Origin of the sequence: Synechococcus sp. UW140, assembly GCF_900474295.1 — a bacterium.
GTDB lineage: Bacteria > Cyanobacteriota > Cyanobacteriia > PCC-6307 > Cyanobiaceae > Synechococcus_C.
This window is the reverse complement of the sequence record NZ_UCOB01000034.1, coordinates 1-56,922: the sequence shown is the minus strand read 5'-3', so window position 1 is coordinate 56,922 and position 56,922 is coordinate 1. Positions and strand designations below refer to the sequence as shown.

At 55.1% G+C, this 56,922-nt stretch carries 57 protein-coding genes and 1 tRNA gene (1 of these 58 only partly in view); 32 read left to right on the top strand and 26 right to left on the bottom strand.

The annotated features are described in order from the left end of the window. Both DXY10_RS13790 and cbiB read left to right on the top strand, forming a co-directional pair. Positions 1-676, top strand: partial view of a hypothetical protein gene (locus DXY10_RS13790; RefSeq protein WP_115020084.1) — the 3' portion only. It extends 356 nt beyond the left edge of the window; 676 of the gene's 1,032 nt are visible here — the last part of the coding sequence; its start codon lies beyond the left edge, outside the window; the stop codon is at positions 674-676. Then, entirely contained in the window at positions 673-1,716 is a 1,044-nt protein-coding gene (gene cbiB / locus DXY10_RS13785) for an adenosylcobinamide-phosphate synthase CbiB (protein ID WP_115020023.1), read from the top strand. Before DXY10_RS13790 ends, cbiB begins: the two co-directional genes overlap by 4 nt. On the opposite strand, the gene DXY10_RS13780 is transcribed toward cbiB, so the two are convergent. Next, on the bottom strand, positions 1,710-2,468 hold the full coding sequence (locus DXY10_RS13780; RefSeq protein ID WP_115020083.1) for a sugar transferase: 759 nt from the start codon (positions 2,466-2,468) through the stop codon (positions 1,710-1,712). The two genes, cbiB and DXY10_RS13780, sit on opposite strands and share 7 nt — an antisense overlap. Positions 2,469-2,494: 26 nt before the next feature. Further along, positions 2,495-3,733 (bottom strand): glycosyltransferase, encoded by a 1,239-nt coding sequence (locus DXY10_RS13775; protein ID WP_115020022.1) that lies wholly within the window; start codon positions 3,731-3,733, stop codon positions 2,495-2,497. Between the two features lie 76 nt (positions 3,734-3,809). Here DXY10_RS13775 and DXY10_RS14965 point away from each other — a divergent pair, with 76 nt between their 5' ends. Further along, a complete protein-coding gene (locus DXY10_RS14965; protein WP_115020021.1) occupies positions 3,810-4,067 on the top strand; it encodes a hypothetical protein in 258 nt (85 codons plus the stop codon). A 7-nt stretch (positions 4,068-4,074) separates the two neighbouring features. On the opposite strand, the gene DXY10_RS13765 is transcribed toward DXY10_RS14965, so the two are convergent. Continuing rightward, positions 4,075-4,482, bottom strand: coding sequence for a hypothetical protein (locus DXY10_RS13765; RefSeq protein ID WP_115020020.1), 408 nt, complete (start codon positions 4,480-4,482; stop codon positions 4,075-4,077). A gap of 295 nt (positions 4,483-4,777) precedes the next feature. Between DXY10_RS13765 and DXY10_RS13760 the strand changes: the two genes are divergently transcribed. The 3 genes from DXY10_RS13760 to DXY10_RS13750 all read left to right on the top strand — a co-directional run bounded on the left by DXY10_RS13760 (position 4,778) and on the right by DXY10_RS13750 (position 8,745). Then, entirely contained in the window at positions 4,778-5,275 is a 498-nt protein-coding gene (locus DXY10_RS13760) for a hypothetical protein (protein WP_136989237.1), read from the top strand. A 261-nt stretch (positions 5,276-5,536) separates the two neighbouring features. Next, positions 5,537-7,726 (top strand): DUF4114 domain-containing protein, encoded by a 2,190-nt coding sequence (locus DXY10_RS13755; RefSeq protein ID WP_115020018.1) that lies wholly within the window; start codon positions 5,537-5,539, stop codon positions 7,724-7,726. A gap of 653 nt (positions 7,727-8,379) precedes the next feature. Continuing rightward, a complete protein-coding gene (locus tag DXY10_RS13750; RefSeq protein WP_115020017.1) occupies positions 8,380-8,745 on the top strand; it encodes a DUF2237 family protein in 366 nt (121 codons plus the stop codon). On the opposite strand, the gene DXY10_RS13745 is transcribed toward DXY10_RS13750, so the two are convergent. Further along, complete coding sequence (locus tag DXY10_RS13745; RefSeq protein WP_115020016.1) at positions 8,742-9,065, bottom strand: Nif11-like leader peptide family natural product precursor; 324 nt, start codon at positions 9,063-9,065, stop codon at positions 8,742-8,744. The genes DXY10_RS13750 and DXY10_RS13745 overlap by 4 nt on opposite strands. A 330-nt stretch (positions 9,066-9,395) precedes the next feature. Here DXY10_RS13745 and DXY10_RS13740 point away from each other — a divergent pair, with 330 nt between their 5' ends. From DXY10_RS13740 to DXY10_RS13725, 3 genes are all read left to right on the top strand, one after another. Beyond that, positions 9,396-10,430: an AraC family transcriptional regulator gene (locus DXY10_RS13740; RefSeq protein WP_115020015.1), complete on the top strand. Its 1,035-nt coding sequence runs from the start codon at positions 9,396-9,398 to the stop codon at positions 10,428-10,430. Continuing rightward, positions 10,427-11,371, top strand: a complete 945-nt coding sequence (locus DXY10_RS13735) for a helix-turn-helix domain-containing protein (protein WP_115020014.1) — start codon at positions 10,427-10,429, stop codon at positions 11,369-11,371. Before DXY10_RS13740 ends, DXY10_RS13735 begins: the two co-directional genes overlap by 4 nt. A 729-nt stretch (positions 11,372-12,100) precedes the next feature. Then, entirely contained in the window at positions 12,101-13,330 is a 1,230-nt protein-coding gene (locus DXY10_RS13725) for a HEAT repeat domain-containing protein (RefSeq protein WP_115020012.1), read from the top strand. A 196-nt stretch (positions 13,331-13,526) separates the two neighbouring features. Here the strand turns inward: DXY10_RS13725 and DXY10_RS13720 are convergent. The 4 genes from DXY10_RS13720 to glyQ all read right to left on the bottom strand — a co-directional run bounded on the left by DXY10_RS13720 (position 13,527) and on the right by glyQ (position 16,537). After that, positions 13,527-13,613: transfer RNA gene (locus DXY10_RS13720), tRNA-Ser, on the bottom strand. Between the two features lie 49 nt (positions 13,614-13,662). Beyond that, on the bottom strand, positions 13,663-15,246 hold the full coding sequence (locus DXY10_RS13715; protein WP_244282401.1) for a ComEC/Rec2 family competence protein: 1,584 nt from the start codon (positions 15,244-15,246) through the stop codon (positions 13,663-13,665). A gap of 60 nt (positions 15,247-15,306) precedes the next feature. After that, positions 15,307-15,576, bottom strand: a complete 270-nt coding sequence (locus DXY10_RS14960; protein ID WP_244282399.1) for a hypothetical protein — start codon at positions 15,574-15,576, stop codon at positions 15,307-15,309. Positions 15,577-15,646: 70 nt separating this feature from the next. Beyond that, entirely contained in the window at positions 15,647-16,537 is an 891-nt protein-coding gene (glyQ, locus tag DXY10_RS13710; RefSeq protein WP_115020082.1) for a glycine--tRNA ligase subunit alpha, read from the bottom strand. A gap of 790 nt (positions 16,538-17,327) precedes the next feature. Here glyQ and DXY10_RS13700 point away from each other — a divergent pair. Then, positions 17,328-20,981, top strand: coding sequence for a VCBS domain-containing protein (locus tag DXY10_RS13700; protein WP_115020010.1), 3,654 nt, complete (start codon positions 17,328-17,330; stop codon positions 20,979-20,981). Between the two features lie 598 nt (positions 20,982-21,579). Here DXY10_RS13700 and DXY10_RS13690 read toward each other — a convergent pair. The 4 genes from DXY10_RS13690 to hisF all read right to left on the bottom strand — a co-directional run bounded on the left by DXY10_RS13690 (position 21,580) and on the right by hisF (position 23,790). Continuing rightward, the gene (locus DXY10_RS13690) at positions 21,580-21,930 is read right to left on the bottom strand and encodes a hypothetical protein (RefSeq protein WP_115020008.1); all 351 of its coding nucleotides are present in this window, start codon (positions 21,928-21,930) and stop codon (positions 21,580-21,582) included. Positions 21,931-22,007: 77 nt separating this feature from the next. Beyond that, on the bottom strand, positions 22,008-22,709 hold the full coding sequence (ubiE, locus tag DXY10_RS13685) for a bifunctional demethylmenaquinone methyltransferase/2-methoxy-6-polyprenyl-1,4-benzoquinol methylase UbiE (protein WP_115020081.1): 702 nt from the start codon (positions 22,707-22,709) through the stop codon (positions 22,008-22,010). Positions 22,710-22,719: 10 nt separating this feature from the next. Further along, entirely contained in the window at positions 22,720-22,929 is a 210-nt protein-coding gene (locus DXY10_RS13680) for a hypothetical protein (RefSeq protein WP_115020080.1), read from the bottom strand. A gap of 75 nt (positions 22,930-23,004) precedes the next feature. Beyond that, the gene (gene hisF / locus DXY10_RS13675) at positions 23,005-23,790 is read right to left on the bottom strand and encodes an imidazole glycerol phosphate synthase subunit HisF (RefSeq protein WP_115020007.1); all 786 of its coding nucleotides are present in this window, start codon (positions 23,788-23,790) and stop codon (positions 23,005-23,007) included. 64 nt (positions 23,791-23,854) lie between these two features. Here hisF and DXY10_RS13670 point away from each other — a divergent pair, with 64 nt between their 5' ends. Genes DXY10_RS13670 through DXY10_RS13660 form a run of 3 tightly spaced genes read left to right on the top strand, consistent with a single transcriptional unit; the run spans position 23,855 to position 27,053 of the window. Further along, complete coding sequence (locus DXY10_RS13670) at positions 23,855-24,067, top strand: DUF2862 domain-containing protein (RefSeq protein ID WP_115020079.1); 213 nt, start codon at positions 23,855-23,857, stop codon at positions 24,065-24,067. An 11-nt stretch (positions 24,068-24,078) separates the two neighbouring features. Continuing rightward, positions 24,079-25,032: a chlorophyll synthase ChlG gene (gene chlG, locus DXY10_RS13665; protein ID WP_115020006.1), complete on the top strand. Its 954-nt coding sequence runs from the start codon at positions 24,079-24,081 to the stop codon at positions 25,030-25,032. Further along, a complete protein-coding gene (locus tag DXY10_RS13660; RefSeq protein ID WP_115020005.1) occupies positions 25,029-27,053 on the top strand; it encodes a transglycosylase domain-containing protein in 2,025 nt (674 codons plus the stop codon). The genes chlG and DXY10_RS13660 overlap by 4 nt, the downstream gene beginning before the upstream one ends. Here the strand turns inward: DXY10_RS13660 and DXY10_RS13655 are convergent. Together DXY10_RS13655 and DXY10_RS13650 are read right to left on the bottom strand one after the other, a co-directional pair. Next, entirely contained in the window at positions 27,031-28,392 is a 1,362-nt protein-coding gene (locus tag DXY10_RS13655; protein WP_115020004.1) for a 16S rRNA (cytosine(967)-C(5))-methyltransferase, read from the bottom strand. The genes DXY10_RS13660 and DXY10_RS13655 overlap by 23 nt on opposite strands. Next, the gene (locus DXY10_RS13650) at positions 28,385-28,798 is read right to left on the bottom strand and encodes an MGMT family protein (protein WP_115020003.1); all 414 of its coding nucleotides are present in this window, start codon (positions 28,796-28,798) and stop codon (positions 28,385-28,387) included. The genes DXY10_RS13655 and DXY10_RS13650 overlap by 8 nt, the downstream gene beginning before the upstream one ends. 98 nt (positions 28,799-28,896) lie before the next feature. On the opposite strand from DXY10_RS13650, the gene DXY10_RS13645 reads away from it, so the two are divergent. The 3 genes from DXY10_RS13645 to DXY10_RS13635 all read left to right on the top strand — a co-directional run bounded on the left by DXY10_RS13645 (position 28,897) and on the right by DXY10_RS13635 (position 30,888). After that, a complete protein-coding gene (locus tag DXY10_RS13645) occupies positions 28,897-29,226 on the top strand; it encodes a TIGR03894 family protein (protein ID WP_115020002.1) in 330 nt (109 codons plus the stop codon). A 175-nt stretch (positions 29,227-29,401) separates the two neighbouring features. Beyond that, entirely contained in the window at positions 29,402-30,091 is a 690-nt protein-coding gene (trmH, locus tag DXY10_RS13640; protein ID WP_115020001.1) for a tRNA (guanosine(18)-2'-O)-methyltransferase TrmH, read from the top strand. A gap of 113 nt (positions 30,092-30,204) precedes the next feature. Next, positions 30,205-30,888: a glutaredoxin gene (locus DXY10_RS13635; protein ID WP_115020078.1), complete on the top strand. Its 684-nt coding sequence runs from the start codon at positions 30,205-30,207 to the stop codon at positions 30,886-30,888. 18 nt (positions 30,889-30,906) lie between these two features. Here DXY10_RS13635 and DXY10_RS13630 read toward each other — a convergent pair whose 3' ends face one another. Together DXY10_RS13630 and DXY10_RS13625 are read right to left on the bottom strand one after the other, a co-directional pair. Continuing rightward, a complete protein-coding gene (locus DXY10_RS13630; protein ID WP_115020000.1) occupies positions 30,907-31,167 on the bottom strand; it encodes a hypothetical protein in 261 nt (86 codons plus the stop codon). Between the two features lie 91 nt (positions 31,168-31,258). Further along, a complete protein-coding gene (locus DXY10_RS13625) occupies positions 31,259-32,074 on the bottom strand; it encodes an ABC transporter permease (RefSeq protein WP_244282397.1) in 816 nt (271 codons plus the stop codon). A gap of 125 nt (positions 32,075-32,199) precedes the next feature. On the opposite strand from DXY10_RS13625, the gene DXY10_RS13620 reads away from it, so the two are divergent. Together DXY10_RS13620 and DXY10_RS13615 are read left to right on the top strand one after the other, a co-directional pair. Next, entirely contained in the window at positions 32,200-33,690 is a 1,491-nt protein-coding gene (locus DXY10_RS13620) for a HAMP domain-containing sensor histidine kinase (protein WP_115019998.1), read from the top strand. Continuing rightward, positions 33,687-34,061 (top strand): hypothetical protein, encoded by a 375-nt coding sequence (locus DXY10_RS13615; RefSeq protein WP_115019997.1) that lies wholly within the window; start codon positions 33,687-33,689, stop codon positions 34,059-34,061. Before DXY10_RS13620 ends, DXY10_RS13615 begins: the two co-directional genes overlap by 4 nt. Before the next feature lie 97 nt (positions 34,062-34,158). Here DXY10_RS13615 and DXY10_RS13610 read toward each other — a convergent pair whose 3' ends face one another. Genes DXY10_RS13610 through DXY10_RS13595 form a run of 4 tightly spaced genes read right to left on the bottom strand, consistent with a single transcriptional unit; the run spans position 34,159 to position 36,198 of the window. Next, a complete protein-coding gene (locus tag DXY10_RS13610) occupies positions 34,159-34,776 on the bottom strand; it encodes a type II secretion system protein J (RefSeq protein ID WP_115019996.1) in 618 nt (205 codons plus the stop codon). After that, on the bottom strand, positions 34,773-35,288 hold the full coding sequence (locus tag DXY10_RS13605) for a GspH/FimT family protein (RefSeq protein ID WP_115019995.1): 516 nt from the start codon (positions 35,286-35,288) through the stop codon (positions 34,773-34,775). The genes DXY10_RS13610 and DXY10_RS13605 overlap by 4 nt, the downstream gene beginning before the upstream one ends. After that, entirely contained in the window at positions 35,285-35,674 is a 390-nt protein-coding gene (locus DXY10_RS13600; RefSeq protein ID WP_115019994.1) for a hypothetical protein, read from the bottom strand. Before DXY10_RS13600 ends, DXY10_RS13605 begins: the two co-directional genes overlap by 4 nt. Further along, a complete protein-coding gene (locus DXY10_RS13595; protein WP_136989235.1) occupies positions 35,671-36,198 on the bottom strand; it encodes a hypothetical protein in 528 nt (175 codons plus the stop codon). Before DXY10_RS13595 ends, DXY10_RS13600 begins: the two co-directional genes overlap by 4 nt. 84 nt (positions 36,199-36,282) lie before the next feature. Between DXY10_RS13595 and DXY10_RS13590 the strand changes: the two genes are divergently transcribed. Further along, the gene (locus DXY10_RS13590) at positions 36,283-37,044 is read left to right on the top strand and encodes a response regulator transcription factor (RefSeq protein WP_170955866.1); all 762 of its coding nucleotides are present in this window, start codon (positions 36,283-36,285) and stop codon (positions 37,042-37,044) included. On the opposite strand, the gene DXY10_RS13585 is transcribed toward DXY10_RS13590, so the two are convergent. After that, positions 37,034-38,305 carry a HAMP domain-containing sensor histidine kinase gene (locus DXY10_RS13585; RefSeq protein WP_244282395.1) on the bottom strand — a complete coding sequence of 424 codons (1,272 nt, stop codon included), beginning with the start codon at positions 38,303-38,305 and terminating at the stop codon, positions 37,034-37,036. The genes DXY10_RS13590 and DXY10_RS13585 overlap by 11 nt on opposite strands. Positions 38,306-38,403: 98 nt before the next feature. Between DXY10_RS13585 and DXY10_RS13580 the strand changes: the two genes are divergently transcribed. From DXY10_RS13580 to DXY10_RS13555, 6 genes are all read left to right on the top strand, one after another. Continuing rightward, entirely contained in the window at positions 38,404-39,021 is a 618-nt protein-coding gene (locus tag DXY10_RS13580; protein ID WP_244282393.1) for a type IV pilin protein, read from the top strand. An 86-nt stretch (positions 39,022-39,107) separates the two neighbouring features. Further along, positions 39,108-39,653, top strand: coding sequence for a type IV pilin protein (locus DXY10_RS13575; RefSeq protein WP_115019991.1), 546 nt, complete (start codon positions 39,108-39,110; stop codon positions 39,651-39,653). Between the two features lie 66 nt (positions 39,654-39,719). Beyond that, complete coding sequence (locus DXY10_RS13570; RefSeq protein ID WP_136989233.1) at positions 39,720-41,441, top strand: hypothetical protein; 1,722 nt, start codon at positions 39,720-39,722, stop codon at positions 41,439-41,441. Between the two features lie 98 nt (positions 41,442-41,539). After that, on the top strand, positions 41,540-42,148 hold the full coding sequence (locus tag DXY10_RS13565; protein WP_115019989.1) for a prepilin-type N-terminal cleavage/methylation domain-containing protein: 609 nt from the start codon (positions 41,540-41,542) through the stop codon (positions 42,146-42,148). Next, entirely contained in the window at positions 42,145-42,861 is a 717-nt protein-coding gene (locus DXY10_RS13560) for a Tfp pilus assembly protein FimT/FimU (RefSeq protein ID WP_115019988.1), read from the top strand. Before DXY10_RS13565 ends, DXY10_RS13560 begins: the two co-directional genes overlap by 4 nt. 105 nt (positions 42,862-42,966) lie before the next feature. Next, positions 42,967-44,613, top strand: coding sequence for a vWA domain-containing protein (locus DXY10_RS13555; RefSeq protein ID WP_115019987.1), 1,647 nt, complete (start codon positions 42,967-42,969; stop codon positions 44,611-44,613). Positions 44,614-44,660: 47 nt separating this feature from the next. Here DXY10_RS13555 and lepA read toward each other — a convergent pair whose 3' ends face one another. After that, complete coding sequence (gene lepA / locus DXY10_RS13550; RefSeq protein WP_115019986.1) at positions 44,661-46,475, bottom strand: translation elongation factor 4; 1,815 nt, start codon at positions 46,473-46,475, stop codon at positions 44,661-44,663. A 91-nt stretch (positions 46,476-46,566) separates the two neighbouring features. Between lepA and DXY10_RS13545 the strand changes: the two genes are divergently transcribed. After that, on the top strand, positions 46,567-46,902 hold the full coding sequence (locus DXY10_RS13545) for a multidrug efflux SMR transporter (RefSeq protein ID WP_115019985.1): 336 nt from the start codon (positions 46,567-46,569) through the stop codon (positions 46,900-46,902). Between the two features lie 40 nt (positions 46,903-46,942). Here the strand turns inward: DXY10_RS13545 and DXY10_RS13540 are convergent, their stop codons facing one another. Then, the gene (locus tag DXY10_RS13540) at positions 46,943-48,430 is read right to left on the bottom strand and encodes a malate:quinone oxidoreductase (protein ID WP_115019984.1); all 1,488 of its coding nucleotides are present in this window, start codon (positions 48,428-48,430) and stop codon (positions 46,943-46,945) included. An 87-nt stretch (positions 48,431-48,517) separates the two neighbouring features. On the opposite strand from DXY10_RS13540, the gene DXY10_RS13535 reads away from it, so the two are divergent. Together DXY10_RS13535 and DXY10_RS13530 are read left to right on the top strand one after the other, a co-directional pair. Further along, positions 48,518-48,763 carry a NifU family protein gene (locus tag DXY10_RS13535; RefSeq protein WP_115019983.1) on the top strand — a complete coding sequence of 82 codons (246 nt, stop codon included), beginning with the start codon at positions 48,518-48,520 and terminating at the stop codon, positions 48,761-48,763. A 266-nt stretch (positions 48,764-49,029) separates the two neighbouring features. Further along, a complete protein-coding gene (locus DXY10_RS13530; RefSeq protein WP_136989229.1) occupies positions 49,030-49,668 on the top strand; it encodes a hypothetical protein in 639 nt (212 codons plus the stop codon). A 54-nt stretch (positions 49,669-49,722) separates the two neighbouring features. Here DXY10_RS13530 and DXY10_RS13525 read toward each other — a convergent pair whose 3' ends face one another. Together DXY10_RS13525 and DXY10_RS13520 are read right to left on the bottom strand one after the other, a co-directional pair. Then, on the bottom strand, positions 49,723-50,412 hold the full coding sequence (locus DXY10_RS13525) for a DUF4079 domain-containing protein (protein ID WP_115019981.1): 690 nt from the start codon (positions 50,410-50,412) through the stop codon (positions 49,723-49,725). Positions 50,413-50,826: 414 nt separating this feature from the next. Further along, positions 50,827-51,534, bottom strand: coding sequence for an ROK family protein (locus tag DXY10_RS13520; RefSeq protein ID WP_115019980.1), 708 nt, complete (start codon positions 51,532-51,534; stop codon positions 50,827-50,829). 254 nt (positions 51,535-51,788) lie between these two features. Here DXY10_RS13520 and DXY10_RS13515 point away from each other — a divergent pair, with 254 nt between their 5' ends. Together DXY10_RS13515 and DXY10_RS13500 are read left to right on the top strand one after the other, a co-directional pair. Beyond that, positions 51,789-52,088, top strand: a complete 300-nt coding sequence (locus DXY10_RS13515; RefSeq protein ID WP_115019979.1) for a DUF3104 domain-containing protein — start codon at positions 51,789-51,791, stop codon at positions 52,086-52,088. A 1,909-nt stretch (positions 52,089-53,997) separates the two neighbouring features. Beyond that, positions 53,998-54,690, top strand: coding sequence for an AAA family ATPase (locus DXY10_RS13500; protein WP_115020075.1), 693 nt, complete (start codon positions 53,998-54,000; stop codon positions 54,688-54,690). 292 nt (positions 54,691-54,982) lie between these two features. Here DXY10_RS13500 and DXY10_RS13495 read toward each other — a convergent pair whose 3' ends face one another. After that, complete coding sequence (locus DXY10_RS13495; protein ID WP_115019976.1) at positions 54,983-55,591, bottom strand: ferric reductase-like transmembrane domain-containing protein; 609 nt, start codon at positions 55,589-55,591, stop codon at positions 54,983-54,985. Positions 55,592-56,374: 783 nt separating this feature from the next. Between DXY10_RS13495 and DXY10_RS13490 the strand changes: the two genes are divergently transcribed. Further along, on the top strand, positions 56,375-56,560 hold the full coding sequence (locus tag DXY10_RS13490) for a hypothetical protein (RefSeq protein WP_115019975.1): 186 nt from the start codon (positions 56,375-56,377) through the stop codon (positions 56,558-56,560). Between the two features lie 133 nt (positions 56,561-56,693). Further along, the coding region (locus DXY10_RS13485) for a hypothetical protein (protein ID WP_371411140.1) at positions 56,694-56,922 on the top strand (229 nt) is incomplete at its 3' end.

Here is a 56,922-nt window from a genome sequence, read left to right as displayed (position 1 = left end):
CAGTGGTCAGGAGATCGGTGCCCTGATCGGCAATGTGCTCGCAGCGATGCTGTTTCCTGCGCTCCGCCAGTTCCTTCCAGCTCTGATCCTGCTGCTACCTCTCGCCGTTGTGGCCGCACGAAGGGACACCTCTGACAGGCCATCACCAAGCAACGCTACGGCTGCAATCACGCTGCCCTGGAGCCGCTCCTGCGCCCTGCAAGGCCTGGTGATGGGTGGTCTGTTTGCCCTTCTGGCTCTCTGGGTGCGTGAGGTGGATGGAGGCAAATGCTTCGATTTCGCCATGGTGCTGGCGGCCTATGGCCTGGGCCGTGCTCTCGTCCGCTGGACGCCGCGCATGCACCGGTCTCTGCCCTATCTCCTGATCTGTGCACTGCTTCTCTTGAGCCAGTGGAGTGTGCCGGCCTGGCTGGCTGTGATGCTGTTCATCCCAATCGGGGCCATGGCCGCTGCAAGTGATGCCGCCCTCGTCGACCAGCTCACACCACTTGGGGATGCCCCCCTGCGCTGGCAGGTGCTGGTGCGCTCCGGTGCCGTGGGCGGCCTGGTCGGCAGTATCGGCCTCGGATTGATCTGCCAGCTGATGTCTCTGGATGTGGCCCTACCTCTGGTCGCAGCGGGCTTCATCCTGCTGGCCCTGACCCAGGCACGGGCAACAGCATCGCCGCAACCATGATGCTGTCATCAGCTGCCTTGGCAGCCGAAGCCATCCTGGTGGCAGCTCTGATCGATCGCTGCATCGGCGATCCGCTCGGATGGCCCCATCCCGTGGTGGTCATGGGTTGGTGGATCTCCCACATGCGCCAGCGCGCCGAAGCCTGGGCCGAAGACAGCCCTGCGAAGCTGAAACGCGCCGGGTTGGTGATCACCGTGTCAATGGTGGGCATGAGCGGGCTGAGCGGCTGGTTCCTGGAACAGCTGTGTTTGGGGCGTTGGCTCGGCCATCACGATTGGGTGGCCCTCGCGGCGATGTCGCTAACGGTGATCGGTTTAGCCAGTGCCCTCGCCGGGCGCAGCCTGGAGCAAGCCGTTCTGGCGGTCCTCACTGCCCTCGAGCACGGTGACCTCGCCAAAGCTCGGGCTCGCCTCCAATGGATCGTTGGCCGAGACACCAGCAACCTGGAAGCCAGCGAAATGCTGCGTGCAGCAGCCGAAACAGCAGCCGAAAATGCCGTCGATGGTCTGTTTGCACCATTGTTCTGGATGGTGATGGGATTGATGGTCTGGCTGATCAACGATGCGTGGCCAGGTCCTTTGGCCCTGGCCTGGGCCTTCAAGGCCGCCAGCACCCTGGATTCCATGCTGGGATACCGCCGAGAACGTCTGCGCTGGCTCGGAAGTGCCGGTGCCCGCCTAGACGACCTGATGGTGTGGCTACCGTGCCGGCTTGTGATGCTGAGCCTGCCCCTCATCACACACCCCTGGAGGCAATGGTGGGGGCTCGTGACAGCCGCCGAACGGGACGGGAAGCCAGACCCGTCTCCTAATGCAGGACGGGCCGAAGCGATCTACGCCCACTGCGCCGGACTGTGCCTTGGTGGACGCAACCGTTACCAAGACCACTGGGTGAACAAACCCTTGCTGGCAGAAGGCTTCCCTGATGCCGATGCTGCTGGGGTGCGGCGCATCCTGCAGTTCAGCTTGCGGCTGGAAGGATTGTGGCTGCTGGTCCCTATTGGCATCGGCCTGATGAGCACTGGACTGTGGCCTCAATAGGCACCGCGATCCATGGGTAACAAAAGCACCCCGAAGGTGCGGAGGATGATGGCGAAATCGAGCAGGAAGGAGCGGCCGCGGGCATAGGCCACATCCAGACGCACCCGCTTGGCATAGCTGAGGTTATTGCGGCCGCTCACCTGCCACAGCCCTGTGAGACCAGGACGGACAGCCAACACTTCCTGCATATAGGGGCCATAACGCTCGATCTCCTTGTCGACGATGGGACGTGGACCGACCACACTCATCTCACCAAGAAGCACATTCAAGAATTGGGGCAGCTCATCCAGACTGGAACGGCGTAAGAAGCGACCGATCCGGGTGATCCGAGGATCTTGGCGCAGCTTGAAATCCCTTTCAAATTCAGCCCGCATCTCCTCCGATTCAGCCAGCACGCTGGCCAGCACGCGATCGGCATCTGAACGCATGGTTCGGAATTTGATACATCCGAAATGGCGATAACCGCGGCCCACCCGGCGCTGCACATAGAACACCGGCCCCGGAGAACTGACCTTCACGAGCAAGGCCAAGACAAGAAAGAGTGGCGAGCCAAGAATGAGCATGCTCAGAGCAAACAGCACATCACCGGTGCGCTTGAGGCTGCGGCCTGTCGTGCTCTGACGACGGACAAGAGCCCTCGCGGTCAGGGTCGAAGGAGGTGCTGCAAGCAGAGCAAGATGACGACGGCTGGCCCTTCGCTTCAGGGACGCACCACGGCCAGGAAACACAATGCGACGCGGAGCATTGGCCATCCTGTCTCCCATGCGTCTCACCCTACTCAATCGCAGTCGCTCAAACCCAGCAGCGCTGCAGGGTCACTCGCGGCAACGGCATAGGCCTGGGAGTGACCCTCCCAGGCCTGTCTTAACAACGTCTCAAATCGCGATGCGAAAGCCTCCGGTCTGAACCGCTCCGCCCATTGCCGCATCTGCTCAGGTGCCAGTTCACGCCAAATTCTGGCCTGTTCAAACCACTCAACGGCGTCCACAACAGACTCAGCAGTCTGGTGTGGGAAAAGCACTCCAGTTGGCTGCTTCACACCGGCAGCGGCACAACGGACACTATCGAGCAGCCCCCCGCGCGCCAGACCAATCACCGGAGCACCAGATGCCATCGCCTCCACTGGAGCGATGCCGAAATCCTCAAGACCTGCGTACACAAAAGCCCGACAGCGCGCCATCAGCGCCTCGACCTGCGCTTGACTCTGCCGACCGAGGATCTGCACTGTGGGGCCGGCAGAACGCTCCAGCTGACTGCGTTCAGGACCGTCGCCCACCACCAGAAGCGGGAGGCGCATCCGATTGAAGGCCTCGACAACCACATCGACACGCTTGTAGGGAACAAGACGGCAAACGCAGAGGTAAACCTCATCCCGGGGCTGATCCCAGCGGAAACGATCGACCTGTACCGGCGGATGAAGCACCTGAGCCTCACGGCGCCAGAACTGACGGATCCGTCTTGCCGTGAAGCGAGAGTTAGCAACAAGAACATCCACCCTGGCAGCACTGAGCTGGTCCCATTGGCGTAGGGCATGCAATTGCCAGCGAATCAACGGGCCGAGGCCACGACGCACCAGGGCGGAACGGCGCAGATAGGCATGCATCTGATCCCAGGCGTAACGCACTGGGGTGTGGACGTAACTGACATGCAACTGATCCGGAGAGGTGAGCACCCCTTTGGCGACGAGGTGGCTGCTACTGATCACAAGGGGGTAGTCAGTGAGATCGATCTGTTCAATCGCCAAGGGGAGCAGAGGCAGGTATTGCTGCACATGACTGACGCCCCAGGGCAAATGTTGAATGGGACTGGTAAGAATGCGGCGACCACTCCATGGACTGTGGGAGCGCCTGCTTTCGCCATCGACGAGTGCCGCCAGGTCAGGCTTTCGGCCTTGGGCAATGAGCAAGCGATCGATCGCATCGACAACCTGCTCTGCGCCACCAACAGAACGGGGGGTGAACCACTCATGCACCAAAGCGATGCGCTGCGGCAAGTCCATGGAGAGCTGGACGGTCATGCCACCGCAAAACATCTACATCACGAAGTCTCTCAGCTGATTGCACAGGCAAGAGCGAATCCCGAAGCTATGGGACATGGCGACCAAACCACTGCCGATCAACGCATTGCTGGAGGATTCTCTCAGCGAACCAGCAATCGGCACAACCGATTGTTTCCGTTGGCATGCCACACCAGTAGGAATTGCAGCGCTCTGGAGCAATGGGAGCACGCCTTCAACTCCACCATTTGATCATGCCGTGAAGGAAGGATTGGAAGTGGGCCTAGATCTAAGCAGGGAGGAAAGAGAATTCCATCAAGTCAACCAGGGGCTGGTTCTTCTCTTCCATTCTTGACGAATACTCAAGACAGATAAAGCGTGTCAAGACGTACACGAAAATGGAGGTAACCATCCGGTCGATCGTCAATCCGAACAATCACATCTTCAGGCACTTTGATGCCATACTCTGCGAGAATCCGAACATGATTCTCGATAAATTCACGGCCTGAAACCCTGAGCACAGGACAGCGATTGATGCGTTCATTGCTCTGGCGCATAGCCAACAATGACCCCTCACCCTCCATCGGAAGCTTGGGGATCGAAGCCTGGAACCACACCTGCCCGCTCTCTCTCTCAACACGCACTGGAATATCTTCCGGCACACCTACAATTTCCTCCATGGCACGTCGAGGATCCGAAAGGAAGAGTTCACGCCGCTCTGGCGTGCTGTTCAACCACGGAGCAAAGAATTCATCCAGTTGAAACGCCATTATTCGCCAACCATGCTTTAAAATGGTCTACCCAAAGGATAGGGATTAATACTACAGTTATACAAACCACATGACAAAGATAGCCAATACTCGGCAGTTCCGACGACGCAAAGCCATCACGAGATGGATGAAAGTGTTGAAGCGAGCCCAAACCTCGACAAGAAAACCAGCAAGCCCACATCCCAAGCAAACCATGCAAAACAAATGTAAATCACAACAGCAATCGGATGCTGACTAAAAACGAATACTTAGAGTGGATCAGATCCATCTACACTCTCGAGATGGCGGAGGCAACATGATGAACCTTGATTCAGGTCGCCTTGCCCTCGTCGCTGGCGCACTAACGGTCGCGCTGACAGCGTGCAGCGACCCAACACGAGAGATGAGTTTCAAAGCATCCATCGAAGAGCGAGGCAGCGGCCAACTGGAGTTGATCACAGAAGTCAGCAATTTTTCAGCTGAACCAAAAACCCTCAATGATCTCGATATCGATCAACGCCTGCACAATGCTCTACAGCTAGAAACAGCCGATGGAGTACGCGGCAGCTTCACCCCGATCGACAACACAATTTCATACACGATTAACAAGGTTATCGCACCACAGGAACGCTTCCAATTCCGTTTATTCGGAATTCAATCTGAGGAATTCGTCTCAGGCGATGTTGATTTCATCATCAACAACGATTACTTCAATTACCGCTCCATTGCCTTGAGCTGCTGCATGGAGAAGAGCAATACAAGGAAGAGTATCAAAAACCATCAATCAACGAGGAAAAGAGAGCAGTTGAAGTAGGTCAAATCCCGAACAAACATCGCTGAGGCCCAAAGCGACGCGAGCAATGAAAGCAGACCATCGAGAGACGGGAGCAGAACATCTCTGCAGTCAACACTGAATCTCCACGTCAATGGTGATAGGTGCAGAAAGCAAACTACAGAATCAGTCAAGCTTTCTACATCAACAATCTATTGGAGCAATTGAGAAGCTGAAGAGCACGAGTGAATGACTTGCAAAACCTATTCACCCAACTACTCTAAAGCAACTTGAAGATAAGAAATGAGCTTGACACTGATTCAAAGACTCAATGCGGCAATCAAGAGAAACAGCTCAAGCTTCAATCCCAACGGAAGCAAGAGCCTGAATGATCAGGTGTACAACCACAGCTCCGGTGACGGACTCATGGCCAGAAACCTGGTCGACGGCATTCAGAACAGGACCAGTAATCAAATATACAATCCAAAAACAAAAAAAGGCGATGTATATCCACCCAGCAAGTTACCACTAGCATCAAACTATGGCGCCTTGCCCGCCACATTACTGCACAACAATTTAGTCGCACCGAACAAGGTATATCCATTTCAGGCTAATATCTCAAAACCCAATTCCAAGACTGCTGGCAAAGATTGGAATGCTCCCACCCTTGTCGCCATCAAGGGTGTGAATACAGTAATACCAGGATTTACAACTGCAAAAACTCAAACATGGAATCGTGGGGTTTTCTATGCTCATGATTCAAACTCTGTTGACCAACGCACATATGCGTATTGGAACACTCAAAAAACTGGAGAGCCAGATGGATTCAAAGCACCACATGCATACTACAAACGTGCTGCGAACAAAAAATCATGGGCCTGGATCAATGATGCACTCGTAGCAGGTAGCGACTACTGGCAAAATGGTGCAGGCAGCAAAAATTCCAGCCTTGTTCTGGGAAATCCCACATACACCAAGGCCCTGCTAGGCAATAGTTTATCAGCAGCGATCAAAGGAGCCTATGGAGCAGGGTTCCATACCAATTCAAATTATTACTCCTTACACGATGGAAGCAAGCAGAGCTGGAGCGCCAACCATGGAGACCTGATTGACGCAATACGCGACAATGCATCCTCAAAGAAAGGAGGGAAAGGCCTATGGTCTAAAAGCGAAAACAAATACTTAGGTCAGATCAATGAATGGTGGAGAACAGGCACAAAATACAGATGGGATAGTTTTTACCAAGTCATGAAAAACTATATAAAGCCAACATTTGGATTGGTGAACGGCGGTATTAACAACCAGGGCTATATCGATTCTTTACTGCCTTGGGTGACAAACCCTCAAGACTTAATCAACATAAGCAACCGTCTATGGCTTGACAAGGGGAAAATGTTTAACCCCAAAATGGGCTTAACCGATGGTTGGTATTGGGGTTGGAATGAAATCCCCACGCACTTCAGCTCATGGAACACAAGGCAAGGCTTATCAGGATTTTCCTTTATCCTTCCCTATCAGATTGGAGGAAAAGTTGGAACTGAATCCTACCTCAACAGCCTAAACAAAAGCAACTCAGCATGGCGTGCAGGCATTGCAAGCCAAATCAACAACTATCTAAAGTTGAGAGACCCAAAAGGGGCCCCATTACTAAAAGTTGGCGACGCCATCACCTTTGCACTCACAACAAAAGACAAGTATGGCTACAGCCTAAAATTCGTAAATCCACAATTATTCTCATTTAAAATCAATGGCCATACCTACTCAATTAGCGGCACAGGAATTCTCGGAAAAAAGAATCATTCTCATGCGAGAACAGAAAACTCAATCAACATAACGTTTTCCGAGAAGAGCAAATACGGAGAACAGTTATTGGGATCTGTCATCTTCGACTTTGATGTCAATCAGAATGTTGGAGAAAACACGATGATCAGCTATGTTGACGAGTCACTCAAAAAGGCTGATGCTGCCTACTCAAATATAGGCGGCCTGTATCGAGTGGTTGATGAGAACGGATCCGTTCAAGACATTTACGATTTAAACAACAATGGAGAAACAGATGATTCGATTGCCCCTGGGCATGCTGGATATTATATAACAGCTTTATCGCAATGGGAACATTTAACCGGCCTAAAGTCAGGCTCTAATAAGACCTATGACACAGTAACTGGTACATCAACAGGAGAGATGGGGTTTTCACCAGACCAATTCTATGCCCCCTTTTTAATTGCCAATGGAGGCAAGCTGCTATCCAATAGTGAGCAACTCTATGATGTTTTTGAGGATGTCATATCTGCCAATCCGTTAAATACAAGAGCCAAAGAGAATTCAGAAGGGATCGTCACTTACTTCGCCTTTAGGGCAGCAAATCCAGATCGCATGGATCATGTGATGCAACAAAGCAACGGCTCAATTGGCTGGGAAGACCAAGATCGCCTAGGCAATACAGATAACGACTTTAATGATTCAATCTTCCACTACGAAGTGATCGGCTAGAGAAGAAACCAGGAAATAATAGAAGCCCTTAAGACGTAAAGATCCGAATCACGACTGAAACTTTAAGCAGAGGGAATATGATTGGCGGCAGCAAAGGCAGTAGGAGAAGGTCAATAAAGAGAACTAGATTGCGGCATGAATTGATCAGCTCTGAGCCGTAGAAAAAACTAGAGAGATATCAAATGAAGAAATCAAATATTCAATAAAATTTCGAGAGGGGTAAGGGAAATGGGTCAAGCATCATCTCGCTTTAGATGCCTTGCTAAGCAACAATCACTTGCACCATAGCCTCAGCCAATCTGGCTCGGGCTATGAGCTCATACTCAAAGCACAATGACCCTAAACGGCGCCTAAAGAGGCTCAGGTGTTCGCAAACAGTGCTGTGACGGAATCACTGAGCATCGACCGTCATGGCAGGAGATTGATTCTCATAATGCCAAGAGAGGCTCTCCAAGCTTTCATGCTGACACAGAAAGTAGCTCCTACTAGTGCAACCAACAACAGCCACCGCAACAATACAAGCGCAGCAAAGCACAAGATAGACACCTCAAAATACTGTGAGCATTACTACTGATTGATAACATTTCCAGTTGAAATTTACAATATATGCAATCAATCGAGTTTAAGGCTCAGAGCCTTATTGGATCAGATAAATGCTAATCAATGTGCTAGGAGAACCTCTAACTCAATGCGGCTGCAAACCAATAACGGGATGGTACTTGGATGGGTACTGCAGAACAGACGCTTCAGACTTAGGCCAGCACACAGTGTGCTGCATTATGACGGAAAACTTTCTTTCCTACACTTATTCTCAGGGCAATAATCTCATTGACCCTATTCCATTCCTCGAATTTCCAGGACTCAAGCCTGGCGATCATTGGTGTTTATGCTCGTCACGTTGGGATCAAGCAAGGAATGATGGCATGGCGCCACCTGTCATTCTCGAATCAACAGACAGCTCTGCGGCTCGGGCAATCCCACTTGCCACACTGAAATTCTTTTCTACACAAAACCACTAATATCGCTGGCCAGATCTGAAATCATTCTCCTCTTCTTTAAGAGTGGATGAACTACACGTAGTTTGCGCATAGTGAATCAGATTTTTATATCCCTTTGGAACTAATCCTGGACATAGTTGGCCGACCTCAATCGCTTGGGGGCAAAAATAAACACCTTTCCATCGATTAATAAATCGACCTTTGATTTCATCCGAGAAATCAAAGCCATTTTGAGCGGCAAAATCGATGATTTGCTGAGGATCTAGCGTGGCAAGCTGAGAACGAAAGTTTTCATCAGCACGTGCCCTGTCAATGAATGCATGCAACTGTTCTTTAGACATGGCATTGGCATCTCTATCTCATTCATACACCGAACCAGCCAGCAATGGGCGAACAAATAGAGATGCTGTTTTTAATAGCGAATCATCAATGTATCTAAGAAGAATGCAATTTAGAAAATATGAGGCACATCAATGCACAATTGCGTCATCGCACCTGCCGTGACTGGATCCCTGGCCACACAACATAACGCAACATAGAGCATGGGCGAGGTCGCCTGGCCGGAAAGCGCAACAGTCAAAGAAGTTTACGCAACTGAAAACAGTCAAAAAAGAGGCTAATATATAAATATCTATACGAATGCTCAGCCAACTCTTTAAGGAAAAGCAAGGATGAAAGCGAGAAAAGCAAAGGAATATATCTTCAGTGATTTGCTTGGGATGGAGTCATATTGCAAAAATCACTACAATGAATACTATTCCAAGTCAAACTTTTCATGCAATATCACGCAACTCAGCAAAGGTGAGTTGCTAACGAGTTCAATCTGCGCGCCAATTAACAACGTGCATCTTGAAATTTTCAAGTCAAATCAAACATTACTCTACGAAGAAGAGGCAAATCAAAACTCTGTTGCATTTTGCTGGATAAACAACCAAGGGGAAAGCCTGGGGAGCAATACAATTATAAGCGGCCATAAAATGAAAGATTTAAGCATTGCTGGCTTCAATCGCATCAACAAAACAGGCGGGAATATATGGGACATTGTTGGAGCCAATACCCTGCTGTGCTGCATGAGCCTAAAGTGGGAAAAGATGAAAGAAAAGATAGACAAATTGAATGCTTACAATGCCTATGCTCGGCTTGAAGAATGTATCGGCATTGACTCAAACAGCAATGCGAGCAAACAACTTAAAATGCTATTCCAATCGCATTTCACAAAGGGAGTGAGAAGATCGGATGATTTTTATGATTTAGCCATAGCAACACTAGAAGAACCTTGTGAAAAGCAAAATCAGTTAACTGAGAGATCAGATACCACTGAACTGATTGAAGACCTAGTCAAGTTATTGCATGAAGACAGGGAAGGCTTGCCACCATTGACAGTGGGTCAAATCAGCAAATACCTAAATTCCGAAAAAGAGTCGCTTGGTCAAGCATGCAGAACTAATTTCAACATGAATATCCTTGATTTAATCAAAAGCATCAGGCTAGAACAAGTCAAAAAATCATATTTAAATCCACACGTGCCTAAAGGCCTAAAGCAATTCACCAAGCAGCATAATGCTTTATACTATGGTTTCAAAAACTGGAACTCATTTCAACGTCTTTATTATAAGACATATCAGGAAAGTCCAGAAGAGACAATTGAGAAAGCGAGTAAAATCAATGTCTTAATTTCTGACCTATTGAGAAGGAGTAGGGCATGAAAATATCACTCGCCTACGAAGATCCACTGCAACTTTCTGAAACTCTTCAGGAACTTGGTCAGCTCACCAGAATTACACAGCTTGAAAATGGAGAGGGTCAATATACGATGGCCCACAAAAGATCATCTGGCATTGTGATCGCAGAGATCAGCGCCACCAAACCGTTGTTATATGAGGGCTGGGGTACGGATTGGTCAGTTGATTTCAATTGGATTACTCCGAAACATAAATCAAGTACACCATTTGGCTACTGTGAAGGCTATGAAATGAGTCCGAATAGTATCGGAGGGTTGAATACTCTGAATACAATGCCAGGTGACTCTTGGGGTAAATACTCAGGGGCGTGCTCTTCTACAGCTTGCATGCTGAATAAGCAAAGATTATTAGAATCTCTCAAAAAGTGTCATGCAAAAACAGCCATAGAAAATCTAAGCAAATCTAGAGGGATCGATGTTAATACGGAAGCATTCTCTCAATTAAGACGCCTAACACGCAGAGACCTTATAAAAGGCATCTCTACCCCATATAAATATTATGATCTGATGATTGCTTGCCTCGAAGAAGGCGGAAGAAGGTTGTACAAGAAGGGAGAGGCTAAAAATCAACGATTACTCGGTGAAATTGTCAACCTTTCACATGATATCAATAAGATGAAAACTCCACTGACATTATCGGATATTTGTCAGCAGTTAAATGCTGGTCAGGCCTCACTATACAGAGTATGTCAGGATCATTTTGGCATGGGAGTCATAGAAATGATGACCCAGGTACGATTGGAGGAGGCTAGAAGAGAAATGTTATATCAAAAGATCAATATGCCTAATAGTACTAGTGCTATACGTGAAATAGCAATCCGTTTTGGCTTCAAGCATCAAGGTAGATTCTCGAGGAGATATTTCACAGCCTTTGGTGAATTACCTAGTCAAACACTTGATGACTAAAGCAATCATCTCTTTGCAGCAAAAGACAGGATGCTGAGAGGGCCTGCTACGACAGACCCGCTCCAACCCCAGGCCGATTGCAACAATTGGTTAAGCTTGGAAAGGGCGTATCCATTTCTTATCAAAAAGAGTAAAATAGTTAAAACATGGCCCTTGCGAGTGCCATTGACACCTGCGTTTATTGCTCAGTCAAGAATGAAAAGAGTAACTTTTGAGCTAAGTGACGAGCTGCACAAAAAGCTAAAGTTACTTTGCTATACAGAATCAGTTTCAATCGGGCATATCTTAAGGCAGTGCGTTTCCGACTTTTGCGTCAAGCATGATGCACATTTAATTGAATTGATTGATAATCGTTCAAAATAATCTTCTAGAGCACTTTCTCAGAAGAACTTAAATCCATTAAAGCCGACAACGATTTAAGCAGGTAGATCGCAATCATTTCAGAGGTGATTATGCTAATCGGCCTTGTGATTAATGCGTTCAGATTCTGCTTGCCACTGGCTCCCTCTTCGCCAGGGTCACACGGCAAAACACATTTGCACATTTGCGTCAAGTAGAAACGATGTGGTTATGCAGGGCATAAAGCCCTCCCTTAGCTTATAGGAATATTGATTTTATGGTTTTCATATACGCATAAAAAAGGGAAGTGTTATATAGGAGATATGAAATGCATGAATTTAAATATTGCAACCTATTCTAGATAGAATTGAAAACAATCAATTAGTTCCGATGGCTGAGAGATTTGATGTTCTTGTTGAGGGCATGAGTGAGAACGATGCGTTATCTCTTTTGCTGGAAAAAACGTCAAACGTTCAAAGGCCCGCCGATCGATATTTTGCAGCAACAAGACTTGGTCTTAGTCAAACAGAAGAGTCACTAGATGTTCTACTTCAAGCCACCAATAACCTTAGTATAGACGAATTGTATGATAGAATAACCCGTCGCAAATCCATTGAAGCACTGGGCAGACGCAAGGACAAACGAGCAATACCTTCCCTCGTAAAAGTATTAACATGTACAGATACAGAGGCTGTTATTAATGCAATTTCTGCCCTTGTTAGGATTAATTGGGAGCCAACACTAGCTGAGCAAGAGATACTTGTATCGTTACTTGATGGTGAGGTAACAAAGATTCGTGCTGTCATTCAAGCCCATACAAGACTGAAGATAAAAAATTCGAAATCCAGTGCTGTGATCAATGACCTTTGTCAGCATGAGAGTGCCTTAGTGGCAGGGGCCGCAAGGGCTTATCAGGCCAAGGTGTATGAAAATACTCACCTTCTGGATCCTTTAATTCCACAACTCACAGACCTGATTGCAGGCAAAAGGCGCTCCGCAGTCATTGATCTCGGTGATGCTGGAGACGAAAGCAGACTTGAAGGATTAGTTCGTGCACCTGTTTCAATGTCTTTAAGAGCAAAAAGTTTTTTTGAGATTGTTGATTACAACGGCTCGAGTTCAAGCGCAAAGAATCAATCGCTACTTGAACAGCTTTTGAGGGATAATCCAGAGCATCTTGCCATTCGGGATGAATGGAAATGTGACCTTGATGCAGAGGAGATCGAGCGAAATCTAAGCCATCGAGATGAGGCGCGTCAGTATGGGGCTGCCTTAAGCCTGATGGCGATTGATCAAGAAAGCTGCTTGAACTTGATCGACAGCATGCAAGAAAGGCTCTGGTCTGATTATGTCACGCATTATTACCTGACATGCATCATAGGATTACGCAAATTCCAGCAAAAAAGTGATTTAGTGCGTTCAGCTCTTTCAGAAACAACGCCACAATATTCAAAGTCAAGAGTCGCGGCTGCCTGGGCTTGCCTCGAACTTGGCCTGGATGACCAGATGGAGATCATCTATGAGCTAGCCAATTCAGCCTATTGGCAACCTCTCCGCTGGACATGCCAACAAGTGTTTGGCCGTCTGGTTGAAAAACAACAATTATCCGCAAGATGTTGATCTAAACTCTCAGGTTTTAAATCATCTCTTCGCAAGAGAGAGTCTGGTTTGATCCACAAAGCTTGCCCCTCTAGGGCCGCCTCCTCGACGTCCCTAGAGGGGCATCTTGATCTTCCAGCAGCAGCATTGTTAGCAACAAGAGCACCAACATTGCCGCCAACCTTTCAATCCACCGAATCCAGGCACAAATTCAAAACGGAGAGGGTGGGATTCGAACCCACGAGGGTGTTACCCCTACACGATTTCGAGTCGTGCGCATTCAACCGGACTCTGCCACCTCTCCATGCGTCGTTCAACGCCTCGTCATAGTAACGGTCAAGGCATGATGCTCGTTACGGCTGCAGTCTCAACTGAGAGCGCTGCAGGCCGACTCGGCGGCGGCCTGCCTGCAGCACAAAACGACGGCCGCTACTCCCCACCGGTTGCAGCACTAAGCCCGCGGAGGCCAAGCGCTGGCCTGGCCGTAAGGGGGACTGCCCCAACTGCTCAGCGTGCAACGTTCTGGCCAGGCTGTGCCAACAGTCCAGCTTTGACGCGACGACGGGGTCGAGCACCGCTATCCAATCGAGACGAGCATGACCATGGCCATGCGCCAACTGCTGAGCCACCCGGCAGCTGAGCCGGTCTCCATGGCTGCTGATCAAGGCTGCCCGTCCCTGATGGCGCAACAAGACCCATTGCCGGCCCCATTGATCAACCCGCACCACAGCATCTGCCAGCAAACCGGCTCCATGCACCAGAAGAGCCATCAAAGCCAGGGGCATCAACACCCAGCGCCAGCGTCGCGAACCAGACAAACAACACGAGGCCACCGCCAACACGATCACCAGCACCATCCACCCCGATGGGCGTCCGATCAACAGCTGTGCATGAGGCCAATCGCTGATGGCGTTGACCAGCCCCTCCAAACAAGCCGCAAGGGCTTGAACAGGAACGGCTATCACCGGGAGAAGCAGGCTCGCCACGGCCTGCGGCAACAACAGAACCAGCGTGGCCAAGAACATCGCAGCCAGGGTGAGTGCCATTAATAAGGGCGAGGCCAGCAGATTCGCCAGCACGCCATAGAGGGGCATGGCACCGAAGTGAAGCCACTGCAACGGCAACGTCCAAACCATGGCTGCCAAGGGAACGGCCAACGCCGGAGCCAGGCTCCTCAGTGCCATCGGCAACCGAGATGTCAACCACGTTTCCATCACCGGTGCGCTCACCACTAAGCCTGCCGTCGCAACCGCACTGAACTGAAATCCGATCGACCGAGCCCAGCCGGGCTGCCACCACAACATCAGCACCAGGGTGGCCAGCAACAAGCCGATGGGTCGACTGCGGCTTCCTCCTTCGCGGATCAACAGAGCCGATGCACCCATCAGCACAGCACGCACCACTGAGGGTTGGGGTCCCGCCAGCAGCAAAAACACAAGCATGAGGCCACAGCCTGCGAGCATCCGCCAGGAGGCCGGCCAACGGCTACTCAGCAGCATCACACTGCCCAACAAGACCGAGAGATGGAAGCCGGATGCGGCCAGGGCATGGGAGAGGCCAGCCACCCTGAAGGCCTGTCTCACACTGTCCGGAAGGTCAACCTGAGCCCCTCCAAGCACCAAGGCTGCCACCATCGCCCCATGGTTAGGGCCTAGGTGAGCAGACAGTTGGGTGATGATTAGCCGCCGGGCCATCGCTAAGGGAGCCCATCCATTCGCGATCCGCTCCAAGCGTGAGACCTTGAATTGTGTCCAGCAGCCCAGCCTTGAGAGCCGTTCGGACGGAGACGGTAGTAAAGGATGAATGGCCTGAGCCGGGCGGCGCAGATGCCCATCCGCCCTGATCCAAGTGCCGGCAAGAACCGGGGTTGAACAAGGCTCGAGCAGCACCTCGGTGACACCGCTGATCCGTTTGCCATCAATCCGCTGCACAGTCACAAGGCCACTGCAGCGACCATCACGAGGATGGGAGTCTTGCTGCCATCGCCCCTCGAGCAGCTACAGCCGGGAGCCAGGTGCCAACGCATGCAAGGGATCGAGCTCCCCGGGGCCATGCTCCAGTCCAAACGTCGCCCGCGACAGGCTCAAAACCAGCAGCAGCAACAACAGCAGCGCCTGACGGCGCGACCACCGCTGACGACGCACCAGCCAGCCGCTGCTCCAAGCCAGCGCGAGCAACATGAGCACCCAATGGACAGCACTGTCAACCAGGGCTGCACCGAAAAGGCTGAAGAGAACAAGAGCCGCAACGGCCACAGCGGCGGGCATCTGTGAACGAACAACGGTTGCCGAAGCATTCCCCCGGCCTTGCCTGTCGCCGCCCTCGGCTGCGGCTGCCTCAGCCAGCCACGGCAGCAGGTTGCTGCTTGAGGAGCGGGAAGCCGAGGGCTTGACGCTCCTCAAGCCAGGCTTCGGCAACCTTGCGCGCCAGATTGCGGATACGGGCGATCGTGGCGGTGCGCTCCGTCACTGAAATCACGCCTCGGGCCTCAAGCAAGTTGAACGTGTGGGAACACTTGAGGACGAAATCGAGCGCTGGGGCGGGCAGCTGCTTCTCAATCAGATCAGCGGCTTCGGCCTCATAGATCGCAAACAACTGCTTGAGCCGATCGGGATCAGAGGCTTCAAAGTTGTAATGGCACTGACCCTTTTCAAAGGGCAACCAGATGTCTCCGTAGTTGCGCTCCGCATTCCAGCTCAGATCCCAGATGCTCTCCACATCTTGGAGATACATCGCCAGGCGCTCCAGGCCATAGGTGATCTCAATCGAGACAGGCCGGCAGTCAATGCCGCCGCACTGCTGGAAATAGGTGAACTGGGTGACTTCCATGCCATCGAGCCACACCTCCCAGCCCACACCCCAGGCGCCGAGGGTGGGCGACTCCCAGTTGTCCTCCACGAAACGGATGTCGTGATCGGCTGCCTTAATACCCAAAGCCTCGAGTGAGGCGAGATAGGTCTCCTGGATCCCATCCGGAGAGGGTTTGATCAGCACCTGGTACTGGAAATAGTGCTGCGCGCGATTGGGGTTGTCGCCGTAACGGCCGTCGGTGGGGCGCCTGCAGGGCTCGGGGTAGGCCACGGCCCAAGGTTCCGGGCCAATGGCACGGAGCACCGTATGGGGACTCATCGTGCCGGCACCCTTTTCCGTGTCGTATGGCTGCAGCAGCAAACAGCCTTGATCCGCCCAGAAACGGTTGAGGGTGCCAATGATGTCCTGGAAATGGATTGGAGCAGGGCTCGTCATCAGCGGCTGAGGGCAAACGGTCGATATGTCTAAGTTTCTAGGCCATCAGCCTGATGAGACTTGCCCTTCCAGTCGCTGCTCAAAAAGCAAGAAACCTAGTCAGTAAGGGCAAAAACCACAAATGAGCCCTGCTTCGCATCCCTATTGATCAGCAGGAACAACTCCGAACAGATCAGTCCAATTCAGTGCAGTGAAACGTTGCGATACGGCACCAATAGAGGGGAAAGGCGATAAGGCCAACAGGTGTGATCCGGCCAGAGGTGCTTGACCTGAACCTTCAGGCATGAGCGACTCCCTCGTATCGGCGACTCGGAGGAAAAACAGTCAGCAAGCATGACAAGAGAGCTCCTCATCAAGACAGCCGCTGAATGACGACTGATGCAGAAAAGGCATCTCGCGGACCACTCTCTTGACAAGGCCAAGCACGATTCCGTCAACAACGAAACTGGGTGCACGTCAACGCGAAGCTCTGAGATTCCCAAAGCAGAGAACATCGAAGCAACAAGCAAAAAAGCATTGGACCATGACATCAGGGTGCATGATCAGCACCTTCATCAAGCCAGCTAAGAAGACAAAACGGAGCGAACAGCTGATCAAAAGGAGGAGATCAGCAGACAGAGAGAAGGCCGGCAATGCAGTTCGCACCTCTTCCAGCCAAGCGATCAATCCGAAGCCACTCTGAGCAGAAAAGATGAAGCAAAGTAACCATTGCAGATCAACAAAAGACGAATACCCTAGTTATTGAACTTGACGACTTCCCATCAACCTATCCATGCTTCAAGAAGTCAGATATCAGTTGCAAGGATGGGCAACCAACGGACACCTGAGCTGGGCAATCAGGCAAACCTTTCATCTCCAAGAGCCCCCAGCAGCCCTGAAACAACTGATCGACGAACTTGCAGCCGGTAATTTCAGCTCCATCCCATTGGTCGAAGTCCTTGACAGGACGACAATGCGCGGACTTAACGGCGGCTATACCAGCTCGAATCCTGATGGAGAAGAGCGCATCTACATCAATCGTGAATGGATAGACACTGCATCTGAGCCACAGCTGAACCGAACCATTCTAGAAGAGTTTGGCCATTACATTGATACCATCATCAACGGAGAAGCCGACACAAAAGGCGACGAAGGTGAACGATTTGCAGCAAAAATTCTCGGCGAAGATGCACCTCATCATTCGGCCACGGAGAATGATCAGCATTCGCTGCTGATCAACAACGAACTTATTACGATCGAAGCCTCCGCACCAGTTGCAAACGGCAATCCATCACTAACGGCAATCACGGAAGACGACACCAATCCATCTGGCGAGACCATAGCGAGCTTATTCAATTCTTCCTTCACAGATGGCGATGATGACGCCCTCTTAGCGATTGCCGTTACTGCCAATGCAGCATCAACTGATGATGGCAACTGGCAATACAGCACGGATTCAGGAGCAAGTTGGACATCGATCGCCACCACAGATCTCAGCGAAACAAATGCATTATATCTTTCCAAATCCACACGAGTACGCTTTCTTGCAGCAAACAACTTTACAGGCACACCAGGTGATCTGACGACACACTTAATTGATAGTTCTCACACACAATTGAGTAGCGGTGAGAGTATTGATGTATCCATTATTGAGCAAGATAGCTTCTCAACGATTCCCCTAGGACTAGAGCAAGGAGGAGACGAGACGCCTGTATATCATTTCTCCGGCGCAGCCACAGTCGACAATAAAATTTATTTTGCTCCTTTTGATGAGGGCGAAATCGGCGTCATTGACAGCACAACCAATTCTTACTCAACGATCAGCACTGGTGCCACCTCTGGCTACCAGTACCGTGGCGCCGTTGCAGTCAACGACAACGTCTATTTCGCACCTTTCAACGCTCAAAATATTGGGCTACTCAATACAACGACAGCCTCATTTTCCACAATCTCCACAGGGATCCCAAGCCTTTACAAGTATTGGGGCGCGATTGAAATCAACAACATCGTTTACTTTTCTCCTTGGGATCAAGATGAAATAGGCGTGATCGATACAGAAACAAACACATTCTCAACCATATCAACTGGGCTCACGCACGACTACAAATACGCCGGCGCTGCCGCTGTAAATGAAAAAATATACTTCTCCCCATTCTACCAGGATAACATCGGATTACTGGATACAACGACAGGCTTATTTTCCACGATCACTACAGGCCTAACGGGAAACAGCAAATACGCTGGTGCGGTCGCTGTTGGCAGCAATGTTTATTTTGCTCCATGCAACCAAGACTCCATTGGTGTGCTCGACACAACAACAAATTCATTCTCCACGATCTCCACTGGACTGACCGGGAACAGTAAATATTTTGGCGCAATTGCGCTTGGTCATCGTATTTTCTTCGCTCCACATGCGCAGAACGATATCGGCGTACTTGATACCACCACAAATACATTCTCAACCATTGAAACGGGTCTCACAGGAAACAATAAGTACTCAAGTGCAGCCGCAGTCGGCAACAAAGTCTATTTTTCTCCTTACGATGCAGATGACGCAAGTTACCTGCAGGTCAAAAACTATTCATTCTCAGACTCGACACTCAGCCTCACAACCTCAATTCTTGCTGGAAACAATGCGCCAACAATAACAGCGATAGCGAGCGGATCTATAACAGACTTTGGCTCTTCATCAAACGCCATAGCATCCAACCTGTCAGGCACTCTCTCTGCTTCTGATGAGGATGATGATGTTCTCACCTATGGCATCAAAGGCGGCTCTATCACCGACTCCAAATCATTACTAAAAGGCAACTTCGGCACACTCACTGTTAGCACCTCAACAGGCAACTACGTCTACACTCCGAACGCTGATGCCATAGGAGCACTCAATCCTGGTGAGTCCGCTTACGACATCTTTACAGTAACGGTCACGGATGGTAGCGCATCAGATACAACCACATACACAGTCAAGATCATAGGCGCCAATGAATCAGACAACTCAGAGGATGTACAAGTATTCAACCTCTACATTCAATCCAAACTCAACAAGATCAAAGCCACAGCGTCTCTTGCCCTCAGTGCTGAAGCCCTCTCCAAAACCACACTCGCAGCATTAGACAAAAAAGAGATCTCCATCTCCAGCAAAGTGCTGGAAATGTCGCAAAGCCTGGAGGACGATCAAACAGAGTCCATCCTGCATTGGAAACTCGATACCGTTGCGCCCAACCTCAACCTTGCCGGCAGCAATGGCAAACGCAGCGCAGCTAAGAAATTCCTCTACCACAACATCGACGATCAAGGCGCTCTCTCCTCCTTTAACTACAACCCCATCACCAGAACTGGGGCTCGCCTTTACGACACCGATGGTGATGGCCTTGGTGATCTCGTCTCCGTCGCACACCGTGATGGCCAAACAGGTGACCTCGATGGCAAAAGCAATGGCTCCCTCAGCCTGAAAACCACCGCTGCAACCATCGACCTCAATCCTGTCTTCTCAGGCCAAGACAACGGCTTGCTTACTCTCGCTGATCCAACTGACAGCACCACGGCTGCTGCTCTCAACCTCCAGGCCTCACTGAGCTCCAGCAGCAATGCCGCCAACGCCATCGGCTACATCATCCTCTCCGCTGAGGAAGCCGCTGATGCAGACACCATCCTCAAAGACCTTGATCAGCTCAAGCAACGTGCCGTCAGTCTCTTCTCCAGCCTCGAGGCCTCCGATGTCACTCTCCACGACGCCTTTCGCTTTAGCCGTTCACTCCAACTGCTCAACGGCCAATCCATTCGCTTCTTCTCAACAGCTGATTCAATTCTCAGTGATCTCACCAGCCTCAGTGATTCACGCTTCTCCTGGCTTGATCACACCATCAACTCTGATGGCAGCCTCGCCGTCTCAGGCAACAACAACATCGCCTTCTCCCTCTCACAGCAAGACACCGATCCAGGTTTAGCTGCACTCATCGCTCAACAGCAGCACATCGCAGCCAGCCTCGATTTCTCCGCCTTTACAGAAGGGCAAACCGTCTCTGGCACTCTCTACACCGCCAGAGAAGCAAGCTTTGATTCACTCACCGGCTTCTATCGCACCGTTGACAGCCAAGGCAGGGTTCTTGCTGCTGATGGCTCCCTCATCGCTCCAGGGGAAGCCGGTTACACCAAAGCTGCCTTACTCGACTCCAATCGCGTCACTGCACTCGACAATCTCTCCGTTGACGACAACAAAACCAAAGACGCCGACGTCTCACTCACTGAATTCTGTTGTCTTGCTCCCTTTGCAAAAGTGAACGACAACACCTTCTTTGCCTTTGATGCGGCCAATGCTGATGGGCTCTCACACTTCCAAGCTTTAGGCGACAACCTCTTTGGCCTAGAAGACACCCTCGGTGGTGGTGATCTCGATTACGACGACTTCATCCTCGGCTTTAATTTCAAAGCCCTCACCACCTGAGCTCGGGTCGTAGGGGGGCAGAGATCAACAGCCAAGGTCGATCTCATCATGGTGAGCGAACAAAAAAGATTAACCGCACAATAGATTCCTCAACCTTGAGAGCGCCGACCCTTTCACCTAACCCATCCAATGGGATCATGGCCGATTCAGGCTTGATTAAAAAACAGGCCCATCACCAACACCATCATCAAACCCCATCCCGTCATCAAAGAGATCATCATCCTCAACAATTTCTGGCTGCTGAGGAATGGGGCCTGAGCTCGGCTGAGATCCATCAAGACAACTCGTGGTGGTCTTGAAGTCAGAAGTGAAGTCTTGGCAGTTGATCAAATCGCCTTGAGCCCAAAGGCCATGAGGAGACATCAGCAACAAGGGAGCCGCGACAAGCAACAGAAGCAGGCGCAAATCAAAACCGAAGCTTTCATCATGATGGCTAAAGACTCTCTGATCCATCTATGGACGAGAGCACAGCGATCAGATCCGACTGGATGACAACCCGAAGAACGCGAATGGGGATCGAAAAAGACATCCCAGCCAATGCTCAAGCAGGGCTTTAGCCCTTTCAGATTTCACAACCATCATCTCGAGAACAACTGAATCAACCGCTCTGAGCCAAGCAGCGATGCAGATGGGCAATGGCGTGATGACGATGCGGATTGCTTCGGCTCGGACTCATCATTCCCAGCCAGAAACTGCCATCGCCCTGAAACACCAAGACAGGCTTGGAGACTGCCTTGCCATGGGATTCCAACAGCGACATGCAGAGCTTCTCCGCCACTTCCATGCCCTTGGGCCTGGCCCTCAGACGGCGCAGCACTGGATCCACCTGGGAAAACGACACGAACGTGGCCCGCTGGGCATCGGTGACCAGGATCATCCCGTCCAACCACTGCACCTCGAGCAACAGATCCTCGATCGAGGCCAGCAGAGAGGGAAGCGGGAAGGCCATCACAATTCTGCGTCTTAAGGTTTTCTTTCTAATCTCCCTGGTGCCCTGATCGCAAGCGGTAGACGGTCCGGCCAGGCTCAGGCTTGCAGTAAAAGCACACCCATCTGGCCGGCCATCAGTGGCCTGTGACGCACCACAGCAAAGCCCGCTTCCCTTGCCATCGCTTCCTGCTCAGCACCGCTCGCAAAACGTTCAAGGCTTGCCTCGAGATACGCATACTGGGGCTCCAGATTGGCCAGGGCCGCCGCTGGTACCACCACGCGGCGCAGGTACTGACGTTGAAAAGCAGCAGACAAGCTGGCCTCAGGCAAACGGTTGAAGTCGAGAACCCCAGCTCGACCACCCGGCTTGAGCAAACGGTGCATTTCCGCCAGGCCTGCTCCGGCATCGGCAAGGTTGCGTAGGCCATAGGCCATCACAACACCATCGAAACTGGCATTAGGAAGGGCCGTGGCCATGGCATCACCTTGCAGCCACTGAACATTCAGCCAGGGCTCAACAGAACGGCGCTCCTCTGCCAGTTCCAATGGCGCCCCGGCCGCATCAAGGCCAATCACTTCGCCACCGGGCCGAACCGTTCTGGCTAACGCCAGTGCCAGATCACCGGTGCCGCAACAGAGATCCAACCAGCGTTCTCCCTGACACGGTCGCAGCCAGGCGATCAGCTGACGCTTCCACTGCCTGTGCAGGCCGAGGCTGAGCAGATCATTGAAGCGGTCGTAGCGAGGGGCCACATCATTGAAAAGCTGCTCAACGGCAGCGGCATCTCCAGGTTTCACATCCATCCGTTCAAACCGGCAGACCGTTGAGGGTCATCACCATCACCAACGCGAGCCCAACAGCGGCCGAACACACCAAAGATCCAGCCAGCATTAACGAAAACTCGCTCTGATCAATCGCGGACTGCATCAATTTCAGAGCCCAAACCACCAAGCCAACCACCACCACCGAACTGAGCAATCCCAGCGGGAGCACCCACTGATGGGCAATCAAAGGCACCCCATCAGGTGGAAAGTCGGTGGATCCATCAACCACAACCGTTTCAGGAACGTGCAGAAACTTTAGAGAAGACGCTCAAGCCTGCGCAGGGCGGATGGTCATGCCCCGCTGCAGCAGGTCTTGCTTGATCTCCTGCACGGTGAGGACGCCGTCATGCAACAGCGAAGCCAACAGGGCCGCCGACGCCTGCCCCCCCTCCGACCCATGATCCAAAGCCGCGGCGATGTGATCCAAACAGCCAGCCCCACCGGAGGCGATCACGGGTACCGGCACCGCCTGGGCCACAGCCCTTGTGAGCGTCAGGTCATAGCCGGCCTGGGTGCCATCACCATCCATCGAGGTGAGCAAGATCTCACCAGCGCCCAACTCCGCCACACGACGGGCCCAAGTCACCACATCAAGACCGGTGTTCTCCCGTCCTCCCTTCACAAACACATCCCAGCCATCAGCACCCTGCTCACGTCGCCTTGCGTCGATCGCCACCACGATGCACTGGCAGCCGAAGCGGTCGGCGCCACGCGCCACAAGCTCTGGATCACGCACCGCCGAGGAATTGAGGCTGACCTTGTCGGCTCCGGCCCGCAACAACTCTGTGATGCCGTCAACCGAAGAGATCCCCCCTCCAACCGTGAAAGGGATCGTCACCTCCTCCGCTGTGCGCCGCACCATGTCCACCAGGGTTGCCCTGCCCTGATGACTGGCAGCGATATCGAGAAACACCAGTTCATCCGCTCCAGCTTGGCTGTAACGGCAAGCCAGCTCCACCGGGTCTCCGGCATCGCGAAGTCCCACAAAATTCACACCTTTCACCACACGGCCGTCGGCCACATCAAGGCAAGGGATCAGGCGAAGGGCGACCATGACGACGAGAGGAGATCACGAGGCGGCTGTTAGGGTGACGCCCACTTTCCAAGCCTTGCAGGCCATGTCCCAGGCGGCGATCAACATCGGCTCCAAGGTTCGGGTCACCCGCGTTCGTGACCGCATCCCAACCACCCTTGTCGAGCTGCTCCAAAAGGATGCGAGCGGCGAAGTCGTCGATTTCCGCACCGTCGATGGCCAGGGCATCGGTGTTGTGGTGGAACTCAGCAATGGCACCACCTGCTGGTTCTTCGACGACGAAATTGCTGCAGCCTGAGGTCTCAGGCTGTGAGTGACGCCCGTCAACTGCTTGGCATGAAAGGTGCCAGTGGCACCTCCAACATCTGGAAGCTGCGACTGCAGCTGATGAAGCCCGTCACCTGGATTCCCCTGATCTGGGGTGTTGTCTGCGGTGCCGCTGCAAGTGGCAACTACCAATGGCGTCTTGACCATCTGGCCGCAGCGATCGCCTGCATGCTGATGAGCGGCCCTCTTCTGGCCGGCTACACCCAAACGATCAACGACTACTACGACCGCGAGATCGACGCGATCAATGAGCCCTACCGGCCCATTCCAAGTGGAGCGATCCCGCTGTTCCAGGTGAAGATTCAAATCTGGCTGCTGCTACTCGCGGGCCTCGGCGTTGCTTATGGCCTCGACCTCTGGGCCGGGCACACCACGCCCGTGGTCTTTCTGCTCGCCCTTGGAGGCTCCTTTGTGAGCTTCATCTACTCAGCTCCACCACTGAAACTGAAGCAAAACGGCTGGCTTGGGAACTACGCCCTTGGAGCCAGTTACATCGCATTGCCCTGGTGGGCAGGCCAGGCTCTGTTCGGTCAACTCACCTGGGCCACCGCCCTGCTCACCCTGGCCTACAGCCTGGCAGGCCTCGGCATCGCCGTCGTGAATGATTTCAAAAGCGTCGAAGGCGATCGGGCCCTTGGCCTCCAGTCTCTTCCTGTGGTGTTCGGCATCAAACGTGCCAGCTGGATCAGCGCCGGGATGATTGATGTCTTCCAGTTGCTGATGGTTGCCGTTCTGATCGCAATCGGACAGCATTTCGCAGCAGTGCTGCTTGTGCTTCTCATCGTTCCCCAGATCACATTTCAGGACATCTGGCTTCTGCGTGATCCGGTCGAGTTCGACGTGAAGTACCAGGCCAGCGCTCAACCCTTCCTGGTGCTCGGAATGCTTGTGACCGCATTGGCCATTGGCCACAGTCCTCTGACCCAGGTGATGTGAAGCGCACCCGCCGTCATTGGGTCCTGCTAGCCGGCTCAGCTGCGGCGATTGGTTGCGGTGTGGCCCTTGGCCAGGGAGCTCTGACCGAGGCACTTGATGCCACGCTGCCGGATGCACGCGCGATTGCCAGTTTCAACCGACCAGGCACCATCACCCTGCTGTCCAGCGATGGACAGGTGATCCAAAAGCTGGGTCCTGCCACCCGGGAAAAAGTCAATCCAGGGGAGATGCCGCTGCTGGTGAAGGAGGCCTTCGTGGCCGCCGAAGATCGGCGTTTCTATGAGCACGACGGCGTTGACCTCTGGGGAATCAGTCGTGCGCTTGTGACCAACCTCAAGCAACGCGCGGTGCGTGAGGGCGCCAGCACGATCACTCAGCAACTGGCCCGCACGGTGTTTCTGAGTCAAGACCGCACCATCACCCGCAAGCTTCGGGAAGCAGCCCTGGCCTACAAGCTGGAACGGCAGCTGAGCAAGGAGCAAATCCTTGAGCAATATCTCAATTACGTGTACCTCGGCTCTGGTGCCTATGGCGTCGCCGATGCCGCTTGGGTGTACTTCTCCAAAACCCCCAATCAGCTCAGCCTGCCGGAAGCGGCACTGATTGCCGGTCTGCCTCCAGCACCTTCGGTGTATTCACCGCTGGTGAATGAATCCGTTGCGCGCGAACGCCGAGCGATCGTGCTGAACCGCATGCACCAAGCCGGCTTCATCACCGCCAGCGCAGCCGAAACGGCCCGCAACACTCCTCTCAATCTCAAACCTGCCACCCCGAAATACTTCAACAGTGCAGCGCCTTACTTCACCAGTTGGGTGGCGCAACAACTGCCTCAGATGCTCACACCTGAGCAACTGGAAGTGGGTGGCCTCAAGATCCGCACCAGCCTCAATCTGAACTGGCAGAAGCGGGCCCAGCAGGTGGTGCGTGAGTTCGCCCCAGGTAACGCTGAGGGTTCGATCGTCTCGATCGAACCCGGCACTGGGCTGGTGCGGGTGATGGTGGGCGGCAAGAACTTCCAGGCGAGTCAGTTCAACCGCGCCACGCAGGCCCTGCGCTCTCCGGGCTCCACCTTCAAGCTCTTCCCCTATGCCGCAGCAATCAATGCGGGTGTGAAACCAGAAGACATCTTTGTGGATGCCCCTCGCTGCTGGAGCGGCTACTGCCCCAAGAACTTCGGCAACAAGTATTTCGGCAAAATTTCACTGGCGGAAGCCCTGAAGAACTCCCTCAACACCGTGGCAGTGCAGCTGCAGGACAAGGTGGGCTTCGACGCAATCATCGCCATGGCCAACAACCTGGGCATCGGCACCACCCGGCCGCTCGGCAAGTACTACCCGATGGCCATCGGCGCCTACGAGCAAACAATCCTCGATATGACCGCTGCCTATGCCGCTGTCACCAATCGCGGCGTCTACGTCAAGCCCACCGCCTTCGAGGACATCCGCGGCCCTGGCGGCCAAATAATCTGGAGCCGCCGTAGCGACGGTGCCAGGGGGCGTCGCGCCGTCGACAGTGACGTGGCGGACACGATGAACTGGATGCTGCAACGGGTGGTGACTGGAGGAACCGGCGTGGCGGCGAAGCTCGATGACCGCCCCGTGGCTGGTAAGACCGGCACCTCGGAGGGAGCGCGCGACCTCTGGTTCATCGGGTCCATTCCCCAGCTCACCACCTCCGTGTGGTTTGGCTACGACAACAATCGCGAAACCAACAGCAACAGTGGCGAGGCCGCTTGGGCCTGGAAGCAGTTCATGAACAGCATCAAGAGCAACTTCCCCGTCCAGAAGTTTCCGCCCAAACCTGTGCTCACAAGACTGTTCCGGGATCCCCGAGGCACGAAGCGTGCCCAGCCCGAACGCAATAACGACCCGACCAAAAAGCCCGACGATCCCAGCAAACCCGACACCAGTTGGGACACGAGCACCCCAGCAGATCCCAATGCCACAGCACCGAAGCGGAATGTGGTGCCTCCAGGCGGCCCGCCGGTGGACGAATTCTTCAGGCCATTGCCGGTGCAGTAACCGGCGCTTCGATCACAGCGGCATAGAAGCCATCTCCTCCGTCAGGATCCGGCCAGCGCTGCTGCTGCTGCGTCAGTGTCAGCTCGGGATGCCCCTCGAGGAAAGCCTTGATCCGATCGCCGTTCTCGGCTGGATGGATCGTGCAGGTGGCATAGACAAGAGTGCCTCCCGGGGCAAGCAGAGGCAACATCGCCTCCAACAACCGCGTCTGCAAGGGCAGCAACTCCGCCACAGTGGCCGCACTGACCCGCCAACGGGCATCCGCATGCCGAGCCAAGGTGCCCAGGCCTGAACAGGGTGCATCCAACAAGATGCGCTGAAAGGAAGAGCGCCACTGGGGTTTGTGCTCCAGAAGCTCGGCGGCATCAGCGGTCATGGCCTGCAGACAGCCAGTGCCGAGCCGAGCGGCATTGGCAGCAACCCGCTGCAGACGCCCGGCCGAACGATCCACAGCCCACACCTCGCCCCGATCACCCATCAGCTCGGCGATGTGGGTGGCCTTGCCCCCTGGGGCAGCGCAGGCATCGAGCACCTTGTCCCCCGGCTGTGGATCCAACAAAGGCGACACCCATTGGGCAGCGCGATCCTGCACGCACCAATGGCCCTCGTCGTAGCCAGGCCAGCGACGCAAATCGCCACCACTGCTCAACACTTGCAGTCCATCGGGACACTCCGGAATCGGCACGACCTCCAACCCCGCCTGCTCCAGAGCAGCGCGGACCTCAGCGGGGCTGCTGCGCAGGCGATTGACCCGCAGATCAAGGGGCGGCACCTGATTGCAGGCCCGAGCCACCCGCTCCGCTTGCTCAGGGCTGCACCATTGCTGCAACTCCTGGCAGAACCAGTCCGGCAGCGACTGCTGCAGGGCCAGGCGCAGGGCCGGATCAAGAGGGAGCTCAAGCTCCTCCCCCAGGTCCCGGGCCCGCAAGGCAGCCCGGAGCAGACCATTGACCACCGGGGCCAGACGGGCCAGCCCGTGCTGTTTGGCCAGCTCCACGCTCGTGTTCACGGCTGCCGCGGCCGGGATCCGCTGCATGAAAAGAAGTTGGTAAAGCCCGAGATGCAGCAGCCAACGCAGCCGCGGCGGCTGTTTCAGGGCAGGAACACGACCGAGCCGATCCAACCAGCCATCCAGCCATCGCCGCTGACGGATGGCGCCATAGGCGAGTTCAGTGACCAAGCCGCGATCGACCGAGGCAAGACTCTTTCCACGCAGGGCACGCTCCAGCGCCACATCGGCATAGGCACCAGCGGCCACCGCTTCCAAGACCTCCCAGGCGATGCGACGTGGAGCCACGCCAGCGGCCGGCGACGCGCTCTGGGCGGATCGATCACTCACGGGCTGCAGGCATCACACCCACATCCTCCAGTGCAGGCAGACCGGGAGGTTGGGCTGGGCGCCAAAGGAAGCGCTGCAGCGGCAGACGACCATCCCCATCCACTGGGATACCTTCCGCAAGCAGCAGGTCTCGCTGCATCCAGTCGGACCCCTCACGGCTGAGGCTCATGGCAATGCAACCGCGGGCATTCACCACCCGATGCCAGGGCAGCTCGGACGGCAACGACAGCCGCCGCAGTGCCCAGCCCACCTGGCGCGCGCAGCCGTAGGCACCGATCCAGTCAGCCACCTGGCCATAGGTGACGAGACGTCCGCGGGGAATCGCAGCCACCACCTCACGCACCCGCTGATCGAAACCACCGCGCTCAGCAACCAGGATTGACGCAGCCAGGGGTGATGCAGCCATGCCCGCATAAGCCTCTACACCCCAGGCTGCCAGGGGTGAGGACCACTGCGGGAACGGCGTGGTGGGATGCTGGTGTGCTCGGACTAACAAAGAACGCAATGACGGCTGACAAGGAGCTGATCAAAGAGGTGGCTCAGGAGCTGTGGGACACCACGAAGAAACTCCGCCCTGGCCTGCCCAAGATCGTGCGCTCCCAATTGGTCCTGAAAGCGCTGATGACCATCGGCGACCTCCAGGATCAACTGCAGGCCGGAATGATTCTCGGGATCATTGCGGACCAGGAGCCCGATGACGAGCCCGCAGGCGAGAGCAAGGAGAGCGGTGTCGATTCAACCGTCAGCGACACAATCGACAACGACAAACCGGCCAGCGTCGATGAATCCCGCAATGCGCCCCGGGTCGTTCGCAAACGCTCCGGCGCCCGCTGAGCACAGCATCAGCGTGCGCCAGCCGTGACACTTCTGCATGACACTGCTTAGAGCCTTGATGTTGTTTGTGGTTGGTCTTGGGCTGACCCTGCTGATGCCTTGGGGCTTGCTCTCGTTGCTGCTGGCAGCATCTACTGGGCTCGTCATCCTTCAAGCGATCGAGGGGTAGCGCCCGATGCCCCTACTCCCCCGTCGATTTGAACGTCTGAAGTCCGTTCTCGATGGCCGCATGCGTGATCTCACGGTGCTGCTTGAGCATGTGGAGAAACCGCACAACCTCTCGGCGATCCTGCGCAGCTGCGATGCCGTTGGGGCCCTTGAAGCCCACGTCGTCAGCCTGAGCGGCCGGTCGCGCACCTTCAACAGCACGGCCCAGGGCAGCCAGAAGTGGGTTCCCCTGATCGATCACCCCAGCATTGAAGACGCTGTCACCAGACTCAAGTCGCAGGGATTCAGGCTCTACGGCACCCATCTAGGTGTCAATGCCCGCGACTACCGCGACTGCGACTTCACCGGCCCCACCGCCTTCGTGCTCGGCGCAGAGAAATGGGGGCTGAGCGATCGGGCTCAGGCACTGATGGATGAAGCGGTGTTGATCCCGATGACAGGCATGGTCCAGTCGCTGAATGTATCTGTCGCGGCGGCGACTTTGCTCTTTGAGGCCGCCAGACAACGGCGGGCGGCAGACGTGCTGCCCACCAAGGGCGAGGGTCTACCCGGAGAGCTGTATGAACAGCGGCTGTTCGAATGGGCCTACCCGGAGGTGGCGGATTGGTGCCGCCAGGAGAAGCGCCCTTACCCCGCCTTGAACGCGGCAGGCGAAATTCTTGAGCAACTGCCGCGCACCCTCAAACTGCGCTGCTAAAGGATGAGTCCCGATCGACTCGCCATCGCTACGGTCGAGAGCACTGATGCGATCACGGTGTGTTGAGCCCCAAAACCACCCTCTCCTCCCTGGGCGAGGTGCATCTGTACCGGATGTCGACCCCCGACCATGAATGCCCCTGGGGCCTGAAGGCGATCAGCCTCCTGCAACAACACGGCATCCCCTTCCAGGACCACAGGCTCATCAACCAGCAGCAAGTGGACAGCTTCAAGCAGAAGCACGGTGTTGCCACCACCCCCCAGCTGTTTGCGGGTGCTCAGCGGCTGGGCGGCTACAGCGAGTTGGCAGCGCGACTGGGCGAGACGGCGGAAGCAGCGGACTACTCCTACACACCTGTACTCGCCGTGTTCGGCACCACTCTGCTGATGGCGCTGGTGCTGGGAGAGCACACCCTGCAGCACTTCATGGGCTTTTCGGTATGCGCTCTGGCGATGCTGAAGCTGATGGATGTGGAGTCGTTCGCTAGCAGCTTTGGCAAATACGATCTGATCACCCAGCGGTTTCGGCTCTGGGCTCGTCTCTATCCCGGAGTGGAACTGCTAATCGGTCTGGGATTTCTGCACCAACCACCCGTCGCGCTCGCCGGTTGGGTGGCGTTGGCCATCGGTGTGCCAGGCATGGCATCCGTGCTCAAAGCCGTTTATGTCGACAAGCTGGCGCTGAACTGCGCCTGCGTGGGAGGCAACAGCAAAACTCCCCTAGGAATTATCAGTTTCAGCGAATACGCAATCCTGACCGTGATGGGTGTTGCAGTGGCCTTCGAACTGGCGTTCTGATCCAGGCACGTGTCTAGATCAAAAAGGAATGAGCACGTCTTTGCGTGCCTTGGATCGCTGCGTGACCGGCTGGTTGCGTCGCGCAGCAGGCAGACGCAGGGCCACTACCAAGACCAAGGTCTCCAGAAGCATGTTCTGACCGACAAACAGCACCACAAGTGCCAAGGCAATGGCCAGCATCTGCTCGAGTAGGCCGATCACATCGTCCGGGTTGGAACGCCCCGACAGCCACAAGTACGTGCCCATCACCAACAGCACCAGAGTGGCCCACAAGGGCATGGGAGCGGAATGCAGAGTGCTTCCAGTGTGGCGCAGGTCGAACGAATGCGGGATTCAGGCCTGACAGTGCCTGTCAGGCAAACGCAACATCTCAGCCACTAGGAGCATCACCACTACTCACCCAAGCCTCCAACCCTTCACCAAGAAAGGAGAGGCCGAGCACCAGCACAAACATCGCCAGTCCTGGATAGAGGGCAGTCCACCAGATGCCGGTGGGCACCGCCGCCAGGGCCAAGTTGAGGTCGCCGCCCCATTCCGGCACGGTTTCTGGCAACCCGAGCCCAAGGAAGCCAAGCCCCCCCAGCACGAGGACCGCATCAGCAGAATTGAGCGTGACGAGCACTGGCACCGAGGTGATCACATTGCGCAGCAGATACTTGCGCAGGATCCACACCGGCCCGGCCCCGAGCGAACGGGCCGCCTCCACGAACAACTCCGCTTTGACTTGAGCGGTCTGGTTACGGACCACTCGGAAGTACTGGGGCACGTAAACCACACACAAAGCAGCGGCAGCATTGGGGATGCCTCGACCAAGCAAGAAGGCCAGCACCACAGAGAGAAGCAGAACCGGAAGGGTGTAGAGGGTGTCCATCAACAGCACCAAGCACCGATCCACTGCGCCGCCGAGATAGCCGCTCACCATGCCCAACGGCACGCCGATCACTAAGGCGAGAGCCACCGCCAAGAGCACCACCTGCAAGGCCACACCACTGCCTTGGAGGGTGCGGACACACACATCGCGACCAAGGCGATCGGTGCCGCACCAATGCTGCAAGGACGGAGAGGCATAGATCGGGTTATCGAGCCCAGCATTGGGATCTGGGAGCCAGCCGGCCCACAGCAGCAAGGGAGTCACCAGAGCAACCAAGGCGTAGATAGCCACGATCACCAAACCCCAACGGGCCATCCGGGCCGAAAGGCTGGGGCGCGAAAGGCCCAGGGGGGAAAAACCAAAGCTCAACGCCGACTCGATCCAATCGCCCTACCAGCATTCTTGCTGCAGATCCCCGCCAGGATGAGGAAGATGGAGAAATGGCCACCACTCCTCACTGGCGCGACCACCTGCTCGGCAGCTTGACCGGCCAGCTCCAACTCGCGACCTACCTGGCGGTGTTCCTCGGGTTCAGCGGAGCCAGCATCGGAGGGCTCTGGCTGACCCAGCGCAACCAGGCCATCTCCCGGGACACTGAGCTGCGCGCCAATGCCCGTTCACTCCAGACACACCTGCTGGCTGATCGACTGCTGGAGAAGCCAGCAACAGAAAGTGCAACGGCCAGACAGCGACGCAAGCAAGCCATCCGTGAAGAGCTGCGCTGGCATTCCACCATGCGTCACACGCTCTGGATCGAAGAGCCCGGCGGCGAACTGCTGCTGCCAGCCGATGCCCGCCTACCTGGGAAGAAGGCCGTGGCAGAGGCCATGAAACACTCGCTGAATAAACCGGGCATCACCCAATCCCTGAGCCTGAATGGGTTGGATTACATCGCCGTCCTCAATCGTGTGTACCCCTCAGGCCAGCGGGTGTGGAGCAGCGCAGAGGTCACCAACATCAATCGCGCCCAGAGCGCCTTTCTGAATTGGATGATCGTGATCTGGGGGAGTTGCTTGCTGCTGTCGCTCTGGATCGTGAACGGACTGGTGCGGCGGATTATCCGCCCCCTGCGCCAGCTCACCGATGCCTCAGCCCAACTCACCGCAGACACCCTCAACACTTCAGCGCTGTCCATTGAAGGGGCGCCGCTGGAAGTGACACAGCTGGCCAACACCTACAACGATCTCAGGGCCCGTCTCGCCAAGTCTTGGGCAGACCAGCGCCGATTTGTGAGTGCAGTCAGCCACGAACTGCGCACACCACTCACGATCGTGCAGGGCTATCTCCATCGCACAATCAAACGTGGCAACAACCTCAGCGAAGGCCAGCGCAAGGGCCTCTGCACCGCCGAAGAGGAGAGCGTGCGCATGCGCCATCTCCTGGATGACCTACTCGACCTCTCCCGCAGCGACAGCGGGCAGCTGCGCGTGAACAGTGAACCCGTCGCGATGGGGATTGCCCTGAACGAAGCCGTGGATCTGGCCCGCAGCAGCCTGGAGCGGGATGTGCTGCTGGAGCTTCCCCAGCCAGCCCAGGATCAACAGGCACTGGTGGCCATGGCCGATCCCGATCGCCTGCGTCAGGTGCTCCTGGATCTAATCGAAAACGCCCACAAATATTCCCCCTCCGGCACACCCGTGACCGTGCGTCTGCGCCAGGCGGATGCCATGGCCGTGGTGGAAGTGGAGGATCAAGGAATCGGCATTCCCGCAGACGATCTGGCCAAAGTGTTTGACCGCTTCCACCGCGCAGCCAATGCCAGCGTCAGCAGCGGCAGTGGCCTGGGGCTCTCGATTGTGCAGCTGCTAGTGGAGGCAATGGGGGGTGCTGTGAGCGTGCGCAGCCAGCTGGAACAGGGCAGCACCTTCACTGTGCAATTGCCCCTCAGCAACGATGGTGAGGCAGTCACCGCGAGGAGCGGCACGGAATGATCCTTTATCTGCTGCTCACCTCCCTGCTGATCCCGGTGAACCTCTGGGCCGCCATCACACCGCACCTGCACAACGAACTGTCGATGCGCGTCCTGCATGCGGTGTCGGTCGGGTTACTGCTGCCCTTGCTGATCTCGCTATGGAGTGATCGACGCTCCATCCGCTCAGAACCGGCCGTGGTCTTAGCGATCTTCCTGTGCGTGATGGTGGTGGTGAATGTGCAGATCGCCGCCCAAGGGATGGGCGTCGAATTCGGCTGGATTGATCACCTCTTCCTAGCCCTGGCGGCCCTGAGCGTGGAGGCCTACTACTTGCTGGAGCCCAACGCCACCACGCCCTTTCAGAGCGAAGTCGTGGAGAAGGCCGACTAACACGATCAAGACACCACGGCTACGCGCACCACTTTGCGCAATACCGACCGGCAATCCCGTCCGGCAATCGCGTCCGGCAACCGATTGCGGCAGCCATTTAGAGAGCAGCGCGACTGGTCAGACGCATGGCATTCGATCCATCAGCGCGCCCCGACGCGGGCAGCTCTTGCTCCAGGGTGATGGCCACCACGGGCAGCTGAGGATGGGGCAGCGCCAGCAGCCCCTTGCCTTCTCCAACGGGTAGGCCATCCAGCAGCACCCGATTCTGAAACCGGCCGTTCAGATCGATCTGGCCATCTAGGCCATAGGCCGGACCGCAGCGCATCAGCACCGCACCGCGCCAGATCGGGGAGGGAGGCTTGCCAACGGTGTATACGATCGCCTGCTGTCGCGCCTCCCGGTCATGGGCAGAGAGCGCCAGCGCCAACACCGGCCGCCGGCCGGCCAGATTGCAGGGCCAGGTTGATGACAGTGGTGGGTCGGTCACCAGCGCATGCCCCAGCTCCCGCTCAGCCCGCATCAAGGCGATGGTGCGTTGCTGGATGCGCCGGGCTCGCAAGCGCTGAGCCATCGCACCCGTGAGGCGAAGATCTCCCAGCAGCAGTTGAACGAACACACCACACAACACCGTGCCGAGAGAGGCGGCCAGCAACAGTTCCACCAGGGTGAATCCCGCAGCAGACCGATTCCGCGGGCATGGCTGCAGGCTGGTCATGAGCGTGGCAGGCAGTGGCTGCTGCTCAACTGCGCCGCAGGATCAATGCCATAGACACCCTGGCGGGTGACGCCCAGGGGCAGGCTCACGACCACACAAGGCCGATGCTGCGACGCCGGATGGCTGAACACCACCAAACCGCCATCCAGTAGCAAACCATTGGCACTGAAGCGAAGCAGGCCGGAAACATTGGTGTGCAGGCTCACTCCAGAGGTGGTGAGTGGGTCCACAAGAACCACCCCACTGCTTGGGCAGGACGGCAGCGCCCCTGCACCATCGGGCTGCAAACCGACATCAGTGAGACGAAGAGCACAGGCCTGTTGGCGACGCAGAGCCGAGAGGCGACCGCGGTCGATCGCCATCTGCAAGCCTTGAGCCGCCGCAGTCAACTGCTGGCGAGCACGGTCGCCACCGGTGTGGACGACAACCACGCTGCTGAGGATCGCCAGCAGCGAGATAGCCAGCAGGCATTCCAGCAATGAGAAACCGCCAGCACAGGAGCGATGGGTCATGACTCGGTCTCGCGGCTGGAACGGCACCAGCCGCTACCAGCCGCCGTGAACAACTGGCGGCGTAGCAAACCAGTGGCGTTGTGCTCCAGCGTTAACCACACCCCCTCGAGGCTGTGATCCATCACCAAGCGGCGGCTGATGCCCGCCTCCAGCGGCAGGGCCTCATCCAGATCCACCTCAAGGGCGAAGGAATCCACCGGACACCGCACCTCAACAGCCGCCAGCCAGCGACGACTGAGCATCCACTGCAACTCCAACAGCTCCCCGGTCTGCACCAGGTCACGGGCGGCCTGGGTGGTCTGGACCGTTTGACTCCACACCTGCAACGAGGCGCAGCAGCTGGAGCTGACGATGACGCCAGCCACGAGCACTTCGGCGAGGGTCATAGGGCCACCTCATCGGGGCTCGTCTTCGCGACATCGACTGCGGGCAAGATCTGCAAACCTTGGCGCAGCTGGAAGCCCGTATCCCTGCGCCGCAGAAGCAACTGAGCGGCACTACCGCTGGAGACCAACACCACTTGCAGCTGCGCCTGCTCACCGTTGGGCTGCCAATCCAGCAGTCGCCATCGGGTCTCGCCCACCTGCCCTGCTCGCAACGCCTTGAGGTCTGCCTTTGGGCAGATACGGTTCAAGCCATCCCAGTGACTGGCTCCCCAAGCCAGGAGACAGTCCTGGCCTGGGGCAGCAGCCTGCGCCGCAAACGCCATCGCGGCAGAGCGGAGCTGATCACGGCGCTGATGTTGCTGGACGTCGATGCGGGCACGCAGACGGCCATGCAGCGCCAGGCTGTGCATCGAGGCACTTCCGAGCAAGAGCACCACCGAGGTACCAAGCGCCAGGGGAAGCACGAAGCCTGTCTTGCGCCGGTGGTGATGGCTGAGATGCCAGCGAGAAGCAGAGACGTGCAAGCAGTTCAGCATGGGCCAAAAACCAAGTGGCGAAAGCATTCCCCCTGCTTTGACTTGCCCCCCGTGCTGATGTGATCAGATGCCATGGCATGGCGAAACAGCGTGGATACGCTGCGGGTAGTGGTGGTGACGGGGGTGAGCGTTTCAACAGCACAGTTGCTGCTGGTGGATGACGACCCTGAACTGCTGCACTTTCTGCAGGAGGAACTGGAAGGGGAAGGCCACCACTGCATTGCCGTGCCCAGCGGCCAGGACGCACTGATGCAGCTGCGAAAAGGCGACTTTGCCCTGGTGGTTCTGGATTGGACCCTGGCGGATTTTGATGGGGTGGAAATCTGCCGGCGCCTGCGCAGCAGCGGTGACACCACTCCGGTGCTGATGCTCACCGCCCACGATGCCCTCGAGGACCGTGTTTCGGCCCTCGATGCCGGCGCCGACGACTACCTCACCAAGCCCTTTGAACTGGAGGAACTGCACGCACGGGTGCGGGCCCAATTACGCCGCGGTGGTTATGCCGCCGATCGAGAGGCCAAAAGCTCATTAGAACTGGGCGATCTCTCGATTGATCTGATCAGCCGCCAGGTGAAGCGAGGCGAGAGCGCCATCAATCTCTCGCAGCGGGAATTCGATCTGCTCGTGTGTTTGGTGGAGGAAGCAGGATCGGTGCTGAGCCGTGAGCAAATCCTGGGCAGGGTGTGGGGAGATCCTTTCGTCGGCGACCCCAACACCCTGGATGTGTACATGGGCTATCTGCGCCGCAAGTTGGAGCAATCGGGGCTCCCGCAGCTCCTGCACACCGTGCGCGGGGTGGGCTTCATGGCCCGGCTGGGTGAGGTCAAACCCTGAAGACCAGCTGCACGTCTGCACCACCCCCGGCACGGTCGGCGATCACCAGCTCAGCCCCCATGGCGGTAATCAGCTCCTGAACCACCGCCAGGCCGATGCCACTGCCGCGAGTTCCGACTGAACTGCTACCCCGCGCGAACCGAGCAAGCACCTGGCTGCGTTCACTCACGGCAATACCGGGGCCCCGATCGAGCACATGCAACACCACCCATTGCTGTTGCTCGCTGCACTCAAGGCTGGCCCTCAGGTGCACGCTGGCCTCGCTGTAGGCCAGGGCGTTATCGACCAAGGCAAGTAGACATTCCTGCAAGCGTTGCGGATCCGCCGCAAGCGCAGGGAGCCCCGAATCCTTGGCTGGCGCCAATTGCAAGCGACCGGCCGCCAACGCAGAGAGGCGTTCAAACGCTTCCAACAGCATCTGCTCGGGATCACAAGGCTGCAGATCAAGCTGCAAACGACCCGAATCACGACGGGCGAGCTCCAACAGTGATCTGATCAGCGCCGCCATGCGTGAGGCCTCCTCGGCAATCTGCTGCAGCGGTTGATGCTGCTCTGGCGCATGGGGCTTGCGCAGTAAGCGCTGCGAGCGGCCGGAAATCAACGTGATCGGTGTGCGCAATTCATGGGCCACGCCATCCGCAAACTGACGCTCCCGCTGCCAGGCAGCTGCCAAGCGCTGCTGGAGGTTGTTGATGGCAATGGCAATGCCTTCCAGTTCCTGTGGCTGACGGGCTGGATCGAGTAGATGCTCACCGAGGTTGTCGGCCTCAAGCAGTTGCAGCTGTTGATCGAGCTCATTCAGGGGCACCACCAAGCCCCGCCGCAGCACAGGGCGGAGCAACACTGAGGTGAACAGGATGGAAACGCCAGCAGCAGCAATCAGGAGCAGTTGGCTGAAGCGCTCCTGCTCCAGGGAACCGGAGACGTTCTGGCGCAGCGCCAGCCAACGGATGTCACCACTGGGCAAACGCAGGCGCTTGCGACTCTCCAGCCACTGTTCACCTGCGGGGCCTGTTGTGAGGCGAGGAGACAGCTCCGGCCCCTTGGCGCGAAGTGTCGCCTCCAAGCCCACAGTGCGAAGCGGCACGGAATCCAGCTGCTCAAGGGTCGACTGCTGCAAAAGAGCAGCCAGCAAGCGTTGGTGGTTCTGGCGGCGCTGCCAATCCGCCAAAGCGCCATTCACAACCAAAAGCACGGTGTAACCAGCAATCACCGTGAGCAGGGCGGTGTTCTGCAACCAAGCCCGCAGTGATGGCAGCAACTGGTGTTTCAAAGCCTGAGAACAAACCTAAGAGGGTTCTTAGAGAGCTTTAGCCGTTTCTTCCTCTACCGGCCAAGCAAACAAGAGATGGTGAATCTGTGAGCACGAAACGTGCCGTTCAACCATTCACCAAACGTCTAGCCATGACCACTCTCAACAGCCGGCTGCAGCTGGCCATGCTCAACCGCAAAAAGAACCGCAACGCTCTCGAAAAAGGCTTCACTCTGGTGGAGCTAATGATTGTGATTGTGATTGTTGGTGTTCTGTCAGCTGTCGCCCTCCCAAACTTTCTCGGCCAACAGAACAAGGCAAAAGCAACGGAAGCGACAAGCAAGCTCACAGCATTGCTCAAAGAGGCGCACGCCGACTATCAGCTGGATGCCAATCAAACTGGCGCATTAGCAACTGCAACCAAAGCAGCGAACGTAGCGAAAGACACAGGTAAGTTCGATTACACATTAGACCCGGAAGGAACAACCCAAATCTACGGAGAAGCGCAAGCCTGGGGAGCAGGAGGCAGAACCAAACCCACAACAGCAGGCACACCGGGGGTAAATGCAGAACCAGACAATGCTCTAGCAAAAGCAACAGAATTAACCAACACAACAGCAGAAGTTATCGCAGGCTGCGTAAATCTAGAAACGGGAGCAATCAAACTCTCAAGGGGTTTTGTCAATCAAGCCACACCTGATTTCCTCAAAACTAGCTGCTCGTAAATACAACCACCCCAAACAAATAGGAAGTCCTCTCAGCACAAAGCCAAGAGGACTTTTAACAAAATTGATACGAGGAAAAAGAGAAAATGAAAGGCATCCCCCATCAAGATCGAGGGCTAACCCTAGTCGAACTACTTGCCACAGTTTCCATCATAGGCATACTTAGCGCGGTAGCAGTGCCAAACTTTATTGGCCAAATCAGCAGAACCAAACGAAGCGAAGCGGCCGCGACGCTAACACAATTCCAGCAAAAGTTGGCAAGCTATGTCGACGAATATAAGACCATTCCATCCAGCTGGAGCAGCTTGAGTGATTACAGCCTGATCATGACCTCAACAGGGCCTGCATCAGTAACAAGCTTTTTAAGCCCATCCCTCATCCAACTACCTGGGGAGAACTACAACGTCATCGCCTTCAGGAATGGAACAGACCTCTATACCTTTCATGCGATTCCGGCCAACACAAAAGCCAATTCGGAGGGATACAACGTGATGGCCTGCATAGACCTTCAGAACGGCGCTACTGATCTCAAAGAAGGCCCGATCACACGAAGCAACGCGACACAGGATCCCTCAGTGAGCACAACTGATCTGGTATGCCGCGCCTGCATGCAAACGAACAGCTGCACTTGAACCATGCGCACACACCCTTATCGCCATCTGAGACGAAAAGCCTCCCAAGAGGATCAGGGCATTGTGATGGTGATCGCCCTGATGGTGGGCCTCATTCTGATTGCTGGGGCCACAGGCTTAGTAATCAGACAACTGATGGCCCGAAAAATCGGCACATTTGATAGCTACCAGCAAATGGCTGAAAATGCAGCCGTCAATGGCTTTAATCGTATCCTTGGAACACTCAACAGCCCAGGCAATGAATTGGGTTATTTATATCTCCTCAACAACTCGAGCATCCCTGATCCAGACACCGGCGCGCTCGTGGAAGACTACCAGTGGGAAATCGTTAACCCCAGCATTGATGAATATTGCACAGACACAAACACGTTTCCCGACCACCCATCAGGCACAAACCTGTTGTGGCCTACTGGCCGTACATCGGGAAATCCAATCAGTCAGACAGCCACGCCAGTCACGCTGAACACGGTGGATAGCCAGGGGAAAGCAACTAGCCTGCTAAGAACAGATGGCGGCCGTGGAATTGAACCATCCTTTAGGCTCCGCTCCTACAAACTGATCAGCTTCGATCAAACAAGTGGTCAAGGCAAAGGGGTCTTTGAAGTTGAAGGAATCATCAAGCGAACCAGCACGAATGGCGATAAAGACCAGGTAGCACGATCCTTAATGACGCGTTATCTCGATATCTACGCATCAGTAGATGCACCAAAGTACTGGGCTGTTCTGGCCGCAGAGCAATTTGATCTGGGCAATACCACGATCCACGGCGATGGGCTGGTTGCATGGCTGAGATCAACGCCGCCATCCACCTGCAGCAACATGCTAAGCACCGTCACGAGGCAAGACACAACGGCAACAGGCTCAGATCCTTTGTTTTGGCCAATGAATCGCGGTCTTCCGACAGCCGTGTTGTTTCAAGGAGACAAAACAGAAGACATGGATCCAGACAACAGCAACGTACGCAGAGTTTGGAGCTTTGATGATCGAAGCCCCGATGCATCAGCGTTCCGCGGTGACTGCACAGCAATCGCCTGCACACGAGAAGACAATGGCTCCACATACCGAACACCGCCTCTCTTGGATGACGGAAGCGCAAATAATATCATCAAGATTAACCACGATGAGATCTGCACAAGCCAGCCAAATTCAAATGTCTGCCATCTCTATGTTGAGCACATGCATCTCAACCAAACCAAAGTATTTATTGAAGCAACTGGAGCGAACAACGGAATCCGAAAAATTGTTCTTCACCTAACTCTTCCTACTAGCAACCCAGAAGCGATAGGGAAAGGCGGAAGCATTGTCCTCACTGGAGAGAGTCAGCTGTGTGTTAGTGCCGATATCAGCGATAGTGGAACACCAACCTGCAGTGAAAACCCTGAAGAGCTAGTCATTGCCAGTAGCGAAATGAACTCCGATTGGTATTCATCTACAGCCTGCTCAGACACCACCAATACAGTCAGTTTCAAGGGAAGCACATTACCAGCGGCCTGGCTGGCGATGGCTCATGGAAGTGTTCAACTGAGCGGCAACACAACACTGAAGGGAATTATTTGGTCTCGCAGCATCTGCACCAATGGCCATTCCTTAGATCTCTACACAAGTAGTGACACCAACATGCTCACATCTTCAAGTTCAACGATCCAAGCAATCAAGTCAGCATCGTACGTCTATGACGCGGCCAAAGCATGGCAGTGGGCAGACTACGGATTCAGAGGGTTTGGCAAATCGACCTTACGAGGACTCCGCGGTGACGGTCTCGATACCTTCCAACGCTTCGGAAACTAAGCCGACTGAGTCATAAGCAAGACAAGACTCAGAAGACTTTCACCCAGCTACCCAGTGACTACAAGCTCAACCCAACCGCATGCAAAGAGAATGAAGTTATGGCCAGATCTTTTCCTCTTGCGCAGCGACAGCTGCCACTCACGAGGACTAGACCTGGCTGGCTGCGCTTCGCAAGCAAAGACGTTGCTCTTCAAAGCAACCGTGGATTCACTCTCATCGAAGTACTGCTCGCAGGCCTGATCACGGTCATGACCATGACAGCGGTGGCACGCTTTTCCGTCTCGGCGATGACAGGTAGCCAGAACAAGGCCATTCGCAGCAATATCGAAGCCGAAATTCTCGACAATATGGAACGCATCCAACAGAAGGATTCCCAGCTGACATGGGAATCAATCAAAGAAGCGAATGAGGAGAATGCAGCCTGCAACGGCCAACTCACAACGGGTGATAGCACAACAAATGTGGGGCCAGTAACCTATCTACGTAGAAAATTCGAAGAGGCGAATGGCCAATATTCTGTTTCAGCACCAAAAACATTTGGCGCCAAGATCAACTTAAGCAGAGAGATCATTGCAGGCCCGAATGCAACAAGCGCGATGACAGCCCTGATTATTTATCGATTCAACACCCCTGAAGCAAAACTCAGACAAGAGCAACGCGTATTGGAACTCAATCCCAACTACGCACCTCACTGTTTCCAACTATGAAAATCCCCTCCGCTTCCACAACACGCAACAAGGGTTTTACCCTACTAGAACTGGTCATTGCTGCAGCAATTGCCACCATGATGCTGGGATGGGCTCTACCCAGCTATCGCAAACTGGCTTGGCAAGGCGAAGTAGACCGTTACACACAGATGGTGGAAAGCGGTCTATTCAACCTCAGAGCAGACCTCGGAGTCGACCGCTCCAACTGTTGCATCAATTTCGCAGCAGACTCAACCACCCATCAAGGCCTTGGCACCAATCAATTTGGAGAGCCACTGCAGCTCCTGGAATTCTTCGACCCGACAACGAAGACAAAACTGACATTCACTGACAACCCCTTAGAAGCATGTTCTGGTCAACGCCTCAAATGCTTACCACACGACGTTTTTACAGACGACTACAGGCTCATTAGCCTCGAGAACAGTACAGAATCGAATGCCATTGAGGTTGCCACACTCACCTCCGGCTATATCCTCTCCCCTCCTGGAACAAGCACCAGTGGAGAGGACCTCACACTACTAATCCGGTCATCACGAGCGAATCATGCTGATGGTTTACGTGTTCGCTGTGTATTACTCACAGGCAATGGAGAGCTCAGCAGTGGCAACTGGAATCAAACCGGTATGAACAGCAACAGAGCATGCCCCCATGATCCAGATAGCGAACCAAACTTTTGGGACTCCACTCACTGCTCATGCACGCTTGACTCCTGAAGTCTCAGAGAATTTTCATCCGTCATGCACCACCAGCTCAGTACATCTAGCAGGCACCTGATCCAAACTTAAGGAATACACCATCATGCAGCGGAGTATGAGGCCATGATTCATAAACCTCAGAACAAGCTGACGATCCATCCCAATCGCAAGCAGAACGCGAAGGGTTTTGGGATGACTGAGATGCTTGTCTCCCTTGCCGCGGGTGGACTGGTGATCATCGGAGCCGGAACCGCCTTGCAATCCATGCAGGGAGTGATGCGCACATCTGGCTCACGTGCCACATTGCGGCAAAACACCATTAACGGACTGAAGTTGCTCCGAAACGAAGCAACAAAGGCAGATCACTTACTGATCTACGAAACAGGTAACCGAGCTGGAACAGACACAGATCTGCAAAACCATGAGGGGAGCGGTGGAGCAATCAATGTCTGCAAAGACTCTACCGCGGGTAGTTTTAAGCCAATCTTTGGGCTTCGCAATTCTCGCCAACTTCCACTCTTACCAATCATCTATGGCATCGGCCTCAATGCAAGTGGACATCGCTATGCCCTTTACCGATGCGGACCAGCCATTCGAGAAGATGGGAGTTATGACGTTAGCAACGTATACGTGGCAACACTTCTCGATGACATTGGGGTCATGCCACAGGAAACCTGTGTAAACGACCAGAACGAACTAACGGAGTGCGAGGAACCTGTAGCAATCACCAAAGAAATGGATGGCAAAACCGTTAACAAATCACTCGAAGAGATCCTGACAGATACGATCAATCGAACGAGCTTCAACCACGAAATCCAAGATGAGTCATCACCCCCACGCAGATACCGAGAACCGGCATTTCGCTTCAGCACAGATGCTGACCGTCGTTTACTGACTTTCATTGGCCCCAATCCGAACTACATCGACGCGAATGAAACTGCGATCCCCAGCTTCCTGCAACTTTCAACAGGATTGCGTAGCCTATCCTTACAACCATTGCAGTTCACTGCCTACGCCAGGGCAGACAAACGTATTGCCAAAGTAATCGATGGAAACATTGTTCTTGATGGACTGTTCTTCCGAGGAGAACTCAGTCAGAACGTTCGCTTCCTTCTGGATGGATCAGGATCAATGCAAACCTGCATCTATCAAAGCCCAACCCCTGTTTACGTCGTCACAAGGCGTGGCCGAAGAGGACGATCAGGGCGAGCCAAGGCGACTTATCCCTGCATCGTCAATCGCATGCAGGCCCTCAAAGGTGAGCTGATCACGCTCCTGCAAGACCTGCATGATTCGGCACCCAATACCGAAGTGGGACTTGAATCATTCAGCATTGCCGGCACCAATAATCACAAAGGCTGGTTGCACAACGGTCAAACCATGAGCCGCATCGGCGACGACAACGTGCTTGAGTCAGCCTTTGCCTTTATCAACTCGATCGACGAATACAAAGGGAGCTATACCGATCCTTGGGGAGGACTCAAAGCAGCCTTAGATGATCACGATGCCGACACACTGTTCTTCCTGTCGGACGGCAAACCCACACAGAATCCTAGTTACATCCAAGGCACAACAAGCAATAATTTCGAGGGCACAGCAGCGGGACTCAGCGAGCTCAATCACCAAAGGCCTTCACCCATCACCATTCACACCATTTCGCTTGGACGGGAATCCGGATGGATGCAGGAACTATCTCAACTCGCAAGCGGTGATTACAACTACGTTGATGTTGAATCAGTGCAAGAATCACAACTGGACAACAACAGCTAAATGTGCAATCGATCTCCCCAGGGATCGTTAAAAAACGATTTCTTCACTCAAGGCGTTTGATTCAGCTTCAGCACCGCCATGAATGCTTCCTGGGGTACATCCACTTTGCCCATTGCCTTCATCCGCTTCTTGCCTTTGGCCTGCTTTTTCAGCAGTTTCTTCTTGCGTGAGATATCACCGCCGTAGCACTTAGCAAGCACATCCTTACGAATGGCGCTGATGCTGGTGGAAGCGATAATCCGGCTGCCGATCGAAGCCTGAATCGGAATCTTGAACTGCTGGCGCGGAATCAGTTCCTTCAATTTCTCCACCAAGGCCTTGCCCACGTTGTAGGCCTTGTCTTGGTGCACAATCGTGGTGAGTGCATCGGCCCGCTCGCCGTTGATCAGCACATCCAGGCGCACCAGCTGGTTTTTGCGGTAGCCGATCAGGTGATATTCCATCGACGCATAGCCCTGGGTGCGCGTCTTCATCTGATCAAAGAAGTCAGTCACCACCTCTGCCAGCGGTAATTCATAAATCAGGGTGACGCGATCCGTGGTGATGTATTTCATATCGAGGTAGTCACCGCGCCGTTCCTGGCACAAACCCATCAGCGCACCATTGAAATCATTGGGGGTATAGATCTCCATGCGCACATAGGGCTCTTCGATCGATTCCCGTTTCTGCGGATCGGGAAGGGTGGCAGGGTTATCCACCATGTTCTCGCTGCCATCGATCATGTTCACCTTGTAGATCACCGATGGTGCGGTGACGATCAGGTCGAGGTCGTACTCCCGCTCCAACCGCTCCTGCACGATCTCCATGTGGAGAAGGCCCAGGAAGCCGCAACGGAAGCCGAAGCCCATGGCGCTGCTGGTTTCAGGTTCGTACTTCAGGGCTGCATCAGAGAGCTGAAGTTTGTCGAGCGCATCGCGCAGATCCGGGTACTGATCGGCCTCGGTGGGGAACAGACCGCAAAACACCATCGGCTTGGCCTCGGTGTACCCCGGCAACGGTGCATCCGCCGGTTCATTCACCAAGGTGATGGTGTCGCCCACTCGGGCATCGGCCACAGCCTTGATGGACGCCGCCAAGTAGCCCACCTCGCCGGCATGGAGCTCGTCCATCTTTTTCTGATCCGGGGCCATGATCCCGATCTCATCGAGCTCGTAAGTCTTCTTGCTGGCCATCAGCAAGACCTTGTCTTTCCGGCTGATGCTGCCGCTCATCACCCGGAAATAAACGATCACACCCCGGTAGGGGTCGTAATAGGAGTCGAAGATCAGCGCCTTGGTGGGCTCCTTCACGGTGTCCGCCGGCGGCGGCACCCGGTCCACCACGGCCTGGAGGATCTCCGGCACGCCCATGCCGGTTTTGGCTGAGCAGGGAATCGCATTGCTGCAGTCCAAGCCGATGATCGCCTCGATCTCTTCCTTAATCCGATCGGGGTCGGCTCCCGGCAAATCGATCTTGTTGAGCACCGGGATGATCTCGAGATCGTTCTCCAGCGCCAGATACACGTTGGCCAGGGTCTGCGCTTCGACGCCCTGGCTGGCATCTACCACCAGCAGTGCACCTTCACAGGCCTGCAGTGAGCGACTCACCTCATAGGAGAAATCAACATGACCAGGGGTATCGATCAGATTGAGCACATACTCCTCACCATCGGCCGCCTTGTAGTTCATGCGAGCGGCCTGGAGCTTGATCGTGATGCCGCGCTCCCGCTCCAGATCCATGTTGTCCAGGAACTGCTCCTGCATGTCGCGGTTGGCGACGGTGCCGGTGTCCTGCAGCAACCGGTCGGCAAGCGTCGACTTGCCGTGGTCGATGTGGGCAATGATGCAGAAATTGCGAATGCGTGAGACGGGGGCGTCGGTCATGCGGTTGGCGGTGTCCCGGCTCGGGCTGTTCGACTCAATCAAGCGATCCTAGGGAGCTGCCACCAGTCGTCTGCTCTTCCCGTTATCCGTCATGCCATCCCTCTCCCCCTGGTTGCTGCTGTTGCTCGCGATCAGCGCAGAAATCGTTGGTACGTCTTGCCTCAAGCTCACCCAAGGCTTCAGCAGGCCTCTGCCAACACTGCTAGTGCTCAGCACCTATGCCATCGCGATGCTGCTTCTGTCTCGAGTGGTGGAGAGCATCCCGCTAGGGATCACCTATGCGCTCTGGAGCGGAATCGGCATCGTGGCCATCGTGATCGTTGGCGTGCTGGCCTACCGCCAGGTGCCCACACCAGTGCAGCTGCTTGGCATGGCACTGATCACCGCTGGTGTGGTGAGCGTCAATCTCGGCGGCCAGAGCGGCTAAATCGGGTTCGACCCAATACCAATGACGTCATCCAACTCCGTCAACCCGACGCCGACAGCCCCAGCACCGCATCCACACGCTCACGTGTACGCCCCAGCAACTCGGTATCGGCGCTCAGATCTTGCCCGTAACTCGGCAACAATTGGCGCAGTCTGAGCTGCCAGGCCTCGCTAGCCAACTTCAGCGGGAAGCAGCGCTCCAGCACCTCGAGCATGATCGTGACCGCCGTGCTGGCACCGGGAGAGGCCCCGAGCAATGCCGCCAGCGAACCATCGGAAGCGGCCACCACCTCGGTACCCAATTGCAACCGGCCGCCCTGCTTCGTGCGCTTGATGATCTGCACCCGCTGACCGGCCACCGACAGGGTCCAATCGTCAGCACGAGCCGTGGGCAAGAAGGCTTGAAGCGCCTCCAGACGGTCCGCCGGACTCTGACGCAACTGATGGATCAGATAGGTGACCAGATCAAAGTTGCTCAGCCCCACCTGAAGCATCGGCAGCACATTGCCCACCCGCACGGAACTGGGCAAATCAAGCAGCGATCCCTGCTTGAGGAACTTGCTGCTAAAGCCTGCATAGGGTCCGAACAACAGCGAGCGCTGACCATCGATCCAGCGGGTATCGAGATGGGGCACCGACATCGGCGGAGCACCCACCTTTGCCTTGCCATAGACCTTGGCATGGTGATGCTGCGCCAGCTGGGGGTCGTTGCACACCAACCACTGCCCACTCACCGGGAAACCTGCGTAATCCGCCGCTTCCGGGATACCGGACGACTGCAACAGGGGCAGGGCACCGCCGCCGGCACCAAGAAACACAAACGGAGCCTCAACCTGCCGACGGCCCGACGGCCCACGGAGCTCCAGACGCCAATCGCCTTCAGCCATCTCTCCATCCCGACAGCGTCTGAGCTTGGAGACCGTGGTGCCGTACAGCACCTCCACAGCCCCGCTGCTCTGCAACGTCGCCAAATAGGCCCTGGTGAGGGTGCCGAAGTCCACATCAGTGCCCCGGCCGATACGCGTAGCAGCGACAGGTTCACGGCCCTGACGACCCGCCATCACCAAGGGCATCCAGGTAGCGAGTTCTCCAGGATCCTCGCTCCACTCCATCGCAGCGAAGGCCGGCAGAGCACTGAGCTGACGGTGACGCTGACGCAGAAAGGCAATGTCGTCGTCGCCCCAAACCGCACTGAGATGCGGCACCTGATGGAGAAAGTCCCCGGGATCCAGGCGCCCCTGCTCAACGAGCGACGCCCAAAGCTCAAGGCTGAGTTCGAACGAGGCATTGATCGCCAAGGCCTTGGCTGTGGCGATCGACCCATCCGCCTGCACTGGTGTGTAATTGAGCTCGCAGTTGGCTGCATGGCCAGTGCCGGCATTGTTGCCTGCGGCGCTGCTTTCCATCGCCGCCCCTTCCAGCCGCTCCACCAGCAGCAGGCGAAGGGTCGGATCGAGCTCTTGGAGCAAGGTCGCCAGGGTGGCGCTCATGATCCCCGCACCCACCAGCACGACGTCGTAGCGGTTCACAGCGGCGGCGTGGCTTTGTTCAGGCTATGGGTCGACCGAAGCGGTGCCTTCCTAGGCTGATTGCACTTCAATCCCTCAGCCCCGGTCATGAGTACTGAAACACTGCCGCTCACAAGCGAAAACGTGGAAAAGGTGCTGGATGAGCTGCGCCCATTCCTGATGGCCGATGGTGGCAACGTTGAGGTCGTGGAGATTGATGGGCCTGTGGTGAAAGTGCGTCTGCAGGGCGCCTGTGGCAGCTGCCCGAGCAGCACCATGACCCTCAAAATGGGAATCGAGCGCAAGATGCGCGAATCGATCCCAGAGGTGAGCGAAGTGGTGCAGGTGCTTTGAGAACCATTTCCTTGAAAGCCGAATAAATTTGGGTAAGTCAATTCTGCTTAATGGTCACCGAGGAACAACTTTCAGCCCTCGATTTGACCCTCTGGCTTGGCTCGACAGATCGAGCAGCTGAAGCTGAGTTTTCCACCCAAAGCACAATTTCTCGGCGCAACCACAAGGTTCTTGGCCGATTCGGAATTGAGCTGAAACGCACCAAGCGTGAGTTGGAGGTATCAGGCGACCTTCAGCTTCTGGATCTAGAACGCCAGGTGCACCAGATGGCTCGACTCAAACGTCGGTTACGCCTTCGTCTCCAGGCTCCCTTCTGGCTTCAGAACAAACAGGGCGTTGTTCCACCCGAGGGCTGGACAATGAACCCGCAGATAGCAGCCCTCAGTTGCACAGATCCAGTGACGCTGTTAAGAGAACACGTCCTGGACGCCTGTCTGGCCACGCCAACGCAGATTCCCGACGATCGCGACGATCTCTTCATCCTTGAGCTGCACAACCGCCCGATCGACCTCACCGTTCTGAACCGGAACAATCAGAGCGAAAGCGACCTTGCGGATCGTTTCCAATGGAGCTTGGAGAACGGCAATCTGGAGCTGAAGCTGATGCCCTTCCTCCCCGCCAGTTGTCGCGAGCGCTCCCAAGAGTGGTTTGAAGCGTTGCTCTCGATCAACCAGCCAGAGCGACACAAAACCTTGGCCCTGCGGCCGTCACGGCATTCGGGAGAAAGCTTCCTGATGGCTTATCTCACCCCAGAGATGCGAATAGCTCAACCACTCCCCTGGCAGGTGGATCAAAACTTCGAGCCCTACACCTACACCGAACACCTGGTGGTTTTGGCGCAACACGCCAATGAGCCGGCCGTGCTGGCCTTGCTTGAGAGCCTTCAGCAGCAAATCGGCCAATAAGACAGTGGAGCGCCAAGCAAAGCTGCTGCCTTGTTGATCGACGATCATCACGCTCTACGGACAGTTCCGTAGAACGAAATCGCACCCATACACCGCTGGTTTTTGCCAGCTCAGCGGAATCTCAAGCAGATCGCGCGTGCCGGTGAGACCTTGGGCCACAAACAGCACCGCCGCCAACACACTTGCAGTGACGTGCAAGCGGCGCAGGCGAAGATCGCGCAGGATCTCTGGCCGGGCACCAAGGGAAAACAGCATCAGCCCTGTGACGCCAACACCGGCCCAGTAATGCGATTGCCAGAAAGCAGTCGTTAGAGGGCTATCGGAGAGGCGCCAGACTTCTGGCTGAGCACCAAGGGTGAGCACCCCAAGCCAGGTGATGAGCGAAAAAGCCAAGCGCAGGCCAGGTGCGCGACTGCGCCAGAGGGCCACCAAGCTCATCAGCGTGCCGAGCAAAACCAGCATGAGCTGAATCAAACGGGACGCACCTCCCTCGAATTCGGCGAGGGGGGCTTTGCTGGCAATCACCACAGAGAGGGCGATTAACACCAGCACCACCACTCCTGCCGCTAACCATTGCCCCAGATCGGAATGGCTACGGCCAACCGTTGGCGGAAGCTTGAGGTTGGTCTTCTGGCGGCGTGCTCTGGTCTGCAGACCGAGGTGCAACACCATGCCGATGAGGGGATAGATCAGAACGACCGCCAGAAAAGGGTGAAGAAGCCAGAGCCAGTCCACTGCCGTCATGGCCAATCCGCGCAAGTTTTCGAACGCTAGCCATCAGCTTTAATTACGCCCCGTGAGCCAACGGTGTGATTACAGAAATGCAAGGAACGGATCGCTAAGCACGACGCAATTCAAGCGTCAAAAAGATCCTTATCCATCAGCTGATTTCCACACATCCTAGCGAGATCCCGTCCAGAGGAGCCAACGAGAACAGCTACGATGGAGATTATCTGACGACCCAGACCATGAACCAGGTAGCGACGAACATCCCTGAAGGCCATTGGGTCAGCAGAGCACACATCGATGCAGCATGAAAGAGCAAAGATGCCAAGAGCCAAACCTGTCTCCGAGACCCATCACCCAAACAGGCCGAAAGACGACAACCCAGGCTGAGTAACAAACAACAGCAGGCCAATCACACTATGTCTCCGAAAACTAATCTTCACTCTTCCAAAGATAATATCCACCCAGAACCCCCGCCTTATTCGAATGGATCTCAACATGCTCAGGCAGATCAGCCTCCTTTAAAAGCTTGGCATTTCCGCCACCTAAATGCATGAGATCCCAATTCCAGATTGGCATTGTTTGCCGTACCACCTTTTGGACCCGTTTAACCCATTTCTGCTTACCAATCAGCTCAAGTGCATGTCGACCGACATAGTCTTCATACGTCATGCCCTTCTTCAAAGGATGATGGGCGAGCTCAAGATTAGGGACCAAAGTCCCATTAATGAACAGCGCAGACCCCATTCCGGTTCCGAGCGTCAACACCATCTCCACTCCTTGACCAGTGATACAGCCATACCCCTGAACATCAGCATCATTAGCAACCTTGACAGGCCTATGAAGCAGCTGCTCGAGCTGCAAACCGAGCTCAGTACCTGGCCAATGCTCGTCGAGATTGACAGCTGTCACAACCACGCCAGAGCGAACGACCCCTGGGAATCCAACTGAAACCCTGGAAAAAGCTGGCACGTCAAGCGTGAGCTCAACAAGAGCCTTCAAAACTGCATCAGGCGTTGCTGGGTGAGGGGTCTCAACACGTTTTCGATCGCAAAGTGGAGCGCCATTGGAGTCAAGAACAATCAGCTTCAGGCCTGTACCGCCGATATCAACAGAAAGCGTATTAAGAGCTGAATCCATTGAACTCTAGTCCCACATCTCACCACATGATAGAAGCCTCAAGGCAAGGATTCAATCGTTGTGAACTTGAAGACAAAGGAAGCAGCGACTACACATCCTGAATGCAACCAAAGACGACACTTATCAAGGAACAACAGGGCGAAATTGAGATGAGCCCCATCTCAGGCGAGATGCATTCTGTCGCACATCTCACCAGAGCAATTCACACTCCTGACCTCAGCAAGCCCTAAACCAGAAGAGTTCGCCTTGCACCCATGCCCACCAACCACGAAGCCAATCGTTCCGAAACCGGTATCGATGTAGCAAGCGCGATGAGCATGCAACCGAAAACTGGTCACTATGTGATTGTCAACGAGCACGGCAACCCCACAATCACAAACGACAAGCGATGGTGGATGGGCCAGGTCACCTGTGGCAGGCCAGAGCCAAAGCACGCCAATGGAGCATCAGGAATCCTCATTGCAAACGTCACAGACGGAAAGATCAGAAAGGTCAGAAGAGATCATGTCATCCACATCCTGCACGACCTAGATCACATAAATACGACAGGATAAAGAAAGAATGAACTGCACAAATAGCCAAACCCTTAACAATCAACAACGAGAGCAATCGAGCGCGTACAGCAGACCTTTAAAGGCGGCCTAAATCAGGCCTACAAATGCACCGTGATGAGCCACGACTCAAAAGTCGATTGGCTGGAGAGGGAGCGCCATAAATGCCATCTATCACAGATTCAGGCTGAACCAGGTCAATCAACAAGCTCTAACACTCCCAGCAAAATGTTAGCTCAGCCCTTGGGAGGAGAACAGAGGAGGGAACAGGTCATCCCTCCTCTGCTAACCGGTCACCGACTGAAAAGCAGTTTGAACTCTCCAGTGGCGGAAGATTCAGGACAGACGCGACCGCCTCCCCTGAACCTTCTACTCAGCTGTTTCGACTCCATCTGAGTTCGATGATTCTCCGCCATCAGCCAAGCAGATCGAGAACACGATGATGCATCGCGAAGTACCCAAAGGTGCGGAGGCCCATGTCCAGCGGCCTCCACAAAACGAGCGCACACAAATCGAGTACAAACTGAACCTCTTGCTTGCGTACGTCTCAATCAAAGTGCCAGCCTGACTTGGTCACAAGCAGATCATCAACATTCTCAGCTGCTCTCCAAAGCCGGGCAGATGCAGCGAATGGATTGGAAAGCAGGGGAGAGGATGCGACAACCAATCCCCCACTAACCAGGTCGGACCAAGGGAAGCCATTAAACCCTTGCCCACATCAAGTTTGAGTCAAAGCCGAAAAACAGACCGCATCAAAGAGTCCCCTTGGAGCAATGAAAGGATCCTGGTGCCTGTCGCCGATGGACTGCGACAGAGAGCGAGTGCAAAACATCACAGCAAAAGCTTGAAAACCCCAGTCGGTGAGGGGCATCCAAAGGGATCTGGAGCCAGAGATCCCAGCAGAGATGGACTCCTGGATCGAGATCACACAGAGGAACATCTCTCCGCAGAGGAGCGAACGGTTTGCAGCAATACAAAACTGACGCGCAATGAGCACAGATACCCAGGCATAAGCTCACAAGAGAGCGGACACTGAAGGGGGGATCCGGCCCCACTCAGAAAGGGGTGTACGAGGGGTACACCCCTTTCTTATGGTCAGGGACGGATCCAGGAATAGGTAAGAGACCTCATGCACATGTTCCTAGGGCTACAGACAATGAATACAAGGGGACGTCGAGCACCCCTAACTGAAACCTGAAGGGTGGCTGTTGTGGGGCCGCCCTTTTTTGTGGCGCTGCCAGGGCTTGCGCATGATCCATCACCAACAAATTGGCTGGCAAAAAGAAAACCGGCAACAAAACCACCCCGGGTGGCGAGCAATCCGATGCCAGACCCATCCCTGTCATGGTCGCCAGCCCCGAAGCAAAGGGTGGATGAAGATGAGCTGCCTGCAGTCGACAATCAGTTGCAATCTTGTTATGGGAGCTTTCACACACAATCAAGAGCTGCTCTGTGGCGAGAGGATCAGAAAAGACCCTTGCTTGATCCCTCACCAACTCTTGAAAAGGGATGCGCAGATCATTGCGGAGCCGTATCGTAGTGCAATGCGGAAAGGCTGCTTCAGCAAATACTCCGAATGTCGACCCAGCCAAAGTCAATACCCGAGCGGCTCTTTGAGCTCATTGACAAGGTCAGGCGACGCATTGCATATGTCCCGGCTGTGAACGACACAATCAATTCAATGAAGGAGCTGGGCATCAACCTCACGAACGAGGCCAAAAAGAATGACTCACCCCGTTCCTGAGGCCTGGAAAGATCGTGGAAACAACACCCACTCACAAACAGTGCTGAAGCAACAGATTCTCAAGCGTGCCAATCGACCAATCGACCCACAAGGCAAGCCTGCATGCTGAAAGGAGGCCAGTTGCTGAACAGGGAATAGACGCTATAAATCGAAAAATGGATGGTCGTCATGTTTATTACAGTCTTTGGCCAAAAAGGGGGCGTTGCCAAGACCTGCACGAGTGTTCACATCGCCGCAGGCCTTGCTAGTTCCTACCCGTCAGTTGTTCTCGTCGATGCAGACCGGAACCGTTCCGCCAGCGCATATGCCGCTCGAGGCCTGCTTCAATTTGAAGTCGTACCCATTGAAGCTGCTGCAAAAGCAAGCCGATATGCAGATGTCATTGTGACGGATGGTCAGGCAAGCAGTAGCAAGGAAGAGATCAAAAACCTTGTTGACGGAGCTGATGTCATCATTCTGCCGACAGCAGCACAAACTCGCTCACTGGAACTCACCCTTGAGATGGCCGAGCATTTGAAGAGTTTCAATGTGCCATTTGCCGCACTTCTAGTCAAAGTCGATGCAAGAAAAAACCAAGTCGCGAAAAAAATCCGTCAACAACTGGAGGCAGCAGATATACCAGTACTCAAAGCGCAGATCCCTCTTCTCAGCGCCTTTGAGAAAGCAGAGAATGCTGGGGTGACCGTCGACAAAGCAACTGCAAATTCAGGCAAGTCAGATCCGAGACGAATGATTGGTTGGCATGCCTACCGTATGGCCTGTGAGGAGATTAAAAAGTTAGTCCCCGAACGAGCAACCATCATTCCGATGCAACCCATTGGCTGGGACACAACGTTGATCGAAGAGAGAATCGCCGCCTAACGCAGGCTTGCAGAAAAGGTGGGGGTGAACATCTTCACCCTTCAAGATGCAACGAAAGCAAAAATCTGATCCACAATTACAGCCCTGAAGCAGGTTTCTCTGCAAACTTCTGGGCCACATCAGATCAGCATCTCTCCTGCCAGCCTTGCCTCAACAAAGAAAAACCAAGAGGAGGCAAGCAGGCTCGCCGTCAAAATCCTTCATCCAGTCCAGGCCCGCAAGAGACGATCAGGGCATCAAGCTCAAACCTAAAACTCCTAAGGCCTGCAACGATCAAAGGCCCTCGTGCTCTTTAAGAGGCGGCACCTAGGGATGGCCTGGGAGGGATCTGCTTTGCCAAACGAATTGGGAGCAGCGCGATTGTGAACAGAAGCAATGGCAGATAAAGCCAATCCGGACCTTGCTTCGCATGCTTGATGTATGTGAAAAGAAAAACCGTCCAAAGCCAATAACTGCCAGTCAAGTGAAGCCTTTTCCAACTTTTCATTCCCATCCAATGCTGGGCACGATCACTTGATGTCAGTGCCATTAGGAAAACGAAACCATATCCAATACCTCCAAACACCCACTGCCCCATAGACTGCCGACTCAAGAAAGGCTCAGGAAAGAACAAGGACATCGAGAGAATCAAAGCGAGGTGAATGAAATGAGACGAAGCAAATCCCAAACCAATCCAACGCCTATTCAGCAATGTCCAAGTTGTTAGAGGCACCCTCCAAAGGCGATGCAGGCTAGACGCAGTGAAGGCAATAGAAAAAAGCAGCAAAGAGCAGCGACCCGTAGCATCAATCCCGCTCGTGATGGTTGGCGCGCTCCAGCCAGACAAGCAGAACAGAATCAACAAGCCAAGAAGAATCAGGCCAGCAATCCAAGCAGTAATCGGCCAACCCTCAAGCTTCATCACGCAAGTAAAAACCCATCTTGATGAGGGAGAAAGACAGAGACCACTCGGCGTAACACATGCTCATAGCAGAGCTTCAGAAGGCTCAGGCCAAGCCAATGCAACTTGAGAGACAAAGGCCAGTGACAATCAACTTCGCCGATTTTTTTCAACGGATGTGATCGCAAACCTCTACGCCGACAAGACAGCATTCAGATTGATCACAACAACAACAATCCAAATCACAGATTCGTTCGGCAAAGCCAGGGCAAGAGCTCTTCGCAGTCCTATGCCTGTTGGACAATGCCCACGCCGATGGGGTGAGTGGATGGACCGCGAGCTCCTTTGCCATCTCAAGAAAAAGCCCTGGTGTTCGACCCAGGGCTCCGTCTCATGACGTGTCTTCGTTCTAACAGGCCGCCTAAGTATTCATACGTACGGCTTGTACGACCGAGTGGTTCGGCCTCTTCAGCCTTTATGGGCGTGATGGGAGGGACCTGGATAGACGGGACGATTCAAAAGCTTCGGTTGCTTCGGCGCTAACTGCGGCTTGGCTTGTTCTGCTCTTTGATTCCCGAAAGGCATAGCACCAGAAGCGGTTGGACTGTGTCTAGCCCTGGTCGTTGGTCGTGAGCAACCGTTCTCTTGCTCAACTTGCGCCGAGGCAGCGGAACGGCGTCTTGTGCGCAGGCAGCACTCCTTGTAAATAGCGGTTGCTGCATGCAGCACACCACCATGGATGCGCGCTTGAGTGGATCGATGATCATGGCGTTCGTCCTGACGTCGTTTCCCAAGAGCTGAGTGATGGCTGAACAACAACCCGTCACGCCAATGACCGCTTTGAGGCTGGATCAAGAGGGACGGCTCACCTACATGGCCGAGGACGGCAGCCGTCGCGTCATTGTTGGAGATGCAGAGCTGTTCGAGCGCCTGCAACAGCTCAATCAAGAAGAAGGTGATGAGCCACCTCAGGACACCCAGCTGCGTTGACAGGCTTGTTGCAAGGTCAACTGACGCCGGACGCTCAAGAACTGATCCGAGCCTGAGGCAGCTCATCAAGCGCTATCAGCCAAGCCGCTAACTGGCGTTTGCGCTGTTGTGAGCAAGCTCACAGCTGGAGGGAATGGAGGTCATCAGCTGGAGAGCTGAAAGCGGAGATGGTGAATGCATCGGAGGGAGAGATCCCGCCCCACGCATCACCCCCATCAGAGCAATGACCACGATCAAAACCATCGCCGCCGCTGCTGCCTCCCTCGCCGCTGGTGCCACCTTGATGAGCGTTGCAGGCCCTGCTGCACAAGCCAATCCCTACAACAGCTTTGGCCGTGCCGGCGGCTGTGATTCTGTCGCTA

Coding starts and splice junctions, on each gene's coding strand:
- DXY10_RS13490 (WP_115019975.1), top strand. CDS start 56,375: ATGGCTGAACAACAACCCGTCACGCCAATGACCGCTTTGAGGCTGGAT.
- trmH (WP_115020001.1), top strand. CDS start 29,402: ATGCCCCTACTCCCCCGTCGATTTGAACGTCTGAAGTCCGTTCTCGAT.
- DXY10_RS13775 (WP_115020022.1), bottom strand. CDS start 3,733: ATGACCGTCCAGCTCTCCATGGACTTGCCGCAGCGCATCGCTTTGGTG.
- DXY10_RS13570 (WP_136989233.1), top strand. CDS start 39,720: ATGGTGATCGCCCTGATGGTGGGCCTCATTCTGATTGCTGGGGCCACA.
- DXY10_RS13530 (WP_136989229.1), top strand. CDS start 49,030: ATGGCTCGACTCAAACGTCGGTTACGCCTTCGTCTCCAGGCTCCCTTC.
- DXY10_RS13635 (WP_115020078.1), top strand. CDS start 30,205: ATGTCGACCCCCGACCATGAATGCCCCTGGGGCCTGAAGGCGATCAGC.
- DXY10_RS13700 (WP_115020010.1), top strand. CDS start 17,328: ATGCTTCAAGAAGTCAGATATCAGTTGCAAGGATGGGCAACCAACGGA.
- DXY10_RS13565 (WP_115019989.1), top strand. CDS start 41,540: ATGGCCAGATCTTTTCCTCTTGCGCAGCGACAGCTGCCACTCACGAGG.
- DXY10_RS14960 (WP_244282399.1), bottom strand. CDS start 15,576: ATGCCCGCCGCTGTGGCCGTTGCGGCTCTTGTTCTCTTCAGCCTTTTC.
- DXY10_RS13495 (WP_115019976.1), bottom strand. CDS start 55,591: ATGAAGCTTGAGGGTTGGCCGATTACTGCTTGGATTGCTGGCCTGATT.
- DXY10_RS13590 (WP_170955866.1), top strand. CDS start 36,283: ATGGCATGGCGAAACAGCGTGGATACGCTGCGGGTAGTGGTGGTGACG.
- DXY10_RS13765 (WP_115020020.1), bottom strand. CDS start 4,482: ATGGCGTTTCAACTGGATGAATTCTTTGCTCCGTGGTTGAACAGCACG.
- DXY10_RS13560 (WP_115019988.1), top strand. CDS start 42,145: ATGAAAATCCCCTCCGCTTCCACAACACGCAACAAGGGTTTTACCCTA.
- DXY10_RS13545 (WP_115019985.1), top strand. CDS start 46,567: ATGCCATCCCTCTCCCCCTGGTTGCTGCTGTTGCTCGCGATCAGCGCA.
- DXY10_RS13725 (WP_115020012.1), top strand. CDS start 12,101: ATGGCTGAGAGATTTGATGTTCTTGTTGAGGGCATGAGTGAGAACGAT.
- DXY10_RS13525 (WP_115019981.1), bottom strand. CDS start 50,412: ATGACGGCAGTGGACTGGCTCTGGCTTCTTCACCCTTTTCTGGCGGTC.
- DXY10_RS13600 (WP_115019994.1), bottom strand. CDS start 35,674: ATGACCCTCGCCGAAGTGCTCGTGGCTGGCGTCATCGTCAGCTCCAGC.
- DXY10_RS13670 (WP_115020079.1), top strand. CDS start 23,855: ATGTCCCAGGCGGCGATCAACATCGGCTCCAAGGTTCGGGTCACCCGC.
- DXY10_RS13620 (WP_115019998.1), top strand. CDS start 32,200: ATGGCCACCACTCCTCACTGGCGCGACCACCTGCTCGGCAGCTTGACC.
- DXY10_RS13515 (WP_115019979.1), top strand. CDS start 51,789: ATGCCCACCAACCACGAAGCCAATCGTTCCGAAACCGGTATCGATGTA.
- DXY10_RS13615 (WP_115019997.1), top strand. CDS start 33,687: ATGATCCTTTATCTGCTGCTCACCTCCCTGCTGATCCCGGTGAACCTC.
- DXY10_RS13630 (WP_115020000.1), bottom strand. CDS start 31,167: ATGCCCTTGTGGGCCACTCTGGTGCTGTTGGTGATGGGCACGTACTTG.
- DXY10_RS13625 (WP_244282397.1), bottom strand. CDS start 32,074: ATGGCCCGTTGGGGTTTGGTGATCGTGGCTATCTACGCCTTGGTTGCT.
- DXY10_RS13740 (WP_115020015.1), top strand. CDS start 9,396: ATGAAAGCGAGAAAAGCAAAGGAATATATCTTCAGTGATTTGCTTGGG.
- DXY10_RS13745 (WP_115020016.1), bottom strand. CDS start 9,065: ATGTCTAAAGAACAGTTGCATGCATTCATTGACAGGGCACGTGCTGAT.
- DXY10_RS13555 (WP_115019987.1), top strand. CDS start 42,967: ATGATTCATAAACCTCAGAACAAGCTGACGATCCATCCCAATCGCAAG.
- DXY10_RS13760 (WP_136989237.1), top strand. CDS start 4,778: ATGATGAACCTTGATTCAGGTCGCCTTGCCCTCGTCGCTGGCGCACTA.
- DXY10_RS14965 (WP_115020021.1), top strand. CDS start 3,810: ATGGCGACCAAACCACTGCCGATCAACGCATTGCTGGAGGATTCTCTC.
- DXY10_RS13500 (WP_115020075.1), top strand. CDS start 53,998: ATGTTTATTACAGTCTTTGGCCAAAAAGGGGGCGTTGCCAAGACCTGC.
- DXY10_RS13645 (WP_115020002.1), top strand. CDS start 28,897: ATGACGGCTGACAAGGAGCTGATCAAAGAGGTGGCTCAGGAGCTGTGG.
- DXY10_RS13735 (WP_115020014.1), top strand. CDS start 10,427: ATGAAAATATCACTCGCCTACGAAGATCCACTGCAACTTTCTGAAACT.
- DXY10_RS13575 (WP_115019991.1), top strand. CDS start 39,108: ATGAAAGGCATCCCCCATCAAGATCGAGGGCTAACCCTAGTCGAACTA.
- hisF (WP_115020007.1), bottom strand. CDS start 23,790: ATGGTCGCCCTTCGCCTGATCCCTTGCCTTGATGTGGCCGACGGCCGT.
- DXY10_RS13605 (WP_115019995.1), bottom strand. CDS start 35,288: ATGACCCATCGCTCCTGTGCTGGCGGTTTCTCATTGCTGGAATGCCTG.
- DXY10_RS13750 (WP_115020017.1), top strand. CDS start 8,380: ATGCTAATCAATGTGCTAGGAGAACCTCTAACTCAATGCGGCTGCAAA.
- DXY10_RS13650 (WP_115020003.1), bottom strand. CDS start 28,798: ATGGCTGCATCACCCCTGGCTGCGTCAATCCTGGTTGCTGAGCGCGGT.
- DXY10_RS13520 (WP_115019980.1), bottom strand. CDS start 51,534: ATGGATTCAGCTCTTAATACGCTTTCTGTTGATATCGGCGGTACAGGC.
- cbiB (WP_115020023.1), top strand. CDS start 673: ATGATGCTGTCATCAGCTGCCTTGGCAGCCGAAGCCATCCTGGTGGCA.
- lepA (WP_115019986.1), bottom strand. CDS start 46,475: ATGACCGACGCCCCCGTCTCACGCATTCGCAATTTCTGCATCATTGCC.
- DXY10_RS13610 (WP_115019996.1), bottom strand. CDS start 34,776: ATGACCAGCCTGCAGCCATGCCCGCGGAATCGGTCTGCTGCGGGATTC.
- DXY10_RS13780 (WP_115020083.1), bottom strand. CDS start 2,468: ATGGCCAATGCTCCGCGTCGCATTGTGTTTCCTGGCCGTGGTGCGTCC.
- DXY10_RS13690 (WP_115020008.1), bottom strand. CDS start 21,930: ATGGCCTTCCCGCTTCCCTCTCTGCTGGCCTCGATCGAGGATCTGTTG.
- DXY10_RS13535 (WP_115019983.1), top strand. CDS start 48,518: ATGAGTACTGAAACACTGCCGCTCACAAGCGAAAACGTGGAAAAGGTG.
- DXY10_RS13755 (WP_115020018.1), top strand. CDS start 5,537: ATGAGCTTGACACTGATTCAAAGACTCAATGCGGCAATCAAGAGAAAC.